We start from the raw sequence: 55,462 nt of genomic DNA, 5'->3' as shown, positions 1-55,462 counted from the left end.
CCAGCGGGCCTGGGGCGCGGCCCTGGTACTCATCATCCTGGTGATGCTGCTCAACCTCGGCGCCCGCCTGATTGCCCGCATCTTCGCCCCCAAGACAGGCCGCTAGGCCATCCGCGCCCGCCGCCCCTACCTCCAGCAAGTGAAGGAACACCATGTCTAAGCGCATCGACGTCAAGGACCTGAACGTCTACTACAGCAAATTCCTGGCCGTCGAAGGCGTCAACATCAACATCGACGCCAAGTCCGTCACGGCCTTCATCGGCCCCTCGGGTTGCGGCAAGTCCACCTTCCTGCGCACCCTGAACCGCATGCACGAGGTCATTCCCGGCGCGAGGGTTGAAGGCGAAGTGCTGCTGGACGGGGACAACCTGTACGGCCCCGGCGTCGACCCGGTCACCGTCCGGTCCCAGATCGGCATGGTGTTCCAGCGCCCCAACCCGTTCCCCACCATGTCCATCCGGGACAACGTGCTGGCCGGCGTGAAGCTGAACAACACGAAGATCTCCAAGGGCGAGGCCGATGTCCTGGTGGAGCGGTCCCTGCAGGGTGCCAACCTCTGGAACGAGGTCAAGGACCGTCTGGCCAAGCCCGGCTCCGGGCTGTCCGGCGGCCAGCAGCAGCGCCTGTGCATTGCGCGCGCGATTGCCGTTGAACCCCAGGTAATCCTCATGGACGAGCCCTGCTCCGCCCTGGACCCGATCTCGACGCTGGCCATTGAGGACCTCATCAATGAGCTCAAGGACCAGTACACGGTGGTGATCGTGACGCACAACATGCAGCAGGCGGCCCGCGTGTCGGACAAGACGGCCTTCTTCAACATTGCCGGCACCGGCAAGCCGGGCAAGCTGATCGAGTTCGGCGACACCCCCACGATCTTCAGCAACCCGACCGAGAAGGCCACCGAGGACTACGTCTCCGGCCGCTTCGGATAACCAGGCTGCTACAGGCCGGCCACCGTCGAGAGCGCCAACTGCAGGACGAACGCGGCGGCAGCGGTGACAACCGGGGTCGCTACCCAGAACACCAGGATGCGGATCACCAGCCGCCGGTCGGTGCCCGGGAAACACTGGTTGGCGCCGGCGCCAAGGGTTGCCGCCGTCACCGTGTGCGTGGTGGAGACGGGCCAGTGCAGCCCGATCGCGCCCACCAACAGCATCACCGCACTGTACATCTGCGCGACGAATCCGCGCAGGGGATCGACCCGGGTCAGCCGGTAGCCGATGGTGTAGGAAATCCGCCACCCGCCCGCGAGGGTTCCCGCCGACAGCAAGACGGCCGTCAGCAGGGCCACCCACACCGGCACTGAACCGCCGTCGGAGAGCCCGGCCGCCAGCAGCGCCAGGATCACCACCGCGCTGGTGCGTTGGCCGTCCTGCAGCCCGTGCCCGAAGGCGACGGCGCCCGCGGCAATGGCCTGGGCCCGCCGGGAGCGGGTGTTGACGACATTGGGCGGCGTGTACCGGGCCGCCCAGCCCGCAGGCCAGACCAGCAGGAACGACCCCGCATAGGCGATCACCGGTGAGATCAGCAGCGGGAGCACCACCTGGGACAGGAGCGAGGCGTCAACGCCCATGACAGGGTTTCCGCCGACGGCGACGCTGGCGACCCCCGCCCCGGCGAGCCCGCCGACCAGGGCATGCGTGGAGGACGAGGGGATGCCGCGCCACCACAAGTAGACGCCCCAGAGGATGGCGCTCAGCAGCGCGGCCAGCAGAATCGTCAGGCCGTTTGTGCCCGGCGGCAGCGACAGCCACGCCTGGCTGACGGCCAGAGCCAGGGCGGCGCTCAGCCCGGCACCGATGAAGTTGAACAGGCTGGCCAGAATCACCGCCACTGTTGGGGTCAGCGCGCGCGTCCGCACGGCCAGCGCCACCGACGAGGACGCGTCCCTGAACCCGTTGAGGAATGCAAAGGCCCCGGCGCAGAGCAGCACCAGGGCAAGGAAGAAGAGCACCACGTCAGGATTCCTTGACGATGATGCTGCCCACCTGGGTCGCGATCCGGCGCATGTCCTTTGTGACTTCCACGAGCTGGTTCGCGACATCGCGGTTGCGCGCGTACTGCATGGCCTTCATCTCGTGGAGCATGTCCGCGACCCACACCCGGTGCGTGCGCTCGGCACGCTTGGCCAGGCGCAGGATCTCGATCCAGTAGTCCTCGAGGTCGTCCAGATTGTTCAGCCGCCGCATCGCATCGACCGTTAGTTCGGCCTGGCGGCTGATGATTTCCAGCTGGTCGGCGGCCCGTCTGGGCAGCCGTTCGAGCTTGTAAAGGGAGACGAGCTCGGCGGCGGCGTCGAGCTTCTCCATGGCCTCGTTGAGGAACCGGGACAGCGTGTACATGTCCTCGCGCGGCAGCGGGTTCACGAAGCTGGTGCGCATGTGGGTCAGGAGGGCAAAGTGCAGCTCCGCGGATTTGGCCTCGTGGTTGTGCATGTCCTCCACCAGCCGGGCATGCTCGCTGGCCGGGGCGCCGAGGATCTCCGAGAGCGTTCCGGTCCCCAGCACGATCTGGCGCGCCATTTGGGAGAGCAGGTTCAGTCCGGCGGACTCCTGGGGGAACAGGCGCAGCTTCACGTGGTGTCACCGGTCTTCCGGGAGGAGGTTCGCGGGTGGAGTCGGCCGGCCGTGTGACTTGACGGTGACCAGTGCATACGCATCACTTTACCGTCCGCGGCGGGTCCGGCCCGGCCCGACGCGGCGTGTGACGGCGCAGGTGAAAACCGGGCGAACATCAGGGTAAGAAGGCATGAAAATGGTGCCGAACCGGATACGCCTCTCGGCGGTAGGCCGCTCTAGGCGGCTAAATGTTGAAGCCCGGGGGTTTCGCGGTTCGGCACCGCTTTTAGTTTTCTACGTAGGTTCATGCAAGTCAACATTGACAGCCTGCCCGAGCCGTGCGTGTCCTGGGTGCTGCGGGCCCGTCATCCGGGCGCCTGCCGCCCGGCCCGGCTGGCCCCTCAGTCCAGTTCGCCCAGCCGCCACGCGTTGGCGGCGTGCTCGAGGTCCTCGGCCGTCTTGACGAGCAGATGCGAGTTGCGGGTGAGTTTGCTGGCGTGGTTTTCGTTGCTGTGCTCGGCGTTGTCCGCAAGCGTTGCCTGGCCCAGGGCCACCACGCGGCAGAACGCTGCGGAGCGTTCCAGGGCGACGTCGAATTCGCCGTCGAACGCCCCGGAGAGGATGGCGTCCGCCATGGATTTCATCTCATCGGCGCCGGGCGGTTCGGCCGCGCCGGCGACCACATGCGAAACCTGGGCCGTGTCCTTGCCCGCCTTGAAGTAGACGGAGATCCGCTCGGGATCCTGGATGGTGGCGGCCCGCAGGGCGTACAGGCGCCACAGCGCGCCGGGGAGGGACCGGGCGGGGCTTTCGGCCCACATTTCGGCGATTGCTTCCAGGCCCTGCTCATCGGCGAGTTTGACGAGCCGTTTGGTGACTTTAGGATCGTCGCTGTCCCGGCCGCGGCGCACGAGAGCCTGCGCGGCCAGATGGGCCGCCTCCGAGACGCGGGCAGGATCGGCCCCTCCGGCGAAAGGCTCAAAGTCGATCGGTGCGAAGGGCTTCGGCTTGTGATGCCGCGGGCCGGGGGCGCTTGATCCTGCTTGCTCGCTCATGCCCCCACGCTACTCCAGTGCCGCAAGGGAATCGAGGATCGGTGCGCCGTGCTGCCATAGACGCAGGGGGCCGACGACGCCGGTGCGGCCAACGTGAAAAAAGCCGGCCCGGGTCTGGGGTACAGTGTTAACGTCCAGAAATGGACTGGGCCGAAACGCGCTGCACCAGCGGATTTATCCGCTGGTTCGGGTCTCTCGGCTGGGGCCTTTAGCTCAGTTGGTAGAGCATCGGACTTTTAATCCGTGGGTCGTGGGTTCGATCCCCACAGGGCCCACTCTTTTAGCGAAGAGTGGAAAAACCCCGGTTTCCTGGCAACAGGAAACCGGGGTTTTTTGTGCCCGCCACCGGGGTCATGTCCTGGCGGGCCGGGGCCCCAGCCCCCAGGGCTCCGGGGCCCTGGGGCCCTGTGGCTGCAGCCCCCCGGATTGTACGGCTGGCTAGTTACCAGTTCCGCTAGGCTTGGCGAATGGACTCCCACGGCGCCTCCGGATACTGGTATGGCCCCGATGACAGCCTGGATCCTCCGGCGGCGATCCTGCAGGCCCTCCGCGACTATCGGATCTCGGAGGTGGCGACCAGGCGGTCCACCCGCGATTCGATGGGGATGGGTGAGACCGACCTGCTGGCTTTGCGCTACCTGCTGCGGGCCAAAGCGACAGGCGAACGGGTTGGCCCGAAGGATCTCAGCCGCGTCCTGGGCATCACCACCGCTTCCACAACGTCCCTGATCGACCGGCTGGTAGCAAGCGGGCACGTCCGGCGGGAGCCGCACCCGACGGACCGGCGCTCCCTTGTGATCGTGCCGACGGTGGCGACGGATTCCGAAGTCCGCGCCACGCTTGGACACATGCACCGGCGCATGATGGCGGTGGCAGAGTCCATGAGCGCGGAGGACGCCCGCGTGGTTATCACTTTCCTCCGCCGGATGAGCGCGGCCATCGGCGCCGAGCGGCATGACTAGCTCGTTTAACTAGTTATATGTATGCTTACTACTTGTTTTTTAGATCTCAACGAGAGTAGGCGCCGTGGCTGAATCCGCAACCCTGACCGGGGACCCCGCGACAGAGCTCCCGCCCGGTGCCCCGCTGCACTGCGGCGCACCCATGCAGTGGACCTCGCCGGAGCCGGCGATGCCCTCCTACTCGTTCGGGCCCGCGGACCCGTCCCTCGATCTCCCGGCCCTGTGGCGCTGTCCCTGTGGCTTCCAGCTCGACGGCGGTATCCAGTTGGGGGACGGACTCCACTTCGCCGACGGTTTCCAGGCGGAGAGCGTGTTCCAGCCGGAGGTTGGGTACCGGTTGGGCGGGATCCAGCTGGATGGTGGCGAACAGGGCGTCGATCAGGCTGCCGCGGAGCTTGCCGCGGCCTGCTGACCCAGCGGCCGCTTCTCACCAGCCCGCTCTTCACCGCAGCACCGCGTCAGCCGGGCCCCGGCTCCTCCCCCCGGGGCACCAGCCGGGGCCGGGCCGGCACCAGCGCGGTGGGGGAGGCCACCTGCAGCCGGTCCGCAGGGAGACCCGGCAACCCGGAGGCCGCGTCCAGACGAAACGTTACGACGTCGCCGGAGCGTTCGTGGGCGACGTGCAGCAAACCGTCGCGGATCAGATGGTGCCGGGGCCAGTTGCCGCCGCTGGGGACGTCGGCCACCGGACGCAGCGCCGCGCCCCCGGCCTCCACCTCCAGCACGCAGATCCGGTTCGAACCGCGGACGCCCACATAGGCGTACCTGCCGTCGGCCGCCAACGCGATCTCTGCCGCCGAATCATCCGGCTGCGCCCCGCCGGCGGCGGCGGGCCCGACGAAAGCGAGCCGGAAGTCCCCGGAGTCCGGCGACAACCCGGCCACAGCCACCTCGATTGAATACTCGGTCACCACAAAGACGTGGCCGCCCGGATGCTGGACCAGGTGCCGGGGGCCGCTGCCCCGCGGCAGGACCACCTCGTGGTCCAGGACCGGGCCCAGAGCCCGCTCCGGTCCGGAGCCCACACTCCAGATCCGCAGCAGGTCGTGGCCGAGGTCGGTGGTCATCACCCTGCCGTCGGCCAGCATGAGTGCCGCGTGAGCGCGGCTCGGCCGTTTTTCCCGTTCGCCGGGGCCGCCGCCGGGAGCCTCGCCGTACGGGTCTCGCGATTCGACGCCGGCCGTCCGGTCAACGATGCCGCCGTCGGCGTCGAGCTCATAGAACAGCACCTGGCCGCCGCCCCAGCAGCAGACAACGAGGAAACGGCCGGAAGGCTCGACGGCGACATGGCAGGCCGCGTCACCGGCCGGCCACGCCGGGCCCGCGGGCTCCAAGCCAAACCCGCCGGCCCGGCGGTAGGCCCGGACGGTCCGGGCCTGCTCGGCCACGGCATAGACCACGGGGAGAGAAGGGTGGACCGCCAGGAAGGACGGCGAGTCGGCCGGCGCCGCAACACCCAGCCACCGCATTGTGCCGTCCGCCGCCGCGGCAACCGCGCCGATCCCCGTGCCGCGGCCGCTGGAATCTGCCGTGTAGGAGCCGGTCCAGACGAGATCGTGTGCAGGCGGGGAGTCCATGCTGCCATCCTGCCAGCAGCCGCCGCCAAGGCATCCCAAGCAGGCATCCCAAGCAGGCGGCACAATCCGCCGCCGCAACCCGCCGCCGCAAAACCCCGACCAATCACAGCAGACCCCATCACAGCTGGCCGCGGGCGGCTTCGGTAGCATGGGGCAATCGAGCAACTGCAGCAAAGGAGGTGGGTCCCGTTCACGCAAGTCCAGCAAGGATGGCCGCCCAGCAGTGCCGGCCGCGGCCAGCTCACGGTGAGGGCGTCTGACACCCGACCGAAAGGCGCTCCCATGCCAGTAGTCCGCCATCTTTCCCCGCACGAGATACTCACGGCCAGGCTCCGCTCAGCCGGCTGCGTGTTTGCCGAAGACGAGGCCCGTCTGCTGATCGACGCGGCCCCGACGCCGGAGGCGCTCGAACGGATGGCCGGCCGGAGGGTCGCAGGCCTTCCCCTTGAACACATTCTCGGTTGGGCGGAATTCTGCGGACTCCGCATCGCGGTCGACACCGGAGTCTTCGTGCCCCGCCGCCGGACGGAATTCCTTGTCCGGCAGGCCGCTGCGCTGCTGGACGCAAGCCGCATGGCGCGGGGCGACGCCCCGGCACCGGTCGTTGTCGATTTGTGCTGCGGGTCCGGCGCTGTCGGTACGGCGCTCGCGGCCCTCGCCGGCCCCGCCGAACTCCACTGCGCCGATATTGACCCCGCGGCTGTGTCCTGTGCACGCACCAACGTCCTGCCCCTGGGCGGGGAGGTCCACGAGGGTGATCTCTATGCTCCCCTCCCGCCAGGCCTCCGGGGCCGGGTCCGGCTGCTGGCCGTCAACGCCCCCTACGTTCCCTCGACAGACATCGAAACCATGCCGCAGGAAGCGCGCGTCCACGAGCCGCGGGCCTGCCTCGACGGCGGCGCCGACGGGCTTCAGGTGCAGCGGCGGGTCGCCGCCGGCGCACGTCAGTGGCTGGCGCCCGGCGGCCACGTGCTGATAGAGACCAGCCGCCGGCAGTCCGCGCAGACGGCCGGAATCCTCCGCGGGCACGGGCTGGCGGCCCGGGTGCTGCGCTCGGAGGAACTGGGGGCCACCGTGGTGGCCGGCGAGCTGCTGCCCTCCGGCGGGCGGTAGCCGGCAGAGGCGGCGACGGTGGCCCCTCAAAGAACCCCTAGGGCAGTTTGTCCTCGTTCACGTTGGTGGCCGGGCCCGCCGGGGTGGCACCGCCCTCGTCCGACCAGTCCTGGCCGGTCTGGTCGGTGAGCGCAGGGTCGGAATGGACATCGCGGGCCCCGGGTGCCGGCGTTCCGGGCGTGGCTGCTCCCTGTTCTCCGGGCGTGGCCGTTCCGGGCGTGGCCGCGGACGTGCTTCCGTGGCCGGCATCGCGGTGGACAGCGGAGCTTATGACGGTACCGGCGCGGCGGGCGGCTTCGCCGAGATGCTCGGAGACCTCGGGGGCTTTGTCTTTGACCGTTTCTGCTGCCGCGGCCACCTTGTCCTGGACCGGCTTGCTGTGCCAGAGCTCTGCCGACCTGGCCTTGAGCTTGTCATAGGCTGCGCGGCCTGACCGCGATCCCAAGACGTACCCTGCTGCCAGTCCGGTGGCGAAAAGAAATTTGCCCTTCATGCTGTGCTCCTGCTCCCTGACGTAGGTGAAAAGTAGACGTTGTTGAACAGTTCCTGGACGGTGGGTGGCAGTGCCGGCCCATGCGGCCGGCAGGCCGCCTTGCTGTCAAAATAGTGCAAAAAACCGGCCCCGGGAATAACCCAGAGCCGGTTTCCGGTCAGCTTCCGTGTTAACGGGCTGAGCGCTTGCTGATCATGCCGTAAACGAGCAGGACGATGATCGCACCGCCGATGGCCAGCAGCCAGGTCGACAGCGAGAAGAACTCGTTGATGCCCACGCCGAACAGTGCGCTGCCAATGAATCCGCCGAGCAGGGCGCCGACGACGCCCAGGATCAGAGTGATGATGATGCCACCGCCCTGACGTCCCGGGAGGATGGCCTTAGCGATTGCGCCGGCGATGAGGCCCAGAATCAGAAATGCGAGAAAACCCATTTTTCGTTCCTTCTTCTTTCATAGAGGAGGCACCCGGATTGCCGGGTGCGCTACATCCTTCTGCCCTAATACTAATCATGCTTAGTATCAAAGAGCCACCCGACACCCGTGGGTTCGGCGGGCGGGGTGCCAAAACAGCCGACTGCGCCCTACCATGCGTAGTCTTCCGGAGCCGTCCTGTGGCCCGGGAAAATCTCGTCGAGGCGCTTGAGCGCATCGGTGTCGAGCTTCAATTTGTGCGCCCTGACGGAGGCTTCGAGCTGCTCGAGGGTACGCGGGCCGATGATCGGAGCGGTGACTGCCGGCTGGTGGAGCAGCCACGCGAGTGCCACGTCCGCGGGTTCCTGACCCAGTTCGGCGGCGAATTCCTCGTATCGCCGGATCTGTTTCTGGTGCGACTTGAGCGCATCGAGGGCCCGGCCCGCGATGCGCCGGACGCCGTCGTTCTCCTTCTTCAGCACTCCGCCGAGCAGGCCGCCGTGCAACGGCGACCATGGCAGGATCCCCAGGCCATACTGCTGGGCGGCCGGGATGACCTCCAGTTCCACGTCCCGGGTCAGCAGGTTGTAAATCGACTGCTCGCTGACCAGCCCGTTGTAGTTGCGGCGGCCGGCGGTTTCCTGGGCCCGGGCGATGTGCCAGCCGGCGAAGTTGCTGCTGCCGGAGTATAGGATCTTGCCTTGCTGGACGGCGACCTCGATAGCCTGCCAGATCTCATCCCAAGGCGTGTTCCGGTCCACGTGATGGAACTGGTACAGATCGATGTAGTCCGTCTGCAGCCGTTTCAGGCTGGCGTCCAGCGCCCGGCGGATGTGCAGTGCCGAGAGTTTGGACTCGTTGGGCCGGTCGGTCATGGTGCCGAACAACTTGGTGGCAAGCACCGTGCGCTCGCGGCGCTCGCCCCCCTGGGCGAACCAGCGGCCGACTATCTCCTCCGTCCAGCCGCGGTGGCTGGACCCGCCATACACATTGGCCGTGTCGACGAAGTTGATGCCGGCGGCCTGCGCGGTGTCCAGGATGGCGAAGGCCTGCGTCTCCTCGGTCTGCGGGCCAAAGTTCATGGTGCCCAGGCAAAGGCGCGAGACTGTCAGGCCGGAGCGGCCCAGATGCGTATAGCGCATGAAGTTTTCCTCTCCGCCCTGGCCTCCTCTGCCCTGACGGGTTGCGGGTTTCTCCGGAGCGGGGCGGTGCGTGCCGGCCCGCTCCGGAGTCTGGCGTCAACGCTCCAGGCGGAACCCCAGCTTGATGGTGACCTGCCAGTCGGCGACCTGCCCGTTTTCAAGGTGGCCGCGGATCTCCTTGACTTCGAACCAGTCAAGGTTCCGGAGGGTCTTGGCGGCCTCGGCGATGCCGTTCCGGACGGCCGCATCGACGCCCTCGCTCGAGGTTCCGACAATTTCAGAAATGCTGTAAGTGTGATTAGACAACTTCGCTCCTCGTGATCGCCATCGATGCCCGGCTGTGGGCCGTTCCTGCAGACTAGCCGACCGAACCCGGCCGGACTAGGGGTTTGTGCCCGGAGTCCGGGACCCCGGGAGGCGGTCCGGGCAGCGGGCGTTTGGCCTGCCGGGGCGGGGCGTCTGCGCGCGGCCTGATCCGGCTCACCATCCAGGGCAGCATGTAGTGCGCCATCCAAGCCAGGTCACCGGCCCGGGTCTCCCGCCAGTTGCCCGGCGGCATCGGCTTCGGCTCCAGCGGCCGCAGGCGGTGTGGCACGCTGAGCGTGTCCAGGACCATGGCCGCAATGGTGTGGTGTCCCAGCGGCGAGAAGTGCAGGCGGTCCGGATCCCACATCCGCGGATCGCTCAGTTGCCGCAGGGCCCACAAGTCGGCGATGACGACATCATGCCGGGCGGCGATGACACGGATGTTCTCGTTGAATACCGCGACCTTCCCCCGGATGTGTCCGAACACGGCGGTCTCGCCCCAGTCCGGCCCGGTGAAGAGGACCACCGTGGCCCCGGTGGCGGAGAGGGCTGCCACGGCGTCGTCCAGGGCGGCGGCCATCCGGTCCGGATCGCCGCGATGAAACACGAGATCGTTCCCGCCGGCGGAGAGCGAGACGAGGTCAGGCTTCAGGTTCAGGGCCGGTCCGAGTTGCTGGTCGAGGATTTCGCGCAGGACCAGGCCGCTGATGGCAAGGTTTGCGTACCCGAACTCGCGGCGGCCCTCGCCGAGTTCCTCGGCGATGCGGTCCGCCCACCCCCGAATGCCCCCGGGGCTCAGCGGTTCCGGGTCGCCGACGCCTGCCGTGAACGAGTCGCCCAAGGCGACATACCGGCTCCACGGCCGGGAACGCAGGTCACCGGCAGGCCCGCGTGCGGAGGTCTGATCCCCTGGATGCCACGGCCCCGCGGCGGGGAGGTTGACGCCGGTACCGCCGGCGTCCGGCTCTAGGAACCTGGCGGCGTTCACATCACCAGCAATACGCCGATATTCCATGCCTCGCTAGGTACTTATGCCCCTAGCGGGGCGGCATGAGGCCGCGGCGGCCACCCCTGGCCGTCCGCCACCCGGGAGGCGAAATACTCAGGGGGGTATAATGGGGAGCCTGACGCATCGAACCGGAGGAACCAATGGAACTCGATCCCACTGACATGAAGCCTGTTATTAACCGGCTTCGCCGCGCCCAGGGCCAGCTCGCGGCCGTCACCAGGATGATCGAGGAGGGCCGTGACTGCAAGAGCGTCGTGACCCAGCTGGCGGCCGTGTCGAGTGCCCTGGACAAGGCTGGATTCTCCATCATTGCCACGGGCCTGCAGCAGTGCATGCAGCAGGAAGACCCCAGCCTGGACCGCGCCGAACTCGAGAAGCTCTTCCTCTCACTCGCCTGAGCTCATCATCCGGGCAAAGCGCGGGACCGCGTCAGGCGGGGCCGCCGGCCAGCACGAAGGTCTTCAGGTCGTCAAGGGTCTGCTGCATGTGGGCGTCCATGGCGTCGCGGGCGCGGTGCGGGTCGCGGGAGGCCAGGGCGTCAGCGATGTTCTGATGGTGCCCGATGGCGTGCTCCTGGATCTCCGGCACCTTGGAAGTTTCCGTCCGCCGTTTTTCCAGCACGCGGTGCAAGGGTTCGAATAACACGGCGACGAAGACGTTTTCCGAGGCCTGCAGGATGAGGTCGTGGAAAGCGAGGTCTTCCTCCACGAATGCCGCGAGATCATTCCTCTCGTGGGCCAGCCGCATCCTGTCGACGTGCGCGCGGAGGGCCTCGATGTCCGTGTCCGACATCCGCCCGGCAGCCAGTTCGCAGGCGCCCGTCTCCAGCATCCGCCGGAGCTCGATGAGCTGGATGGCGGCCGAGGCGTCATTTGTGCCCTCCGAGGCTGCCCGCAGTACGGCGTCCAGGGATCCCCAGCGGTTCACCGGGTTCACGAACGTGCCCCGGCCGCGTTCCACGCTGAGGATCCGCTGGGCTTCAAGGGTCTTCATGGCCTCGCGCACGGTCATGCGGCTGACTTCGTGCCGGGAGCTGAGCTCCAGTTCGCCGGGGACGCTCGCGCCGGGCGGAAACTCGCCGCCAATAATCCGGTCCAGCAGTTCGTCGGCCACAACGCCGACCAGCGATTTCCTAGCCAATTCTCCCCGTCCAGCGACTTGTTGCCTGATGGCGTGCTCCGTGATGGCCAAGTCTACTTGCGCGTCGTTGTGCCATATGCCACACTAGCATTCATATGCAAGATGTCTGACATCTTACATTTTGTTCCTGCTGCGGCTCGCGGAGAACCGCAGTTTTCCACTGACAGATCCACACACAATGGAGTGCATAGTGCCCCTCGAAGCAGACGTGCTGGCCGCTTTCCCCGCGGAAGTACAGATCCCCGCCCGGCTGGTGGCAGACAGCGTGGCCGCCTCCTCCGAGGCATCCCCCCGTGTCCTGGTCGTACTCGACGACGACCCCACCGGCACCCAGTCCGTGGCGAACCTGCCGGTCCTCACCCGCTGGGAAGTGGCGGACTTTGCCTGGGCGTTCGCCTACGAAGTCAACGGCCAGCGCCAGCGCGCGGTCTACGTGCTGACCAACACCCGCAGCCTTGACCCTGCCGAGGCGGCTGCCCGCAACGAGGAGATCGTCCGCAACGCACTCGCGGCCGCAGCGTCCGCTGAACCCGCGCTTCGGCTCAGCTTTGTCAGCCGCAGCGACTCCACCCTCCGCGGACACTACCCGCTCGAACCGGACGTCATCGCCGCCACCGTCACCGCCGTCAACGGCGAGAAGACGGACGGCGTCGTGATCGTTCCCGCGTTCCCCGACGCCGGCCGCGTGACGGTCGGCGGCGTGCACTTCACCCGCGGCACAGGCAAGGACGCCGGGCAGCTCACCCCCGTGGCCGAGACCGAATTCGCCCGCGACGCCAGCTTCGGCTTCGCCAACTCGGAGATGGCCAAGTACGTCGAGGAGAAGTCGAACGGCCGGTTCCCCGCGGATTCGGTGATCGTGCTGGATCTGGACATCATCCGGGCGTCCGCCGATCCGATGATCTCCGCCAAGGCCATTGCCGATGCCATCGATGCCGCCACGGATTCGACTCCGATCGTGGCGGACATCGTCACCGAAAACGACTTACGGGCGCTGGCCCTGGGCCTGGAAGAAGCGGAAAGCCGCGGCAAGAAGCTGCTCTACCGCGTGGGCCCGCCGTTTGTCCGGGCACGGATCGGCCAGGAAATCCGCACCGAACTCAGCGGCGAGGAAGCCTATGCGGGCAATACCCCCTCGGAAGCCGGCGGCCTGATCGTGGTCGGCTCGCACGTCGGTGTCACCACCCGCCAGCTCAACGCCCTCACCGAGCAGCACAGCGCGGCCCGGATCGTGGAGATCGACGTCGAGAAGCTCCTCGGCGACAACGCGGGGGAGTACCTGGACGAAACCGTGGACACGGTGGTCGCTGCACTCCGCGGCGGCGACGTGATCGTGCACACGAGCCGGCTCCTGATCAAGACCTCCGACGCCGCCGAAAGCCTGCGAATCGCCCGCACCGTCTCCGCCGCCGTCGTCGCGGTGGTGAACCGCACGCTGAAGACTTTCCCGCCCCGCTTCGTGATCGCCAAGGGCGGCATCACGTCCTCGGACGTGGCCGCACACGGCCTGGAAATCCGGCACGCGATAGTCCGCGGGCCCATGCTGCCGGGCATCGTCAGCCTGTGGGAACCGGTGGACGGACCTGCCAAGGGCATCCCGTACATCGTCTTCGCCGGCAACGTGGGCGACGACCAGTCCCTCGCCGATGTCACGCGCAAGCTCAGCAACACCTTCTAATCCCCGCCGGCTCCCAGCCTTCACAACCTCAGGCAGGGCCCCCGCCGGTATGGGCCCAGCACCACACGTCATTCGATGGAGAACACCATGACCAGCAACTACACCATCACCGTCCTTGGCCTTGGCGCCATGGGCCTGCCCATGGCCACGCGCCTGGCAAGCGAGCTCACCGTCCACGGCTTCGACATCGCCGAGCCGCGCCTGAAGCTGGCCGAAGAGGCCGGCATCCGCACCTTCGCCTCCGCACGGGAAGCCTCGAAAGGCGCCGACGCGCTGCTGCTGGCAGTGCGCAACGGTGAACAGCTGGGCGATGTCCTGTTCGGCGAGCACGGCGTGGCCTCCGTGCTCAAGCCGGGCGCCGTCGTGATCCTGGGCAGCACCGTGGGCACCGAGGCCATCCCGGCGACCGTCGACCGCCTGGCCGAATACGGCGTCGAACTGGTTGATGCCCCGCTGTCCGGCGGCCCCAGGCGTGCCGGCGAGGGCGACCTCCTGATCGTGGTGGGCGCCTCGCCCGAGGCCCGGGAAAAGGCCCGCCCGGCCCTTGAACTGCTGGCCTCCACCCTGACCGTGGTCGGCGACAAGCCCGGCGACGGCCAGGCCCTCAAGACCGTCAACCAGCTGCTCTGCGGCATCCACATCGCCGCCGCCGCCGAGGCGATGGCCCTGGCCGACGCCCTCGGCCTGGACCAGGCCAAGACCCTCGCCGCCCTCGAAGCCGGCGCAGCGGGCTCCTTCATGCTCTCCAACCGCGGACCGCGCATCCTGGAGGCCTACACCGAGGACGGCGCCGAAGTCCTCAGCCGGCTGGACATCTTCGTCAAGGACATGGGGATCGTCGGCAAGGCCACCCGCGCCGCCGGCCTCGCCGCCCCGGTAGCCCCCCTCCGCCGTCGTCGGGTCCCCACCCCACTGTTCCGCCACTTTTACCTCACGGTTGAATCGTCGGACGACCTTCCTGTCAAAGGAGACACCTCTTCATGACCCCCCTGCTCAATTCCCTGATGGTGCGCGCCGCCGACGCGCCCGTCATCAAGCCGGCCGTGGAGCTGGGAACTCCGCTGCTGCTGACAATCGCGGCGGCCGGCGTCGCCCTGCTGCTGGTGATGATCATCCGCTTCAAGATCCAGGCCTTCGTGGCCCTGCTGACCGTCAGCATCCTGGTGGCCGTGGCCGCGCAGATCCCGCTCAAGGACGTGTTCACCGTGGTGGCCGCCGGGGTGGGAGGCACCATGGGCAAGGTCGCCCTCCTGATTGCGCTCGGCGCGATCCTGGGGCGGATGATCGAGGTCTCCGGCGGCGTCCAGTCCCTCGCCGACCACTTCACCGCCAAACTCGGCGCCACCCGGGTGGCCGTGGCCCTCACCGCCGTCGGTTTCCTGGTCGCGATTCCGGTGTTCTTCGAGGTCGGCATCATTGTCCTGGTGCCGGTCGTCTACGCCTTCGCTAAAATCGCCAACGTCCACCCGGTGAAGTTCGGCCTGCCCATGGCCGGCATCATGCTGGCCATCCACGTGGCCGTGCCCCCGCACCCGGGGATTGTTGCCGGTGCCGGCGTGCTCGGCGCCGACATCGGACTGATCGCCCTGATCTCGCTCACCATCTGCGTGCCGCTGGGCTTCCTGTCCTACTGGGTCGCGTCCATCATGAACCGCAAGACCTACGAGCTGCTGCCGGCCGTCAAAACCCAGGTGGACGAGTTCGGCTCCGCCACCATGGTCCGCGTTGGCCACGAGGGCCCGGGCAGCAAAGCCATCGCCCCGCCCCGTCCGGGACTGATCATCTTCCTCATCGCCACCCCGATCGTGCTGATCCTCCTCGGCACCGTCGGCACCCTGGTGATCGACAAGAACGACTTCTGGTACGGCGTCGCGGCTTTCGTGGGCAACCCCGTCTTCGCCCTGCTGGTGGCCGTTGCGCTCTGCTTCTTCCTCCTGGCCGTCCGCCGGCAGTGGTCGCTGACGGAAACCGGCGAAATCTTCGAAGGCGCGCTGCCTCCGATCGCGTCCATCCTGATGGTTGTTGCAGCAGGCGGCGTGTTCGGCAGCGTCCTGCAGGTGAGCGGAATCGGCAAGGCTCTCTCCGAATCCCTCGACACGCTCGGCGTTCCGCTGCTGCTGCTTGGCTTCATCATCTCCCTCGCCCTCCGCGCAGCCCAGGGCTCGGCCACCGTCGCGATCGTCACCACGGCCGGCCTGCTCTCCTCCGCCGTCGCCGGCGGCGGATACACGCCGGCGCAGACCGCCGTGATCGTGATCGCCATCGGATTCGGCGCCCTCGGCCTCTCCCACGTGACCGACGCCGGTTTCTGGGTGGTTGTGCGCTACTACGGGCTGACCGTCGCCGACGGCCTCAGGACCTGGACCGTGCTCACCACCGTGCTGGGACTGGCAGGCTTCGCCCTGACATTCGTCGCCTGGATGCTGGTGGGGGGACTGAGCGCCTGATGCGTACCCAACTGGACACCCTGGTGACCGGCGCCCTGCAGCAAGGCTCTGCCGTTCCGGCGTTCACCTGTTACGACTTCACCACCGCGCTCGCCGTTGTGGGGGCGGCCGAGGAATCCGGCCGGGGCGCCATCCTGCTGGTCGCGCCGAAGACCGCGGCAACGCCCAACGGGCTGCGGCTGATCGCCGCCCTGCGCGGACTCGCCGACGCAGCCTCGGTGCCGATTGCGGTGCAGCTGGATCATGCCACCGACCCGCAGGTGATCGCCGACGCCGTCAGTGCCGGGGCCGACTCGGTGCTGGTCGACGGGTCCTCGCTGCCGTACGAGGACAACATCGACCTGGTCCGGAACGTCCGCGCGGCCCTGGCGGCGCAGGGCCGGGCCGACGTCGTCATTGAAGCAGAACTCGGCGGACTCGCCGGCGACGAGGACCGGGCCTTCGGGACCGACGCCGCGGATAACGCAGGCGACGCCGCAGGCAATGTGGAGTCGGACGCCCCCGCCGGGCTCACCGACTCCGCCCAGGTGGAGGACTTCGTGGCCCGCACCGGGGCGCAGCTGCTCGCCGTGGCTGTGGGCAATGTCCATGGCAAGTACAAAGGCGAGCCCCGGCTGCGCTGGGACGTGCTGCAGGACATCGCCGTGCGGACCCGGATCCCGCTGGTCCTGCACGGCGCCTCCGGCATTCCGGCCGAGGAACTGGTCAAGGCAGCCGCGATGAACGTGGGCAAGGTCAACTTCAACACCGAGCTGCGCACCGGCGTCCTGGCGGTCCTTGAGGAACAGACCACCGCCCACCGGGCCGACGGCGAGAACCTCCAGGCACTGCTGGGCCTGTGGAATGCCTCGGCCAGGACCTTCGCGGCCACAGCCCTGGCCACACTCTCGCGCTGACACTGTGACTGCCAGAGCAGTATGGCCCGCATCCGGCGCGCATCCGGGCCATACTGCTCTGGCAGCCAGGGCGCCCCGGCCCGACAATGATGGCACCACAGCCTGCCTTCCCGAGGGGTGCCATGCTTGCGCAGCAGCGGCCAGCCGGCGACCCGGCGCCGACGCCGGACCGAGACCCGGTGATCGACCTTGTCCGCTTCTTTTGCCTGGCATTGGTGGTGGTCGCGCACACCATGATGGTGAGTCCCGTCCTGCACCCGGACGGCACCGTGACGTCCGAGAACACCTTGGGCGATCAGCACTGGTTTGAACCAGTGGTGTGGGTCTTCCAGATCATGCCGCTGTTCTTTGTGGCCGGTGGCATCACCGGGCTGCAGTCCTGGCGCCGGCTCCGCGCCAGGGGCGGCAATGCCTTCGATTTCATGCAGGCCCGGCTGCTGCGCCTGATCCGGCCGGCCGCCGTCCTGCTGGCGGTCATGTTCGTTGGCCTGTCGGCGGCCCGCCTCGCAGGGGTTGACCCTCAGGTCATCGAGCTGCTCACCAGCGGAGCCGGCATGCCGCTGTGGTTCCTGGCCGCGTACCTCGCCGCGCAACTCAACCTTCCCTGGCTGGCGGCCCTCCACACCCGCGCGCCATGGCTGACCTTCGCCGGCCTCACCGTCCTGGTGGTGACGGTCGATTGCCTGCGGGGAGTGCTGCCGCTGTTGGCATACCTGAACATGCTGTTCCTGTGGTGCGCCGTGCAGCAGCTCGGATTCATCGTGGCGGATGGCCCGCGGCTGCTGCCGGGCCGGCCGGCGCACCTGGGCATCATGGTTGCCAGCAACATGCTGCTGGGGTTGATAGTCCTGCTGGGGCTGTATTCCGGGAACATGCTGGTGAACCTCAATCCGCCCAATGTGACGCTGCTGCTCCTGGGCATCTCGCAGGCCGCCGCCCTCCAGCTCTTCCGGCCGGTGCTGTCCCGGATCGCGTCCGTGGCCGGGGTGCGCCGGATGATGGGCGTGGCCGGCCGGCGGTCCATGACTGTTTATCTGTGGCATCTGCCCCTGCTGGCGGCGATGTCCGGTGTGCTGTTGCTGACGGATTTCCCGCAGCCCCCCGGGGGTAGCGCGGCCTGGTGGTGGGGGCGGCCCCTGGTGCTGTTGGGCGTCATCGCCCTGCTGCTGCCGGTGGTGGCATTGTTTGGCAGGCTGGAGGAGCAGCCGACGGCGCCCGGCCCGTCGCCGAGCCGGCCGGCGGCCGCCGTGCTGCTGGCCGCCGTCGCCGTTTTTGTCCCGGCAGTCAACGCCGCGCTCACCGGGCTCACGCCCGGGCTCCTCGGCGGGGGCGCCGCCTGCTTCGCGCTGGCCGTCGTGCTCCTGGGCCGGATTCCGGTTCGGCTCACGACGCCACCTGACGGGCAGGGCGGATCGGAACCGCCATTGCCACGCCCGCCATTAAGTGCCAATGTCGAACCATGACGGAGAACTCGGCAACCACGGAAGACACCTTCACCCCGGACGTCTCCACCACCCGGAACGACGAGCTGCACCGTTACGAACTCCGTGTCGGCGACAAGCTGGCCGTCCAGGTGCGCTTCATCGACAGGCCGGGCCATATCGACTTTATCCACACGGATACCGCAGAGCAGTTTCAGGGCCAAGGGCTCGCCAAAGTGCTGGCGCACTTCGCCCTCGATGACGTGGTTGCCTCCGGCAAGCGGATCATCCCGAATTGCCCGTTCATGTACCGCTACCTGCGCAAACATGAGTCGTACCACCAGTATGTGGACTGGCCGGAGCGGGTCCCCGAGGGAGCCTGAGCGCCTGGCCCGGGGGCCGGAACGGCGTCATGGGCCTGCCCGCTTGTGGGCAGCGGACCAACCTCGTAAAGTTTGACCAGAGTTATGCAGTTGGCTCTTGGACAGGTGACTTTGGAGTACCCCATGAACCATAAACTGCGTGTGCTTGTCCGGGTGGACGTCGATCCCGCACAGGTCACCCTCGAAATTACCGGCTGCGTTACGCAGTCTGATGCAGCAGCCCTCCTGCACATCGTGCGCCGCGCCTGCCGCCTCGAACCGGGCGCCGCCGTGGTCATCGACCTCCACGGCGCCTCCCACCTGGACCCTGAGGTGCTGCTGGACCTCCGGCGTCTCGCTGATGCCGGACGCCTGCCCGCTCCCGATGCCGTGGGCTCCGCAGAGGCCGGGCCGCTTCGTTTCGCCCTCGACGAGCCGGCGGTGCTGCCAATCTGCCTTGTGCACGTCGGCGCCGACGCCGAAGTCCTCGCCGAACTCGACACCGACTACCGCCCGGCCCCGGTCGCCGTCGCCGGGAACGGAGACAGCGAAGCTGCCGGACTGCTCGACGTCGGGCCCGGCTCCGGATCCGACTCCGGGCTGGGGGAGGCCAACAGCCCGCTGGCCGCGGAAACCGGCGGCCCCAGCGACCTTGGCTCCATCGACGGGCTGGCGCTTTCGGAGTACTTCGAGGGAACGCTGGATCCTGTGGCCACGGTCCGGGCACTGTCCGACACGGCGCTGTGCCGGCTCGCGGACGCTCTCTACCGCCACCTCGACACCAGCAGCCCGTCTTTCGGGGCGCACACCTGGTACGAGCTTGCGGCCGAAGAGCTTCAGAACCGCCACCTGCTCGATGACGGTGACCCGGCAGGGGACGAACTGGCGCAAGACACGGCCCTGGCCTGAGCCGGGACGAGACTAGGCTGTCGCTATGAACCCTCAAACAGCCTCTACATCCGGCAGCACAGCCCTGGTCACGGGCGCGACGGCAGGCCTTGGCGCCGAGTTCGCCCGCCAGCTCGCCGAGCAGGGCCACCGCGTGGTGCTCGTGGCCCGCGATGCCGGCCGCCTCGCGGCCACCGCGGCGGAGCTGGAGAACAGCTACGGGACCGCGACGGAGACGATCGCCGCGGACCTGACCGACGACGGCGGGATTGCCGCCGTCGTCGCGCGCCTCAGTGACCCCGCGCGGCCGGTGGAGATCCTGGTCAACAACGCGGGAATCGGCCTATTGCGGCCCTTCGAGGACACCGACATTGCCGAGGAGAAGAAACACCTGAAGCTCCATGTCGAAACCGCCATGGAGCTCAGCCACGCCGCCCTGCAAGGCATGCTCGGGCGCCAGTCCGGCAGGATCATCAACGTCGCCAGCGTGGCGGCCTTCCTGCCCCGCGGCACGTATTCGGCAGCGAAGGCCTGGCTGCTGAGTTTCTCGCGCTCGGCCAACATGGCCTATGCGGCGCGCGGGGTGAAGGTCACCGCCGTGTGCCCCGGCTTCACCCACACCGAGTTCCACGACCGGATGGGGATGGACAAGACGGCGACGCCGCGCTGGATGTGGCTCGAGGCCCGGCAGGTGGTCAGCGAGGGACTGGCGGACAACGCCAAGGGCAAGGCCGTCTCGATCCCCAGCAAGCGCTACAAGGTCCTGACCTCGGTTTCGCGGGTGCTGCCCTCAAAGCTCGTCGCCGGGCCGGCGCGGCGCGCCAAGTAGCCGCCGGGTACGTCAGCGGACGGCCAGGCGCCGTCGGCGGATCAGTACGACGACGGCGATCCCGACGGCGGCGCCCACCAGTGTCTCGACGGCCCGTTCGGTCACCAGTACGCCGGGATCGGCCGGCGCGGCAAGCTGTCCGACCAGCAGGATCACCGGGGTGAAGGAGACCATGGCAAGGCCGTAGTGCCGGGTCATGAACAGCTCGGTGCTGAACTGCAACACGATCACGAGGCAGACCAGGACGGCGGCCTCCTGCCCGGGGAAGGCCAGCAGCGGTGACCCCGGCCACGGGAACAGGACCGCAGCGACCACCACGAGGCCGATCAGGGTGCCGACAATCCGGTGGATGCCGCGGTACACGCTGCTGGGCAGGTCCGCCCCGGCAAGCGGCACCGCCGCCGCGGCCATGGCCCAGTGCGGGTGGCCGCTGCCACTGAGGACCCCCAGGGTGCCGGCGCCGCCGACAGCGGTGACGTAGCGGGCGGCATGCAGCCACGCCGCCCGGCGCCCTGCCCCGCGCAGTATTATGACGTCCCGCCGCCTCCCGCGCTGCCAGGTGCGGCCGACAAACCAGCCGCCAAAGCCGACCAAGATGGAGAACGCGGCCGATCCCGCGGCGATGAGAAGGCCCGTGTGCCAGGGGGCGGCGGCGGGAACGGAGGCGCACGCGCCCAGGGCCAGGATCCCGAAGAAGGGACCGGCGGGTTTCAGGGCAGTCTTGTCCGTGAACAGCGAGCCCACGCCGGCGAACGCGGCCTCAATGATCACCAGGGCCCACGAATGAATGTGGTGGGCCGAGAGGAAGACGCCGACTCCTACGCCGGCAACCAGAAGGACAGCCGCCTGGCCTTGATGGCGGAGCCGGAGCTGGTGCGGCTCGGTGCGGCCGTACATGCCGGTCAGCGCGCCGAAAACGGCGTAGCCGGCCAGCTCGGGGCGACCGGCTGCCAGGAGCGCCAGGGACGGAACGGCCACGCTGATCGCCATCCGCCAAGCCGACACGTGGTCCTTGTTGGCCGGGGACAGGGTGTGCAGCGAACGGATGTGGTGCAGCAGGGACATCACAACCGCCTTTCCGGTTCCTGTGGTTTCAGTGGTTTCAGTGGTTCCCCGGATCCCGGGGGTTCGCGGGGGCCCCGGCGCCCGGGTGGTGCTGATAGCGGTTCGGACACGCCTAAGGCCTGCCCGGATGCGTCCCCCAACGGGTAAGCATCCGGAACAGGCCTCAAAGGGCGGGGCTGTCAGCTACGTAGCCTGGACTACTGCTGCCGGTCCGGTCGGACCGGCAGGCTTAGGCTGTGGCCGGGACTTTCTCGGCTTCCCCGCGCCCTGCGGTGGAATCGACGGCCGGTGCGACCATGGGCATGTCCATGTGCTCGAGGTCGATCAGCGGGTTCTCGTCCTGCGTCGCGACCAGCTCGCGGGCCTCAGCCTGGGTGTCCACGCTCGGCATGGAGCCGGGCAGCGGCATCTGGGCGGATTCCTTGAGGAAGTAGATCGCTACTGCGCCGATCGCCGAGGTGGCCATCAGGTAAAAGGCCGGCATCATGTCGTTGCCGGTTGCGCTGATCAGGGCGGCAACGATGAACGGCGTGGTGCCGCCGAAGATGGCCACCGAGAAGTTGTACGCGATGCCCATGGCGCCGTAACGGCTGGCCGTCGGGAACTGGGCCGGCAGGGCCGACGCCAGGTTGGCCACGTAGAACGTCACGGGGAAGGCAATCAGGGAAAGGCCGGCCAGCGTGGACCAGATTTCACCGATGCCGATCAGCAGGAAGGCAGGGGTGGCGAGGACGACGGTGCTGATGGCGCCGATCCACAGCACGGGGCGGCGGCCGATCCGGTCAGAAAGCTTGCCGGTCAGCGGGATGCAGAGGCTCATGATGACCAGCACGGGGATGGTCAGCAGCGTGCCGTGCAGCTCGTCGTAGCCCTTGGACTCCGTCAGGTACGTCGGCATGTAGGAGGTCAGTGCGTAGCCGGCGGTGTTTGCCGCCGCGACCAGGATCATCGCGACGATGAGGGAGCGCCAGTACGCCTTCACGATGCCCACCGGACCCTTGGAGGCTGTGATGTCCGAGGCGGTTGCGTCCTTGGCGAGGTTCTCCTGGGCATCCAGGGTTGCCTGGAACTGCGGGGATTCCTCGATCTTGCTCCGGAAGTACACGGCGATCAGGCCGAGCGGGCCGGCAAGGAGGAACGGGATGCGCCAGCCCCACTGCTCCATGGTGTCCTGGCCGAGGGTCAGCTGCAGCACCGAAACGAGGGCCGCGCCAAGGGCGAAACCGAGGTAGCTGCCCATGTCCAGGAAGCTGGCGAAGAATCCGCGGCGCTTGTCAGGGGCGTACTCGCTCACAAAGGTCGTGGCGCCGGCGTATTCACCGCCGGTAGAGAAGCCCTGGATAACTTTGAACAGGACCAGCAGGACCGCAGCCCAGATGCCGATCTGTGCGTAGCCGGGCAGGAGCCCGACGGCGAAGGTGCTGGCGGCCATGATCATCAGGGTCGCGGCGAGGACCTTCTGGCGGCCGATCTTGTCGCCAAGCCAGCCGAACACGACTCCGCCGAGGGGGCGGGCGATGAAGGTGGCGGCGAATGTTCCGAGCAGGAACAGGGTCTGGACGGACTTGTCCGCCTCTGGCAGGAACACCGGTCCCATGGTGGTGATCAGGTAGCCGAACACGCCGACGTCGTACCACTCCATGGTGTTACCCACGATGGTGCCGCCGAGTGCCTTCTTGAGCATCGGCTGGTCGACAACGTTGACGTCGGACTCGCGGAGTCGACGGCGACGTAGCTTCGGTTTCTTCACACCCTTGGGTGCGCCTTGGTTGGTTCTGCTGGCGTCGATGACGCCTGCTGAAGAGTCGGTCATGCTTCGGTCTGTGGGCATTTGGGAAGCTCCTAGGGAGATCATTTGCTTGCGACTTGTAGCTGCCCCGCTCTGGGCAGGCTTTCAATTTTACGGGAATTCTCTGGAGTTTCCGAGTTGTGTGCCGTATGATCGCCCATTTCGGGTGCAAATTGAGGGCAATTCACTAATTTCTTTTGCCCGCTTTCACCGCGCGGATACTGGGAACCGGCCATCCCCGCGGCGCCGGGCCCAAAATTTTCCGCGCCAGCCCTCGATTGCTGGGGTTTCCGACGGGATTCGGGCCGCCGGAAAGTCAGACGGCGGGCGCTACAGACATCTCCCCGGGGCAGTCCTACGATTGATGGACACTTCATTTCACAGCGGTTAATTACAGCGGAAAGGAAGATCAATGGCGGATCATCAGTTCGGAGAAGAAATCGAGCCCGAGGTCGCGAGCCATCTGGCGCAGTCCATGGCTGAAGCCCCGGGACCCGAGGCCCTGCACCACGCTCCCCCCGGGCCCGGCCAAGGACAGCAATGGCCGGACGGCAGCGGTAAGCAGCGGCACCCCAAGGACCGCGACAGCGCCCGCGGGCGGCAGGGCCAGCAGGTGGCCGCCGGCGCCATGCACCGGCAAAGCCGTCCGCAGCTGCCCCGGCTGGCGCCTTATCCAGGCGCCAGCCGCGCCACACCGGGTGCCGGAGCTTCCCGCTGCCGGTCCATTCTCCGAAGGTGACCTCGCCGACGAGTTTTGCGCTCACCCAGTTGGCGTCTGCCGCGTCAGCGTCCGGCACGTCCCGGAACGGGGAGGTCTTCCGTGGCAGGGCGTCGAGTTGTTGCCTGAGTTCCTTGAGTTCGCGGGTGCTGAAGCCGCTGCCCACCCGGCCCACATACCGTAGTTTCGAGCCGTCCGGAATCCCCAGCAGCAGCGAGCCCACGGATTCCCGGCGGCCCCCTTTCCCGGGCCGCCAGCCGCCCACCACCACCTCCTGGGTCCGTTCAACCTTGAGCTTGAGCCAGGACCGGCTGCGCTGGCCGACGTAGCGCCCGTCCGTGCGCTTGGCCATGACCCCCTCGAGGCCGAGCTCGGCGGCGCTTTCCAGGATGTGCGCGACGTCGCCATCGATCACGCCGGAAAGCTCCACCGGGGCGGCGGAAGGGCGGAAGAACTGCTCCAGCCGGCGGCGCCGCCCACTCAGCGGCTGGCGCCGCAGGTCCTCGCCGGCGTCGAAGAGCAGATCGAACAGCATCAGCCGCACGGGCGTCGACTGCTGCGCCCGGGCGACGTCGGCGGCCCTGCTCAGTTTCATCCGGCCCTGAAGCAGCCCGAAGTCGGGCCGGCCGGAGCGGCCGACGGCGATGATCTCGCCGTCGGCGACGAAGCCCTGCTCCGGCCAGCAGGACCGGTCCGTCAGCTCGGGGTAGCTCACTGACATGTCGATGCCGTTGCGGCTGATGAGCCGGACCGCCGTTGCGTCGCCGATCACCAGGGCCCGCACCCCGTCCCACTTGAGCTCGATCTGCCAGTCCAGGTCCGGTAGGTCCGCCAGGGTCCCGGATGTGGCCAGCATCGGGCTGAATCCGGAGGCGTCGGGGGCACGTTCGCTGCCGGCGGCGGTTTCCGCTCCGCCCTCGCGGTGGCCGCGGCCGTCCGCTGAGCCGTCCTCCCCGCCGTCGTCCGCTGCCTCGTCGGTGTCTTTATCCGTATTGTCCGCTGTGCCGGCCGGGCGCCGCGGACCGGGACGGCCTTGCGGGGCCGCCGGGTCCATCAGGTGGATCAGCCACTGGTCATCGGCCCGGCCGGTGTGGATCAGGGCGAACCTGCGCGGTCCGCCGAGGCCGCCGCCCTCCGCGCCGGTCAGGGTGGCGATGACCTCCTTGCCCGCGATCCATTTTTCGCATTCGTAGTGTCCGTGGTCCCAGATGCTGACCGTCCCGGCGCCGTACTGGCCCTTGGGAATGTCACCCTCGAAGTCGGCGTAGTCAAGCGGGTGGTCTTCGGTCTGGACCGCGAGGTGGTTCTTGGTTTTGCTGGTCGGGACGCCCTTGGGCAGTGCCCAGGACACCAGCACGCCGTCGCGTTCCAGCCGGAAGTCGTAGTGGAGCCGGCTGGCGTGGTGCTCCTGGATAACGAACTTCTCCTGCCGTGTCCCGCCGTCGTCCCCGGCGTGGTGCCGGTCCGCGGTGAAGGGCTCGGGAGTGGCCGCCCTGTCCCGTTTGGTGCGGTACTTTTCCAGCCGCGGATCGGCGTCGCCGCCGTCGCCGGCCGGCTCGGGAGGGATTTCGGCCCGTCCGCTGAGCCGGTGGTCCGACTGGCGGTCCGGCGCGTGCGCCGCCGGGGCTCCGGCGCCGTGCCGGCCGCCGGAAACCGCGGCGAACGGATCCTGGCCGGCTGCGACGCGCTTCATCACCTCCTGGTAATCCAGCTGGTGCAGGGACGCGGAACTGAGTTCCCGCCATGTGCGCGGGGCGGCCACCGTCGGCCGGAGCCGGCCGCGCAGTGAGTACGGCACGATGGTGGTCTTGGCGGCGTTGTTCTGGCTCCAGTCCACCAGCACCTTGCCCGTGCGCAGGGTCTTTTTCATGTCGCTGACGGCGAGATCCGGGTGGTCTGCCTCAAGCGAGCGGGCCAGTTCGCGGGCGAAGTCGGAAATCCGGTCCGAGCTCTGGGACCCGTCCAGGGCCGCGTAGAGGTGGATGCCCTTGCTGCCGCTCGTCACCGGCACGGGGTCCAGGCCAACGTCCTGCAGGATGGTGCGGGCCAGCCTGGCCACCTCCACGCACTCCGCCAGTCCCGCGCCTTCGCCCGGGTCCAGGTCCAGCACCAGCCGGTCGGGCGGCATGGCGTTGCCGTGGGAGTCAACCCGCCACTGCGGCACGTGGATCTCCAGGGCCGCGATCTGGGCCAGCCAGGTGAGGGTGGCGGGATCATTGACCAGGGGGTATTGGATGGTCCGGTCCTTGTGCGTGATGGCGGCACGGGGCACCCAGCCAGGCGTTGAATGGTCCAGGTTCTTCTGGAAGAACATCTCCCCGGGGGCATCTGCGGTCCCGACGCCGTGGACCCAGCGCTTGCGCGTGGCCGGCCGGTTGCGGGCGGCGGGGATCAGCACCGGCGCGACGGCGGCGTAGTAGGCCAGGACGTCGGCCTTGGTGGTGCCCGTCTCCGGGTACATGATTTTTTCCAGGTTGGTGAGCACCAGTTCGCGCCCGTCCACGCGGACGCGTTCCTTACCGTTGGGCAAAACCCTTCACCTCCGCGCAACTGTGATGTTCACTTGATCCATGAGAGCCATCTGGAAAGGCGCAATAGCGTTCGGGCTGGTCAACGTGCCGGTCAAGGTCTACAGCGCCACCGAGGACCACGACATCAGCCTCCACCAGGTCCACAACGCCGACGGCGGCCGGATCCGCTACCAGCGCCGTTGCGAGGTCTGCAGCAAGGTCATCGACTACGAGGACATCGACAAGGCCTACGAGGACGACGGCCGCACGGTGGTCCTGACGCGCGACGAGCTTAAGTCCATCCCGGCGGAAAACAGCCACGAAATCGAAGTGGTCCAGTTCGTTCCGGTCGACCAGCTCGATCCGATGATGTTTGAAAAGAGCTATTACCTTGAACCCGACTCCAAGTCGCCCAAGGCCTATGTGCTGCTGCGGCGCGCCCTCGAGGACACGGACCGGGTGGCAATTGTGCAGTTCGCGCTGCGGGACAAGACCCGGCTTGGCGCGCTGAGGATTCGTGACGAGGTCCTGGTGCTGCAGTCGCTGCTGTGGGCCGACGAGGTCCGCGAGGCCAGCTTTCCAGCACTCGAGACTTCCATCCGGATCTCGGCGCAGGAACGCGAGATGTCCGCGGCCCTGGTTGACTCGATGGCCTCCGACTTTGAGCCGGACCAGTTCACGGATGATTACCAGGAGCAGTTGCGCCAGCTGATTGAGGCCAAGCTGGACAAGGGGGAGTCGCTGGACACGGAGGAGACCTTCGGCGCCCCCGCCGAGGCCGGCGAGGGCGAAGTTATCGACCTGATGGAAGCCCTCAAGCGCAGCATCGAGAAAAAGCGCGGCGGTGGGCCGGCGGAGACTCCTGCCGGGGGCTCCGGTTCTGCTGCCAAGGCCGCCCCGAGGACCTCCGCCAAGACGGCGGCAGCCAAGTCCACAGGCACTAAATCCACGGCCGCCAAGACGGCGGCATCCACGACTGGTTCCAAGTCTGCGGCGGCTTCCAAGGCTGAAGCGGCGCCTAAAGTGACGGCGTCGAAGACGGCGCGAAAGCGTGCCTGAGCCCGGGTGCCGGCTGGCGCCGTCGTGCACTTTAATCAGGAGTTCCGCAGGGCGGAGATGAGCTCGCTCTTCTTCTTGGCCGAGTAACCTTTGAGGCCGATCTCCTTGGCGCGTGCCTTCAGCTGCGGCACCGTCCAGTCCTCGTAGTCTCCGGCCTTGCCGCCCTTGCGGCCGACCGAGGAACGGCCCCGCTTGGCGGCGGCGTTGGAGATCCTGGCCGCTTTTTGCTTGGAGGCGCCGTCCTCGAGCAACTTCTCATAGAGCTCGGGGTCCTTGATGCTGGGGCTCTCTGAGCCTTGGGGCTCGCCCTTCTTCGTTGGCATGGCTGCGCGATCATCTCCTTCGGCCGGGAACCACATGGGCGGCGGCCCGCGGTCGGTGCCGCCGGGGATTCCAAACTAGCCGCGCCGCGGGGCCGTGACAAGCATTTGCTAAGGCCCCTTATAAAAGTTGCCCTGACGGTCCGCCGCCAGAGCAAAGCGGCAGGCAACGCGAAGGCCCGGCCGGCCCCKGATCGGGGGCGGCCGGGCCAACTGAAGCTGCCGGTGTTCCGGCGCGGGGCCGGAAGCTGAGGCTATTCGGCGTCGTGATCCGTCTCAAGGATCTGCACGAGGCGGTCAAGTGCGGCGTCGGCGCCCTCACCTTCGGCACGCAACACCACAACTTCGCCGTGCGATGCGCCGAGGCTCATCAGCGACAGGATGCTGGCGGCGTCCATCGCCTCGTCCTCGGGCTCGCCCAGCCGGGCAATCGTGATCTCGAGGTTGTCGAACTCGCCTGCAGCCTCGGCGAAGATGGCGGCCGGACGGGCGTGCAGCCCGACCCGGCTGGCAATGGTGGCGTTACGTTCGGTCATTTCTGCTCCTTGAAGTCAGCTTGGGTGTTTGTCAGCTGTGAGTATCTGCTGGGAAAATCGTCCTGGTTCAGGCGGCAACGGGAACCGTTTCCACCGTATCAACCGGCTTCTTGACTGCCCAGCGCTTGAGCCCGATCACGGCGAAGGCGCCGACAACGGTACCGGCCGCAATGGCGATGCAGAACCACAGGAACGAATCGATCGCGAAGAAGACGAAGATTCCGCCGTGGGGGGCCTTCGAGCCCACGCCGGCCGCCATCGAGATGGCACCGGTCACGGCGCCGCCGAGCATGCTGGCGGGGATGACGCGGAGCGGGTCCGCGGCGGCGAACGGGATGGCGCCTTCGGTGATGAAGGAGGCGCCCAGCAGCCAGGCGGCCTTGCCGTTTTCCTGTTCCGCCAGGCTGAAGAGCCTCTTGTTCAGCACGGTCGCGGCCAGTGCCATGGCCAGCGGCGGGACCATGCCGGCGGCCATGACGGCCGCCATGATCTGCCACGGGGCCTGGTTGGTGATGGAGGCTGCGCCCAGGCCGGCGACTGCGAAGGAATAGGCAACCTTGTTGACGGGACCGCCGAGGTCGAAGCACATCATCAGGCCCAGGATGACGCCCAGGGCGATGGCGCTGGCACCGGTGAGGCCGGACAGGAACTCGTTGAGCCCGACAGTGACCCGGGCGATGTAAGCGCCCAGGAACACGAACAACAGGCCCGACGCCGCGAGCGACGCCACGAGCGGGATAACGACCACCGGCATCAGGCCGCGCAGCCAGCGGGCCACATGGAGCTTGCCGATCGAATGGGCCACGTAGCCGGCGATCAGGCCGCCCACGATGCCGCCGAGGAACCCTGCGCCCATGAAGACGGCAACGGCGCCGGAAACGAAGCCCGGGGCGATGCCGGGCCGGTCAGCAATGGCGTAGGCGATGTAGCCGGCCAGCGCGGGTACGAGGAAGCCCAGGGACAGGGCGCCGATCTTGAAGAGCACGGCCCCCAGGTAGGCGCCCAGCGGGCCCCAGGCCAGTTCCGGGTACGCGGTGGGCAAGTTCGTGAGGCTGTTCTCCGCCAGGATCTTGTCCGCGAAGGCGGTGATGTTGTAGCCACCCAGCAGGAAGCCGAGGGCGATCAGCAGGCCGCCGCCAGCCACGAACGGGATCATGTAGCTGACACCGGTCAGGAGGGCCTTCTTCAGCTTCGTGCCGATGTGCTCGCTCTTTTCCTCGGCGGCCATCTCGGCCTGCTCCTCGGCGCCGAAGTGGGGCACGCGGTGGGCGTGCGGGTTGTCCGCGGCGGCGAGAGCCTCGGCGACCATCTTGTCCGGTTCGTCGATGCCGCGCTTGACCGGCGCGTTGATCACCGGCATGCCGGCGAAGCGCTCCTTGCCGCGCACGTCGACGTCCACGGCGAAGATCACGGCATCGGCGGCTGCGATCACGGCGGGGTCGAGGGCCTTGGCGCCGGAGGATCCCTGGGTTTCGACCTGCAGGTCCACGCCGACTTCCTTGGCCGCGGCGACGAGCGAGTCGGCGGCCATGTAGGTGTGGGCGATGCCGGTGGGGCACGCGGTGACGGCGACGAGGCGCTTGGGCCCCTTGGCCTTCGCCGCGCCGGCACCTTCACCGGTTGCGGCCGCCGCGGCTGAGGCGCCGGCCGCGGATGCGGCGCCGGTCGCTTCGGCAGCGGTGTGGGCGGCCGGCTTGTCCGCCAGGGCGGCGTCGACGAGGTCGACAATTTCCGCCTGGGAGGTCGCGGCGCGCAGGCTGGCCGTGAAGTCCTTTTTGATCAGTGACCGCGCCAGCTTCGAAAGCAGCTTCAAGTGGTCCTGGTCCGCGCCCTCGGGAGCGGCGATGAAGAAGATGATGTCTGCGGGCCCGTCCTTGGCGCCGAAGTCGACCGGCTGGGACAGCCGCGCCATCGCCAGGGTGGGTTCGGTGACCGCCGTCGAGCGGCAGTGCGGGATCGCGATGCCGCCCGGGACGCCCGTGGCGGTCTTGGATTCCCGGGCGAAGGCGTCGGCGAAAAGCTCTTCGGCCTCGGTGGCGCGTCCGGTGGCTGCAACCCTGCCTGCCAGATGCCGGATCACGTCCTCGGGCGAGCTGCCCAGATTCTGGTCGAGCTCGACCAGTTCGGTAGTAATGAGCTGTGTCACTGTCAATCCTTCCGGAGGGCCGTGATGGTTACGGCATCAGGGGTGGTTTGGTTGACTGCCGGGACAGTGGAGCCAGGCAGGGAAGCGGCGGCGGCACCATGGGCCACCGCCTGACGGAGGCAATCGACCGGGGCGGCGCCCTGGCTGGATGCGAGCAGGTATCCGGCCAGCGAGGAATCGCCGGCGCCGACAGTGCTGACCGCGGTGACCGGCGGGTGCGTGGCCAGCCACGCGCCGTCGGCCGTCACAAGAACGGCACCCTTGGAGCCGAGGGTGGCCAGTACGGCACCCACTCCGGAGCGCACGACGGCGGAGGCGGCAGCTGCTGCAGCCTCCGGGTCCGCTTCGAGCTCCTCGGCGGACTTGTTCGTGGCGAAACCGGCTGCGGCAGCCAGTTCCACCAGTTCCTCGGCGTTGGGTTTCAAGAGGTCCGGTTTTCCCGAGGTGTCGCCGGAGACCGCTGCGGCGAGGGGTTCGCCGGATGAATCGACGGCAACCCGTGGTGCGGCCTCGCCGTCGAACAGGGACCGCAGCCGCCGGGTGACGGTTGCGTAGAAGTCGGCCGGGACCCCGGGTGGGAGCGAGCCGGCCAGGACTACCCAGGCGGCACCGCGGGCGTGGTCCAGCAGCAGGCTGATCAGGGCCTCCTGCTGCTCCTCGCTGAGCGCCGGTCCGGGTTCGTTGATCTTGGTGGTGACGCCGCCGGGCTCGGTGAGGGCCACGTTGCTGCGCAGCGGCTCGCCAATCGGCAGGGCCGCGAACGGAACGTCGGTCTCCCGCAGGCCGGTGAGGACGGGGTCGGCCTCGGCGCCGGGGAGAACGGCGACTGTCTTCAGCCCCGACGCGACGAGGGCGCGCGAGACGTTGACTCCCTTGCCGCCGGATTCCTGGCGGACGGAGATGGCCCGCTGAACTTCCCCGCGGAGGAGGGGGCCGGGCAGCGCCACGGTGCGGTCCAGGCTGGGGTTGGCGGTGAGGGTGACAATCACGCGACCACCACCTCCACTCCGGCTTCCGCGAGGGCGTCGGCGAGTTCCCGGCTGGGCTGCGAGTCTGTGATCACGGTGTCCAGATCTTTCAACGAGGCGAACTGGACCAGCGTTTCCGCGTCCAGCTTGGAGGAGTCAGCCAGCACCACAATGCGGCGCGCTGATTGGACGAAGGCAGCCTTGACAGCGGCTTCTTCAGGATCGGGTGTGCTCAGCCCGAAGGCTGCATGGATGCCGTTGGTGCCGATGAAGGCGATGTCCGGGCGGATCCGGCGGGCGGCTTCCACCGTGGACTGGCCGACGGCGGCCTGGGTCAGGCCGCGGACCTTGCCGCCGAGCAGGTGCAGGGCGATTCCGGGTCCGCCGGACAGCCGGGACGCGATGGGCAGGGAGTGGGTGATGACGACGAGTTCGGCGTCGGACCCAGATGCCGGAACGGTGCCCTGTGCGGCGGCTCCGGCGGCCCGGGCGGACAGGAGTTCGGCGAGGGCCTCCGTGGTGGAGCCGGCGTCGATCAGGATGCTGCCGGTGAGGCCCTGGGGAATGAGGGCCAGAGCGGCCTCGGCGATCCGGGTCTTTTCGGGCTGCCGCTGGACGGTCCGTTCCAGGATGCTTTCTTCCGTGGTGCTGAAGCGGTCCGGGGAGACCGCGCCGCCGTGCACCCGGCGGACGCTTCCGGAAGCTTCCAGGGCGGCGAGGTCCCGGCGGATGGTTTCGGTGGTGATGCTGAAGCGCTCGGCCAGGTCCGTGACACTGGCCCGCCCGCTGGCGTAGATGAGCCCCACGATCAGCTGCTGGCGTTCTTCGGCGAACACTTACCCTCCATTGCGTACTGCGTCTGACTTGGCTTTCGTTCTTGCCGTGCGTTGGGCTGGAAATGCGCCCCGGCCGCTTCGGTGACTCCCGTCACATGAAGTGGAATTATTTGACTTTATCTTTGTTCTTGTTGGTTTGTCAATGAAAAACCACATGAACGCAGAAGGGTGGGCTTCGCCGCGGGACATGCCCAGTGTTCGGGCCGGGCGCCGGGGGACATGTCCAGTGTTCGGGCCGGGGAGTGGGCACTTGGGGAATATGTCCATGGGCCGCTGCGGGGGTTGGGCATGTGCTGCGGTTGGGGTGGTTGCGGGGCGGGCGCCGGGGGACATGTCCAGTGTTCGGACCGGGGAGTGGGCACTTGGGGGATATGTCCAGGGGCCGCTGCGGGGGCTGGGCATGTGCCGCACTTGGGGTGGTTGCGGGCCGGGCGCCGGGGGACATGTCCAGTGTTCGGGCCGGGGAGTGGGCACTTGGGGGATATGTCCAGGGGCCGCTGCGGGGGCTCTGCATGTGCTGCGGTTGGGGTGGTTGCGGGCCGGGCGCCGGGGGACATGTCCAGTGTGCGGACCGGGGAGTGGACCCGGATGGCGGAAGCCGGGCCCGACCTCGAGGTCCGGCCCGGCTTCCGGGTCGTTGGATTCCGCGCCGCTTAGTGGGTGCGGGGAAATCTCAGATGCCTGCGTCGCGGCTCTCATTGCGGGTGATGGTCTCGCCGGTGTTGGGGTCCACTACGGTGCGGCTTTCGCTGACCCGGCGCGTGCGGCCCCGTCCTGGGCCGGCGAGGACGAGAGAAGCGATGAGTCCAATCACGCCGACCGCCATCAGGATGTAGCCGATCATGGCCTGGTTCACATTGGGGATCAGCCCCGGGGCGACAGCCCAGGCGAGGATGGCGCCGATGGCGATGAGGAAGATTGCGGAACCGATTCTCATAACGTGCTCCTTGATGCCCGGGGGCGGACTGATGATGGTAAGCATGCTGTCCAGCGTCACGCTACAACCCCGCCCCGGCTGTTTCAATGAAGCGCCCTCCGCCCCGCGGGGAAATTTCCGCGCCGGTTTCGGCCCGCCGCGCCTTTTCCGGACGGATGCGCCACGGATCCGGGGGGCGGAGGTCCGCTTACGCCGCGGAAACCGCGGAGCGCGGCCCGTGCGTGGCGGGACGCGTGGCGGTGCTGGATAGGCTGAGCCAATGGAGACGGTGATCTGGTCGAAACCCGAACACGAACGCGGCGGCACCCCGCTGCTGGTGATGCTGCACGGCTACGGTACGGACGAATTCCGCATGTCCAAGCTGTTCGCTTCCCTGCCGCCCGAGTTCAGTTGCGCCGCCCTGCGTGGACCCAAGGACATTGGAGACCACTACGGCTGGTTCCTGCTGGACTATTTCCTCACCCACGACTTTGCCGACGTCATCGCCTCCACGAACGCGGTCTTCGCCTGGATCGAGTCGGTCAAAGCCCGGCACAGCAGCGTCAGCCTGTTCGGATTTTCGCAGGGGATGGCGATGGCCAGCACGCTCCTGCGGCTCCGGCCGGAACAATTCCGCGCAGCTGTGGGGCTCTCGGGTTTTGTCCTGGACAACGAACTGCTGGCGATGAGCGAATCGTTCACCGCCCGGCCGCCGTTCTTTTGGGGCCGGGACAAGGGCGACGTCGTCATCAACGACGCGGCTACCGAGCACACCGAGGCGTGGCTGAACCGGAATACCCAGCTCACGGCCAGGACCTATCCGGGCATGGGCCACACGATTTCGAAGCCCGAACTCGTGGACGTCAGCGCGTTCCTGCGGCACTACGTCCTGCGCTGAACGGGCGCTGACCGGGCGCTACGTCCTGCGTGACCCAGGCGCTGACCAGGGCGCCGGCCCGGCCCGCCAAACCCCCGGCCAAGCGGCCCCGCCAACCCGTTCCCAATCCGCTGCCAAACTCCGGATCGTCCACTTGCATGCCAAATATGTAAGCGCTTACAATCGACCTCGGCCATGAACACCGGGCCCACTACTTCGGGGGGAAGAAAGGGCTGAGCCCGTGCCGCAGGCCAACACCCCGCGCGTGAGAATCCAGGACGTCCCCGCGCTTCCCGGACTCTCCATCTGCACCGTCTCATCCGGACCTCGTGCTCGACGCCGGCTCCGGCATCGAAGGCGGCCGGCTGGCCATGGTGGAGCCTGTGGAAAACCCCGGGATGCCGTCCGCGATCCTCGCTGGTTGCGACGGGACAGCCTGCTGTGCGCTCATGGCCATGCGGGAGCCCGGTTTGTCAGCGCCGGAAAACGTGTCCATCATAGGAATAGACGATCATCAGATGAGTTGGTTCCTGGGCCTGACCACAATTGCCCAGCCACTGGCCGACCAGGGCGCGTTCGCGGCCAACCTGCTGATTGAAAGACTTCATCGCTCAGGACTTGCCAATCCGCCGCCTGCCAGTCCGCCGTCGAACCATCTGCCGGACACCACATTGGTAGAGCGCACCGGCACACGCCGACGCTGATCCGCACGGCGTCCGACGCCGGAACGGCCCCAAACGAGCAGCCCTGAACTGCCTGCCTTAGACCATCGCTTTGACCAAACCGTCTTGCCTGCCCGTCGTCTGAAAGGACCTCGACTCATGACTGTAGTTCCCGACACCTCCGGCCTCGCCGGTGCGCTCTCCGGTGCAACCGCCATCCTTTTTGACCTCGACGGCGTCCTGACCCCCACCGCCGTGGTGCATGAGCACGCCTGGAAGCAGCTCTTTGACGGCTTCCTGGCCTCGGTCCCCGGTGCTGAGCCGTACCGTGAGAGCGACTATTTCGACCACATCGACGGCAAGCCGCGGTTTGACGGCGTCCGGGACTTCCTGGCCTCCCGCGGGATTGTGCTGCCCGAGGGCCCGGTGAACGACGAGCCCGCGCATGACACGGTCCACGGACTCGGCAACCGCAAGAACAAGGTCTTCAACGACATCGTCGAGGCCGGCGGAGTCCAGCCGTACGAGGGCTCCGTCCGGCTGGTTGAGGCCGCCCTGGCCCGCGGGCTCAAGCTCGCCGTCGTCTCCTCTTCCCGCAACGCCCCTGCCGTGCTTAAGGCTGCCGGCCTGTCCGACTACTTCCCGGTGGTGGTCGACGGCGTCGTCGCCGTCGCCGAGGGACTGCCCGGCAAGCCCAGCCCGGCCACCTACGAATACGCCGCGCGGCTCTTGGGCCTGCCGAGCCAGGAGTGCGTCGTGGTGGAGGATGCCGTCTCCGGCGTCCAGGCCGGCAGCGCGGGAGACTTCCGCTCGGTGATCGGCGTCGACCGCGGCGCCGGCCGGCAGACCCTGCTCGACGCCGGGGCCACGGTCGTGGTCAACGACCTCGCCGAACTGCTCTAGCCCGGCTCGCTCACCCCACCGCCCAGCCCACTGCCACTCCCGCCGAAGGAACCCCCCAAACCATGGCTCTCATCACCTCGGACCGCGCCCGGTTCCCCAACGATCCCTGGCAGCTGGTCGAGACCGTTCACCTTCCCGGCAATGCCGGCACCCTGGAGACCCTGTTCAGCCTCGGCAACGGGCACCTGGGCATCCGCGGCGCGCACTGGGGTGCCGCGGACGCCGAACTTCCGGGCAGCTTCATCAACGGATTCCACGAGACCTGGGACATCAAGCACGCGGAAAACGCGTACGGCTTCGCCCGCACCGGCCAGCGGATCCTCTACGTCCCGGACGCCAACAACTTCACCGTCATCATCGACGGCGAGCCGCTGAGCCTGGAGGAGTCCACCGTGCTGGACTACCGCCGGTCGGTGGATTTCGCCACGGGTATCTACGAGTGCCGGATCACTTGGCAGTGCCGTTCCGGTGCGACCGTGACTACCACCGAACGACGCGCCGTCGGTTACACAACCCGAGGGGCGCTGGGCATCAGCCTCGAATTGGCGGCTGACCGGGATATCTCCGCGGACGTCACGTCCTCGGTCATCAACCGCCAGGACCAGCCGGTGGAGGACCACTCCGCCCATGATCCGCGCCGCGCCGGCCGGCACGCCGGCCGTGTGCTGCTGCCCCTGCGTCTCGACGGCGGGGACGGCTCCCTGCGCCTGTCCTGGGAAGCCTCGGAATCCAAGCAGCGGCTCGGGATGGCCGTGGATCACTGGACATCGGCCGGCGTGCAGCCGTTCGACACCCAGGTGGACCAGGACGACAGCAGCGTGCGCTACGTGCTCGCCGTCAGCGCGGACGCACCGTTCCTGCTGGAGAAGAGCGTCAGCTACGCCGTGGGCCAGGCCGCCGAGGACCTCGCCGACAGCGCCGAAGCCAGCCTCAAGCCGGTCAGCGAGATCTTCGCCGAGAGCGAGGACCACTACCGCGCCTACTGGAGCACGAGCGACATCGTCCTGGCGGGCCAGACCGAGCTCCAGCAGGGCGTGCGCTGGAACCTCTTCCAGCTCGCGCAGGCCACGGCCTGCGCCGATGTGGCCGGCATCCCGGCCAAGGGCGTGTCCGGCTCCGGCTACGACGGCCACTACTTCTGGGACCAGGAGGTGTACCTGCTGCCCTACCTGACCTACACGAACCCGGGCAACGCCCGCCAGGTCCTGGAATTCCGCCACGACCTCCTGCCCGAGGCGAAGATCCGCGCCAAGGAACTCAGCGTCGACGGCGCGCTCTTCCCCTGGCGCACCATCAACGGACTCGAGGCCAGCGCCTACTACGCGGCCGGCACAGCACAGTTCCACATCGCCGCCGCGATCGCCTTCGCGACAAACCGGTACATCTGGGCCAGCGGGGACGCCGAGTTCCAGGCCACCCTGGGCTCCGATCTGCTGATCGAGACTGCACGGATGTGGGTCTCACTCGGCTTCTTCGGCAAGGACGGACTGTTCCACATCCACGGCGTCACGGGCCCCGACGAGTACACCGCCGTCGTCAACGACAACCTGTACACGAACGTCATGGCGCGCTTCAACCTGCGCGCCGCGGCGGCGCTGGACCACCCGGAGATCGACGACGCCGAACGCCAGCTCTGGGAGCAGGCAGCCAACCGCATGCAGCTGCCCTACGACGAGGACCTCCAGGTCCATTCCCAGGACAACGACTTCATGACGCTGGAACCGTGGGACTGGACCACGCCCCGGTCCAAGTACCCGCTCCTGCTGCACTTCCACCCGTTGGTGATCTACCGGCACCAGGTCCTTAAGCAGGCCGACACCGTGCTGGCCATGTTCCTGCAGTGGCAGGACTTCACCGCCGAGGAAAAGCGGCGCGCCTTCGATTTCTACGATCCCATCACCACGGGCGACTCCACGCTGTCCGCCTGCGTCCAGGGCATCATGGCGGCCGAGGTCGGCTACGGGAAGGCTGCGCTGGACCACTTCACCCACGCCCTGTTCATCGATCTCGACGACACCCACGGCAACACGATCGACGGCGTCCACATCGCGTCCACCGGCGGCGTGTGGAGCTCGCTGGTCAGCGGCTTCGCCGGGCTGCGGGACCAGGGCGCGGTGCCGTACTTCGATCCCCGGCTGCCTGCCGAATGGGACGGCCTCGAGTTCCACCTGAAGATCCAGGGCAGGCTCCTGCACATCGGGCTGGAACAGGATTCGATCAGCCTGACCGTCCTTGACGGCGCGCCGCTGGAGATCGACGTGCGCGGGGAACTGCTCACCGTCGATGGCGACCCGGTCCGGGTCCCGCTGGCACCCGTCACGGTTCCGGAGCCGACCGTCTTCCCCAGCGGCCTCCCGACGGCGTCGATCCCGGTGGTGCGCGCCGCAGTCTAAACCGGGCCGGGCTGTCCTGGTCCGGAGGATTCGGCAGGGGTCGGGGCGTCGGCGGGCTCCTCACCGCCGGCGAGGGGGTGGGCCAGTTCATCGGCCGGCATCCGCGCCACGACCATCGCGACGACGGCCATCGCCGGGCACACGGTCCCGGCGACGAGGAAGATCAGCCACACCGGCAGCACCTCGGCGGCCGGCCCGGCGAGTGCCATGGAGACCGGCATGAGGGCCAGGGATACAAAGAAGTCCAGGCTCGAGACGCGGCCCAGCAGATGCGGCGGCACCCGGCGCTGGAGCAAGGTTCCCCAGACCACCATGCCCACGCCGCCGGTGGCGCCGAAGATGAAGAGGGCGGCGGCCAGGGCCCAGAAACTGTCCATGATTCCGACGGCGGCGATCGGCAGGCTTCCCGCTCCCCAGGACACCATCATCACGGTGAGGTAGCGGCGCGGGAGGGGAAAAGAAGCCGTGGCCAGCGAGGCTGCGGCACCGCCCACGCCCATGATGGCGAGCAGGAAACCGAACATGCGCGCGTCCCCGCCGAGCTGGTCCCGGACCACGAAGGGGATCAGGACCTCGATGGGGCCGATCAGGAACAGCACCGAAATGCAGGCCCAGAGCAGGGTCCACAGCAGCCAGGGCGTCCGGACGGTGTAGCTGACGCCCTCGCGGAGATCGTGGCGCAAGGACGTCTTGGCCCGCGACTGGCCAGATTCGGTAGCCTCTCCGCTGACCGGGACCCCTGCCGCGGGCTGGCGGTGGAGGAGGTTCAGGATGCAGAAGGCCACCAGATGGCAGGCCGCCACTCCGGTGACGGCGTAGGCAGGGGACAGGGCCGCCACCAGGATGCCCGCGACGGCCGGTCCGGCGGCCTGCTGCAACAGCGGCCGCATGGTGCCTTCCAGGCCGTTGGCCGCCAGCAGGTCCTCCGGCGGCAGGATCCGCGGCAGGATGGCGGAGTAGGCCGGGAAGAAGAACGCGGCCCCGACGCCGAGCACGAAGGCCCCCAGCGCGAGATGCCACAGCTCGAGCAAGCCGGCCAGGGCCAGCCCGCTGACAGTGGCAACGACGGCGAGGTTGGCGCCCTCGACCGCGATGATCAAGAGCCGCTGGGGCACGCGGTCCGCGGCGATGCCGCCGGCCAGCAGAAACGTCACCAGCCCGACGCTGCCCGCCGCGGCCACGACCGAAAGCTCCAGCGGTCCGCCGCCCAGGTGGATCACCTCGTAGACCATCGCGACGGCCCACATCCCGGAACCGAAGATGGAGATGGCCAGCGCCGTGATCAGCACGCGGTACTCCCGGTGCGCGAAGGGGCGGAGGGCTCGCAGGGCGGGCATGGGCCCAGTCTAGTAGCCAGCCGGCCGGCCGGGCTGGAACCCTCCGGGGCGCAGCGGCGACCCCGCCTGTCTGCCCGTGTGTAGTGTTAAGTGCACTTAGTTTTATGGTTCCGACGAGAGGCGATCATGGCCAAGCGCAGCAACCCGGCAATGAAGATTGCCAAGGAAACAGCCCACAGCGCGATGTTCGATGCCGCCGGCCAGCCCCGGCCCGGCCTGCACAAGGTGCTCCTGCGGGCGGTTGAAGTCCAGCGGCCGCTGGTGCTGGCCAATATCCGCAGGCTTCAGCGCAGGCATCCGCACGCCACCGCGGCGCAGCTCGCCGCCATCCTGGAGCGCGACTACCTGCTGGCCGTCACCGGCGGCGGTGCGCTGGTCGGCGGGGCTGCCGTGATTCCGGGCGTCGGAACTGCGGCCGCACTGGGTCTCTCGGCCGCCGCAGCAGTCGGGTTCCTCGAAGCCACCGCACTGTATTCCACGGCTCTTGCTGAACTGCACGGCATCCGGATGGTGGACCCGGACAGAGCCAGCACCCTGGTCATGGCGGTCATGCTGGGCGAGGAAGGCACCCAGCTGCTGAGCTCGCTGAGCGGACAGGCGGCGGGCCGGGGCAAGGGGCCCACCCAGGCGTGGACCGCGGCCTTCACCCGCCGCGTCCCTCTCGCCGGCTTCGGTACAGTGCGGGCCAAGATGCAGACGATGTTCCTGCGCTCCCTGCTCAAGACCCAGGGCACAGCCTGGCTGGGCCGTGCCCTGCCCTTCGGTATCGGCGCCGTCGTAGGCGGCGTGGGCAACCGGGTGATGGGCCATGCGGTCGTCGCGAACGCCAAGGAAGCCTTCGGGCCCATCCCGGACACGATTCCGGGAGAACTGCAGGCCCTTGCGGAAACCACCGGCCCGGCCGCGCTCTACGAAACTTCCCTGGACGCGCAGCCGGACGGCGGCGCCCAGGGCGGCGGCACCCAGGGCGGCGGCACCCAGGACAGCGGCCGCCCGGACGGCGGCACCCCGGGCAGCGGCGCTCCGAAGACTTCAACGAAGGACGGCGGCACGTTTTGGATCTGAACACTGACTTGGGGGAGTCCTTCGGGACCTGGACCAAGGGCGCCGACGCGGCGATGTTTCCGCTGGTCACGAGCGCCAGCGTGGCCTGCGGGATGCACGCCGGGGACCCTGTGACCATGCTGGACACCTGCCGGGCGGCGTACGAGCTCGACGTCAACGTCGGTGCCCACATCGGCTACCCGGACCTGGCCGGCTTTGGCCTGCGCTCGCTGGATATGACCTTTGACGATCTCTTCGGCCTGGTCCTCTACCAGCTCGGGGCGCTCGACGGCGTCGCCCATGCCGTGGGCGCCTCGGTGGATTACGTCAAGCTGCACGGGGCGCTCTACGACCGCACCGTGCACGACGGCGAGCAGGCCTCCGCCGTGATCGCCGCTATCCAGGCCTACGATCCCGGACTGCCCGTCCTCGGCTTCCCCGGCTCAGCCCTGCTGGAAATCGCCAAGGAAGCCGGGCACCCCGTCTTCTCCGAGGCCTTCGCCGACCGTGCCTACTTCCCCGACGGCACCCTCGTGCCGCGCACCGAGGTGGGGGCGGTGATGCTCGACGCCGGACAGGTTGCCGAGCGGGCGGTCAGGCTCGCCACAAAGGGCGAAATCGAGGCCGTCGACGGCACCGTGCTCCGAATTGAGCCGCAGTCGCTGTGCCTCCAGGGCGACACCCCCGGCTCCGTTGCCGCGGCGACCGCGATCCGTGCGGCGCTGGAGGCTGCCGGCGTCGAGCTGGAAAGCTTCGCCTGAACCGCTGGCCCTGACCCGCTGGCCCTGAACTGCGGGGCCGGCCGGGCAGCTCCCGGGCCGCCCGGACCCGGGGCTGCCACAGTGTCCTAAGGCCCTGTTCCGGCCAGAAGGGGCACCCTAGCTTGAAGGAATGACTGCCGGAGACGCGGCGGGGCTGGACGGGCGCGCCTCGGATGCAATGTTGAAGCTGGGCCGATTCTTTACGAAATGGGACCAGACCGACGACGGCAGGGCGGTGTTCCGCGAGGGTGGCCGCAAGGGCGACATCTTCTACCGGGACCGCTGGAGCCACGACAAGGTGGTCCGGTCCACGCACGGGGTGAACTGCACCGGCTCCTGCTCCTGGAAGGTGTACGTCAAGGACGGCATCATCACCTGGGAATCCCAGCAGACTGACTACCCCTCCGTGGGCCCGGACAGCCCGGAATACGAGCCGCGGGGCTGCCCGCGCGGCGCGGCCTTCTCCTGGTACACCTATTCGCCCACCCGGGTGCGTTTTCCGTATGCGCGGGGCGTCCTCGTCGAGATGTACCGCGAGGCCAAGGCCCGGCTGGGTGACCCGGTGCTGGCCTTTGCCGACGTCGTGGGCGACCCCGCGCGGCGCCGCCGCTACCAGCAGGCCCGCGGCAAGGGCGGCCTGGTGCGGGTCTCCTGGCAGGAGGCGATCGAAATCGCCGCCGCCGCGCACGTGAACACCATCAAGGCGTACGGCCCGGACCGCTGTGCCGGCTTCTCGCCCATCCCAGCGATGTCCATGGTCTCGCACGCCGTGGGGACCCGCTTCATCCAGCTGATCGGCGGGGTGATGACTTCCTTCTACGACTGGTACGCAGACCTCCCCGTGGCCAGCCCACAGGTGTTCGGGGACCAGACCGACGTCCCGGAATCGGGGGACTGGTGGGACGCCCGGTATCTGATGATGTGGGGATCCAACGTCCCCGTCACCCGCACCCCGGACGCGCACTGGATGGCCGAGGTGCGGTACCGCGGCACCAAGGTGGTCACGGTCAGCCCGGACTACGCGGACAACACGAAGTTCGCCGACGAATGGCTCCCCGCGCAGGCCGGAACCGACGCCGCGCTGGCCATGGCGATGGGGCACGTCATGCTCAAGGAATTCTTCGTCGACCGTGAGGTGCCGTTCTTCGCCGACTACGTCCGCCGGTACACCGACCTGCCGTTCCTGGTCGGTCTCGAACGGCGCGACGACGGCACGCTGACACCGGCCAAGTTCCTCACCGCCCGGGACCTCCCGGCCGAGTCGCTAACTGAGGACGCCGCGTTCCGCACCGTCCTGTTCGACAAGAAAACCGGGCTGCCGGCGGTCCCCAACGGCTCGATGGGCTTCCGCTACTCAGAGAGCGGCGAGGGCAAGTGGAACCTGGACCTCGGAGCGATCGAACCGGCGCTGTCCCTCCGGGAAGTGTCAACGGAAAGCGCCGAGATCCTGCTGCCGTGCTTCGAGGACGCCGGCGGGGACGGCAGCGTGCTCCGCCGCGGCGTGCCCGTCCTGGAGGTGGAAGGCCAGCTGGTCACCACCGTCTTCGACCTCATGCTGGCCCAGTACGGGGTCGGCCGCGACGGGCTCCCGGGGGACTGGGCCGCCGGCTACCAGGACGCAGCGACACCCTATACGCCGGCCTGGCAGGAGGAGATCACCTCCGTCCCGGCGCAGGCCTGCATCCGGGTGGCCCGCGAATTCGCCCGCAACGCCGAACAGTCCAAGGGCCGGTCCATGATCATCATGGGCGCCGGGATCTGCCAGTGGTTCCACGGCGACACCACCTACCGGGCGGTGCTGGCCCTGGTGATGCTGACCGGCTGCATGGGCCGCAACGGCGGCGGCTGGGCGCACTACGTCGGCCAGGAAAAGACCCGGCCGGTCACCGGCTGGCTGTCGCTGGCCAACGCGCTGGACTGGTCCCGGCCGCCGCGGACCATGATCGGCACCGGCTACTGGTACATGCACACGGACCAGTGGCGGCAGGACGGCTACTGCGCGGATGCGCTGAAGTCCCCGCTCTCCACCGGGGCCCTGGACGGCATGCACACCGCGGACGCCCTCGCCCAGTCCGCGCGGCTGGGCTGGATGCCGTTTTACCCGCAGTTCGACCGGAACCCGCTGGACCTCGCGGACGAAGCCGGGGCGGCCGTCGCCGCCGGCACCGCGACGGATGCCGCCGGCTACATCGCCGATGCCCTGAAGAGCCGCACCCTGAACCCGGCGATCGAGGACGTGGACGCCCCGGAAAACTGGCCGCGGACCCTCGTGCTGTGGCGCTCCAACCTGTTCGGTTCCTCGGCCAAGGGCAACGAGTACTTCCTGCGGAACCTGCTGGGAACCCACAACAACGTCCTGGGCCAGGACCATGCCGAGGGGCTCAAGCCCAAGGATGTGAAATGGCATGAGCAGGCGCCCGAAGGGAAGCTGGACCTGCTGGTTTCCGCGGACTTCCGGATGACCTCCACCACCCTGCTGTCCGACGTCGTGTTCCCGGCCGCCACCTGGTATGAAAAGCACGACCTGTCCTCCACCGACATGCACCCGTTCGTTCACGCCTTCACCCCCGCGATTGACCCGCCGTGGGAGACCAAGACGGACTTCGACACCTTCCACCTGCTGGCCCAGGAGTTCTCCCGGCAGGCCAAAACCCACCTCGGCGTCCGCCGGGACCTGGTGAGCGTGCCGCTGCAGCACGACACGCCCGGCCAGCTGGCCCAGCCCGGCGGGATTGTGCGGGACTGGCGGGACATGTCCGTCCCCGCGGTCCCGGGTCAGAACATGCCCATTTTTTCCGTCGTCGAGCGGGACTACACCGCCATCGCGGACAAGCTCGCCGCCGTCGGGCCGCTGGCGGACAAACTGGGCTTCACGGTCAAGAACGTCACGTACAAACTTGCCGGGCCGTTGGACCGGCTCAGCCGTTCCAACGGGGTGATGCTTGGCGGTGCCGCGGACGGCCGTCCCGCGATCGACACGGACGCGAAGATGGCCGAGGCCATCCTGGCGTTCTCCGGCACCACCAACGGGGCGCTGGCCGTGCAGGGATTCAAGGACCTGGAAATCCGCACCGGGAGGAAACTTGCGGACCTGGCCGAGGGCTCCGAAGAAAAATTCATCACTTTCGCCCAGACCCAGGCCGGCCCGGTTCCGGTGATCACCTCGCCGGAATGGTCCGGCTCCGAGACCGGCGGCCGGCGCTATGCGCCCTTCACCATCAACGTCGAGCGGCTCAAGCCCTTCCACACGCTGACCGGCCGGATGCACTTCTTCCTGGACCACGACTGGATCCGGGACATCGGCGAGGCGCTGCCGATCTACCGGCCGCCGCTGGACATGCACCGGCTCTTCGGCGAGCCCAAACTCGGCCAGGACGGGAAACTGGAGGTGGTGGTCCGCTACCTGACCCCGCACTCCAAGTGGTCCATCCACTCCGAATACCAGGACAACCTGCTGATGCTCTCGCTCTCCCGAGGCGGCCCGACCGTCTGGATGAGCCCGGCCGACGCGGCGGCCATCGAGGTCAAGGACAACGACTGGGTGGAGTGCCTGAACATTAACGGCGTCCTGGTGGCCAGGGCCATCGTCAGCCACCGGATGCCGGCCGGCGTGGTCTATGTGCACCACGCGCAGGAACGCACCATTGACGTGCCCAAGTCCGAGGCCACCGGGCGGCGCGGCGGCATCCACAACTCCGTGACCCGGCTGCTGGTCAAGCCCTCGCACCTGATCGGCGGCTACGCCCAGCTCGCCTACGCGTTCAACTACCTTGGCCCCACCGGAAACCAGCGCGACATGGTGGCCACCGTCCGGCGTCGTTCCCAGGAGGTGCAGTACTGATGCGTGTCATGGCCCAAATGGGCATGGTCATGAACCTGGACAAATGCATCGGCTGCCACACCTGTTCCGTGACCTGCAAGCAGGCCTGGACCAACCGTGCCGGCACCGAATACGTGTGGTTCAACAACGTCGAAACCCGCCCAGGGCAGGGCTATCCGCGCCGCTACGAGGACCAGGAGAAGTGGCACGGCGGCTGGGCGCTGAACAAGCGCGGGAAACTGGTGCTCAAGGCCGGCGGCCGGGTCAAGAAGCTCTTCGGGATCTTCGCCAGCCCGGTCCAGCCCGAGCTCAAGGACTACTACGAGCCATGGACCTACGACTACAAGACCCTCGTTGATGCGCCCCTGGGCGACGACTTCCCGGTGGCCCGGCCCAAGTCCCTGATCACCGGGGAGGACACCAAGATCACCTGGTCCGCGAACTGGGACGATGACCTCGGCGGCTCCGCCGAGAACGGCCACCTGGACCCGATCGTGGAGAAGGTCCGGCGGGAATCCGAGGACAAGATCAAGTTCGCGTACGAACAAACCTTCATGTTCTACCTGCCGCGGATCTGCGAGCACTGCCTGAACCCGTCCTGCATGGCTTCCTGCCCCTCCGGCGCGATCTACAAGCGGGTGGAGGACGGGATTGTGCTGGTGGACCAGGACAAATGCCGCGGCTGGCGCCAGTGCGTCACCGGCTGCCCCTACAAGAAGATCTACTTCAACCACAAGACCGGCAAAGCCGAGAAGTGCACCTTCTGCTACCCGCGGGTGGAGGTGGGGCTCCCGACAGTCTGCTCCGAGACCTGCGTGGGCCGGCTGCGGTACCTGGGGCTGTTCCTGTACGACGCCGACGCCGTCACCGCGGCGGCCTCCGTCACGGACCCCCGGGAACTCTACGACGCCCAGATGGACGTGCTTCTGGACCCGAACGACCCCGCCGTCCAGGACGAGGCCCGGGCCCAGGGCATCCCCGAAGACTGGATCGACGCCGCCGTGCGCTCGCCGGTCTACGCCCTGGCCAAGGTCTACAAGGTGGCGCTGCCGCTGCACCCGGAATACCGGACCATGCCGATGGTCTGGTACGTGCCGCCGCTCTCACCCGTGGTGGACCTGCTGCGCGACCAGGGCCACGACGGCGAGGACACCGGCAACCTTTTCGGCGCCATCGACGCGCTGCGCATCCCGGTGGAATACCTCGCTGAACTCTTCACCGCCGGCGACGCGGACCGGGTCACCGCGGTGCTGAAGAAGCTCGCCGCCATGCGCTCCTTCATGCGCGGCATCAGCCTCGGCAACGACCCGGACGACGCCATCCCGGAGGCCGTGGGGATGGACAGCCAGAGCATGTACGAGATGTACCGGCTGATGGCGATCGCGAAATACGAGGAGCGCTACGTCATCCCGAAGGCCCACGTGGAACAGGCCCACGACCTCGAGGAAATGGGCTGTTCGCTCGACTTCGAGGGCGGCCCCGGCATGCAGGATACCGCTCACTTCGGCGAAGCCAGCGGCCGGCCCGTCCCCGTGGCGGTGGAAACCTTCAACGCCCTCCGGGACCGGCAGACCTCCGGCTCCGCGCCCGGCGAAACCACACTGCGCGGCAGGGTGAACCTGCTGAACTGGGACGGCACCGGAGCGCCCTCCGGGCTTTTTCCGGAAAAGGCGTTGCTTCCGGAAAAACCGCCTCCGGAGAAACCGCCGCCGCCGAAACCGGCGGCCCCCGCGGAATCCCCTCCGGCGGGGGAACAGCCATGACCCGCCGCCAGCAGGTCCTCTACCTCGCCGCGGCCTGGTGCCTGTCCTACCCTGACGAGGAACTGACCGGCCGGGTCCCGCTGATGCGGGCCGCTCTGGCAGAGTTCCCCGGCGCCACGGCGGACTTCGTTGCAGTCCTGGACCAGCTGGAGTCCACGCCGCCGATCCAGCTCCAGTCCCAGTACGTGCGCGAGTTCGACCTCGGAAAACGCCACGCCCTGCACCTTTCCTACTGGACTGACGGGGACACCCGGCGCCGCGGCGAGGTTCTGGGCAACTTCAAGAAGACCTACCGGCAAAGCGACATCCTGGTGGACACCCACGGCGAACTGCCCGACTACCTCCCGATGGTCCTCGAATACGCCGCGCTGGTGGACCTGGCGGCCGGCCGCGAGCTGCTGACGCGCTTCCGGGCGAGCCTGGAGATGCTCCGCTTCGGGCTGCTCCGGGACCAGCTGCCGCACGCCCGGATCCTGCAGGCCGTCTGCGCCACGCTGCCCGGGAAATCCCCGGCGGACGAGCAGGCCGTCATGCGGATGGCCGGCTACGGCCCGCCCACCGAGGCCGTGGGCCTGGACCCGTACGATCCGCGCCTGCTGCCCGTGAAGGGGGCCTGAGCATGCTGGCATTCGAAGCGGAACCCGGATCCGCCGTCGGACTCTCCGCACTGGACATCGTGCTGTGGGGCGTTCTCCCGTACGTCATGGTGGTGGTTTTGGTCGGCGGGCTTCTCTGGCGCTACAAGTACGACCAGTTCGGCTGGACCACGAGGTCTTCCCAGCTCTATGAGTCCAGGCTGCTGAGGATTGCGTCCCCGTTGTTCCACTTTGGCCTGCTCGCCGTGATCGCCGGTCACTTCTTCGGCCTGGTCATTCCGATGGGCTGGACCCAGGCGGCCGGGATGAGCCAGGAGTTCTACCACTTCAACGCCCTGCTGGTCGGCGGGATCGCCGGGGTGGGAACCCTGGGCGGGATCCTCCTGCTGATCTACCGCCGCCGGACCACCGGGCCGGTCTTCATGGCCACCACCGGCAATGACAAGACCATGTACGTGGTGCTCACCGCGGCCATTGTGTTCGGGCTGTGGACCACCTTGGCGAGTGTCTTCGAGGGCGAGCACGGGCACAATTACCGCGAGACCGTGGCCCCGTGGTTCCGTTCGCTGTTCATCTTCCAGCCCGACATCGCGGCGATGGCCGCGGCGCCGTTCTCCTTCCACCTGCACACCCTGGTAGGCATGGCGCTGTTCGTGATCTGGCCGTTCACGCGCCTGGTCCATGCCTTCACGGCCCCGTTCCACTACCTCTTCCGCCCCTACATCGTCTACCGCTCCCGGGACCGGGAAACCGGTGGGGCCGGGGCCAAAGGCACAGCCGGCGCTGCCGGCGCCCGGAGCTCCACGGCCGGCGCGCGGCGGGGCTGGTCCGCCGTCGGAACCCGGGACCGGGACACCAGGAACCGGTGACCCGGTGCCATCGCTGAAGCTGAGTTGCTGAACTGCTTGTTGACCAAGGAAGGAGACCGCCGTGGCCGGAGCAGTGTTCCCGCCCGTTGCCGCCCCTGCGGGCCGGGCGCTCAATCTGACGCTCGCCACCTCGACCTCCGTGGTGTGCTTCTGGGCCTGGAACTCCATCGCCACGCTGAGCGCGTTCTACACCCAGCACCTGCACCTCAATCCGGCCACCACCGGCGTGCTCGTGGCCATGCCCGTCTTCGTCGGCTCGCTGGGGCGGATCGTCGTCGGCGCCTTGACGGACAAGTACGGCGGCCGCGCCATGTTCACTTTTGTCCTGCTGGCCTCCATCGTCCCGATCCTGCTGGTGGCCGTCGGCGGCAGCCTCGACTCCTTCGCCGTAGTGCTGGCTGCCGGCGTGCTGCTGGGGGTCGCCGGAACCGTCTTCGCCGTCGGGATCCCCTTCGTCAGCGCTTGGTACGAGCCCGCCCGGCGGGGTTTCGCCACCGGCGTCTTCGGCGCGGGCATGGGCGGAACGGCCCTGGCCGCCTTCCTGAACCCCCGGCTTGTCGCCGCCATCGGCTACGTTCCCACCCACCTGCTGATCGCCGCGATTCTGGCGGTCATGGCCGCCATCATCTGGTTCCGAATGAAGGAGGCGCCGGGCTGGACCCGCAGCAACGCGCCCGTGATGCCCAAGCTGATCGACGCCGCGAAGACCCCGGTCACGTGGAAGCTGTGCTTCCTCTACGCAGTCCTCTTCGGTGGCTTCGTTTCCTTCGCCACGTATCTGCCCACGTACCTCCGGGATGTCTACAGCTTCGATCCCAGCGCCGCCGGCGCCCGCACCGCGGGGTTTGCGCTCGCCGCCGTGCTGGCGCGCCCGGTGGGCGGCGTACTCGCCGACAAGATCGGTCCCAAGCCCGTGGTGATCGCCGCCCTCGCCGGCGTCGCTGTCCTCGCCTGGGTGGTGAACCTGCAGCCCGACGGCGATGTCCCCGCCGGCCTGACGTTCGTCGCCATGGCGGCGGCGCTGGGCCTGGGCACGGGCGGGGTGTTCGCCTGGGTGGGGGTCCTCGCGCCGGAGGGCAAGGTCGGCAGCATCAGCGGGGTGGTCAGCGCGGCCGGCGGCCTGGGCGGCTACTTCCCGCCGCTGATCATGGGCGCCACCTATGACGCCGCGGCGCACAGCTACGCGATCGGGCTGCTGCTGCTAGTCGCCACAGCGCTCGCGGCGCTGGTCTTCACCATCTTCGCCATGCACGGCAGGACCAAGGCCAAGGTCGCGGCCGCCTAGCGCAGCCCAGGGACTAGCCGAACAGCAGGGTGGCCAGCGTAAAGATGGCCAGCCCGGCCAGGGCGCCCACCACCGTGCCGTTGATCCGGATGAACTGCAGGTCCCTGCCGACCTGCAGCTCGATCTTCTGCGACGTCTCTTCGGCATCCCAGCGGGCCACGGTGTCCGTGATGACCCCCGCGATGTCCGAGCGGTAGGTCTTCACGAGGTAGCCGGCCGCGTCGCCGATCCAGGCGTTCACCTTGCCGGCGAGCTCGGGATCGACCAGCAGCCGGGTGCCGAAGTCATGCACGGCCGCCTTGAACTTGACGGTCAGTTCGCTGTGCGGGTCATCGACGGCGGTGAGCAGGGCCGTCTTGATGGTGTCCCAGGTGCGGGAGGCGAGCTCGCGGACCTCCGGGTCGCCGAGCACTTGGGCCTTGATGCCCTCGGCGCGGGCGATCATGACAGGATCATGCTGCAGGTCCTGCGCGAGTTCCTTGAGGTACTTGTCGATCGAGAGGCGGACCTGGTGCTGCGGGTCGGACTGCACGGCGCGGGTGAACTTGAGGATCTCCACGTACACCTTGTCGCCCACCAGCCCGTCCACGAACGAGGGCACCCACGTCGGGGACCGGTCGGTGACCAGCCTGTTGACCGTCTCCTGGTTGTCCCGCACCCAGTCCACGGTGCGGTCCACCATTAGGTCCACCAGCGCATGGTGGTGCCCGTCATCGAAGATCCGCTCGGCGAGCCGGCCCACCGGCGGCCCCCACGGCGGGGTGAGCAGGTGCTTACGGACCATGGACTCGATCACGGCCTGGACGTCGTCGTCGTTGAGCACCTTGAACGCGCCGCGGATGACGGCGGCACCCTCCTTGGCGACCCGGTCCGGGCCGCCGGGGCTGGACAGCCAGGCGCCGGCCTTGCGCGCAATGTCTGCGGACGCCAGCTTCTCCTGGACCACCTGTTCGGAGAGGAAATTGGTTTCCACGAATTCGCCCAGCGAGGCGCCGATCTGGTCCTTGCGGCGCGGGATGATCGCGGTGTGCGGGATCTTGATGCCCATGGGGTACTTGAACAGGGCCGTGACGGCGAACCAGTCCGCGAGGGCACCGACCATGCCGCCCTCGGCCGCGGCGCGGACATATTCGAGCCCCGGATACTGCTTCTGCAGGGCGAACGCGACGATGAAAATCACCGCCATGACGATCAGCAGCGAGAGGGCCAGGAGCTTCATCCGGCGCAGCGCCGCGGCCTTCTCGACGTCGCTGGAGGCAGCGGAACGCTGCCCGGGGGGACCGCCCGGCCGGGCGCCGCCCGGACGTCCCGCGGCACCGGTCAGGGAAGTTGCCTCAGTATTCACCTGCATGAGCCCAGCCTAGCCCGCCACAGAAACGGACGGTCCGCTAACGTGGCACCATGACCACTGATGAGCCTGCCGCCGCCGCCCGGCCTTTGGTCTATGCCCACCGCGGCTCCAGCGGAACCTTCGCCGAGCACACCCGGGCCGCGTACCTGCAGGCCATCGCCGACGGCGCCGACGGTGTGGAATGCGATGTCCACCTGACCCGGGACCAGCACGTGGTGCTCCTGCACGATGCCACCCTGGACCGCACCTCGGACGGCACGGGCCAGGTGGCCGACCGGACCCTGCAAGAACTCCAGGAACTGGACTTCTCCTCCTGGAAGGGAGCCCGGATCCCGGAGGCCTACGGCGCCAAGTCCGGGCAGTTCCTGACCCTGCCGGACCTGCTCGACATCCTGCGCGCGGCCGGCCGCGGGATCGGGCTGGCGATCGAGTTCAAACACCCGAGCCCGTACCAGCTCAGACTCGAGGACCGGGCCCTGGAGGTCCTGAGGGTCGAGGGCTGGGATCCGCGGACGTCGATGCTGGAGAACATCACGGTTTCCTTCATGAGCTTTAGCCCCGACTCCGTAAAACACCTCCTGGAGTCCGTGCCGGCCGCGGCCGTCTGCCAGCTCGTGGACGACGTCAATGTGGCGGACATCCGGGAGGAACTGGGCCTCGGTGCCCTGACCGGCGGGGCGCTGGCCAACGTGATGAAGGCCGCCCAGGCTGAGGGGGAACGGATCCTGGCGGCGGCCGAGGCGGGCATTGCCGGCCCCGGCATCGGGTACGTCCGCACGCACGCCCCGGCCGTTCAGCGCTGGCTCGCCTCGGGGCTGCGGTGCCGGGTGTGGACGGTCGACACCGAGGACGACGTCGAACGGTGCCGGAAACTCGGGATCCAGGAGATCACCACCAACTGGCCGGCCCAGGTCCTCTCCCAGCTCATGGCGGACAGCCGGCCCCCACGGTAGCCGCCTGGCCGCTCCACGGATCCTGGGCCGACATCTTCACATCCCCTGCGTCCCCGCGGATTACGGCCGGCGTGGCCGCTGTGGTTGAGTTGTTGCATGCCATTTCGCCGGCCCGTCCCGGACCTCCAGACGCTATCCGCGGCAGCGATGAGCGCGCTGCTGCTCACCAGTGCCGCCAAGCACTTCCGCGAGCCTGAATTTTTCCACCCGGTGGTACCCGACTTCCTGTGCCGGGACGACTCCGGCGAGCAGCCGAACGGGCCCCTGGCCGTCCTGTCCCGTGAGGAATGGGTGGCAGTGAGCGGGCTGCTGGAAGCCGCCGCCGCCGTCGGGCTCCTGGTCCCGGCCACCCGGAGGGCCGCCGCGGGCTGTGTCACGGCGCTGTTCGCAGCCTTCCTCGCCGGCCACGTGGACGCCCTGCGCAAAGCCTACGGGCCGGAGGGCTCGCCTCGCCGGCGACGCGTGCACACCCTGCGGCTCCCGCTCCAGGCGCCCCTCATCGCATGGGCCTGGACTTTGACACGGCGGAACCGGCGCCCGTGAAAATCCTGCAGTCACCGGCGGTGCGGATCGGTTTGTCGATCAGCATCGCCACCGGGCTCTACGGCGTCTCCTTCGGCGCGCTGTCCGTAACCTCAGGCCTGGATTTCTGGCAGACCATGGCGCTGAGCCTGCTGCTGTTCAGCGGCGGCTCGCAGTTCGCCTTCATCGGTGTGGTGGCCGGCGGCGGGTCCGGCGTCGCGGCGAKGGGCGCCGCGACGCTGCTGGGCATGCGCAACGGCATCTACGGCATGCAGATCAATGCCCTCCTGCAGCCGCGGGGGTGGCGGAAGTTTGCCGCGGCCCAACTGACCATCGATGAGTCCACCGCCACCAGCACCGGGCAGACGGATCCCGACGAGCAGAAACGCGGCTTCTGGACCGCCGGAATCGGCGTCTTTGTCCTCTGGAACCTGTTCACCGCCCTCGGCGCATTGGCCGGCGGGGCACTCGGGGATCCCAAACAGTGGGGACTGGACGGCGCCGCCGTGGCGGCCTTCCTGGGCCTGCTCTGGCCGCGGCTGAAAGGTAGGGAACCTGTGGCCATCGCGGTGGTCTGCGCGCTGGCCACCGTGCTGGCCGTGCCGTTCGTGCCCCCGGGAGTGCCGATCCTCGTCGCCGCCGTGGTCGCGGCGGGGATCGGCTGGTTCAGCCACGGCCGCAGCGACGAGGGCCTGGAGCCGGACGTCGATCCGTACGCGGAGGACCACGTGCACCACCACGACCCTGCCCGCGATTCCCGCGGTGACCGCTCCGGAGACGACGCATGAACCTCTGGATGTGGCTGCTGCTCTCCTGCCTGCTCGCCTACGCCTGGAAGTTGCTCGGCTACTTGGTGCCGGCCAGCCTGCTTCGCAACCCGCGGACGTCCAGGATTGCCGGGACCATGACAATCGGGCTGCTGGCGTCCCTGACGGTGGTCAATGCCGTCGCGTCCGGCCAGTCGCTCGTCCTGGACGCCCGGCTTGGCGCCTTGGCGGCGGCGGCCATCGCCTTGTGGTTGCGCGCGCCGTTCCTGGTGGTGGTGATCGCCGGCGCGGCCGCGGCCGCCGGGCTCCGGCTGCTCGGCTGGGACTGACCCGTTCGTGGGACGCCTGACCGCGCTGGGCCGCGGACCGGCTGTGGGTGCGGCCGGAACGGTCTTTAGTCCCTACTTGGTGCCGGGATCGCATGGGAGCATTCGAACATGACTGAACACGACGGCGAGCTGCCGGCTGCCGACCGGGAGGCTGCCGATGAGCAGGCCCCGGAGCAGCAGACCGCGGAGCAGCAGGCCGCGGAGCCGCGCAAGGATCAGCGCACCAAGGCGCACGAGCCGTATGTTTCCGGCGGGGCTGAGTCCACCCGGGAAATGCGCGAAATGTCCCGCCGCCGTCGGGAAGCCGAAGAGAAGCTTCAGCAACACCTTCTCGAAGCCAGGGAAAAGCCGGCCGAAGACTAGCGCCGGGCACCGGGCTGTCGGGGCACCTGCAGGAACCGGCGCTTATGGGTGCTAGCCGAGAACGGCGTCGAACGCGGTGCCCGTCAGCGGGGCCTGCGGCGGCAACGCCCGGTCCGGCCGCTCCGTCCGGATGGCGTCCTCAACCAGCGCCACGGGCCGGCGCCACGCGTCGGAGCCCGGCTCCATGGTGTCCACGACGCCGATCAGCATGGCCAGCAGGCGGATCATGTCCGTCATGGAAATATCGCTGCGCAGGGTGCCCTGCCCCTGGCCCCGGCCCAGCAGCACGGCGATGGATTCAATCAGGCCGCCCGTGATCCCGGTCAGCAGCCCGCGCCGGCCCGCGACAGCTCCCAGCAGGTTGGCTTCTTCGCTGGCGACATGCATCGTGGCATCGATGACCCGAAAGAGCCCTGCGGCGGCGTCAGGATCGGCCAGGGCCTCATCGATGGCCGGATCCACCTGCAGCCGGAGCTGCTGGTTCAGGGCAGCGAGCACCAGCTCTTCCTTGTCGGCGAAATTCCGGAAAAGGGTGGCGGGACCCACGCCGGCGGTGACGGCAATGGTCTGCAGCGGCACCTCGGGGCCGTGCTCGCGGAAGCACTGGCGGGCCGCGGCGATGATTTTGTCCACGTTGCGCGCGGCATCTGCGCGGAGCGGCCTGCGGTCTACTGCCCGGTTCATTTGCCTAGGGTAGCAACGCGAAGGGTGCGCGAACCTGTTACCGGCGGGTAGTGACTTATGTGACGGTGGCGGAGGTGCCCCCGGCCGCTGCCGGGCTGGAATCGCGTGAAAGACTAGTGCCGGACAGCCCGGAAGTTTTCGCCCCCGGTGTCCTGACTGAGTGAAGGGAACCACCACATGCTGGTCGCATTCTCCGTAGCACCCTCCGGTGACCCAGCCAACGGGCAAGCGCCCGGCGACGCGTCGGTCCACGACGCCGTCGCGGCGGCGGTGCGGATCGTCCGGGAGTCGGGCCTGCCCAACCGGACGAGTTCCATGTTCACCGAGATCGAGGGGGACTGGGACGAGGTCATGGACGTCGTCAAGCGGGCCACGGACGCGGTGGGCGCCTACGGTTCGCGCGTCTCGCTGGTCCTCAAGGCGGACATCCGGCCGGGCTACAGCGGCGAGCTGACCGGCAAGGTGGAACGGCTGGAAGACGCCATCGACGGGCAGGGCGCCGTCGGGGCCGGCCCGCAATTCCCAACCCGGCCGGGAAACTAGGCGTACTGAGCCGGACCGCACGCCGAAACGCGGGCGGGAACGGCGCGCCCGGAGGGGTACCGCCGGGCGCGGGCGGCTGGAACACTGGGGGCATGATCGAGCATCAATCCGCCCCCGGCTGGGTCGCCGTCGAGAACTTCCTCTCCGACGCGGTGGTCCGCCCGGACCGTTCACTCAAGCGCGCCGTCACCAGCGCGCTTGAGGCAGGCATGCCGCCCATCGAAGTGGCCCCTAACGCCGGCAAACTCCTGAAACTGCTGGTCCAGCTCTCCGGTGCCCGCCGCGTCCTGGAGATCGGCACGCTGGCCGGCTTCAGCACCATCTGGATGGCCCAGGGACTGCCCGACGACGGCCGGCTGGTCACCTGCGAATACCTCCCCCTGCACGCCCGTGTCGCGCGCACCAACGTTGACGACGCCGGGCTGGGCCACAAGGTGGACATCCGGGTCGGCGCGGCGCTGGACACCCTGCCCGAGCTGGAAAGCGAGG

General features: G+C 68.3%; 55 protein-coding genes and 1 tRNA gene (2 of these 56 running past the window's edge). 34 read left to right on the top strand and 22 right to left on the bottom strand.

Annotation, left to right across the window (positions count from 1 at the left end; translation table 11 throughout):
- Together pstA and pstB are read left to right on the top strand one after the other, a co-directional pair.
- Positions 1-106, top strand: the 3' end of a protein-coding gene (pstA, locus tag AC1D0A_RS07100) for a phosphate ABC transporter permease PstA (protein WP_459383616.1). It extends 1,004 nt beyond the left edge of the window; the window shows 106 of its 1,110 coding nt (coding positions 1,005-1,110); its start codon lies off the left edge, out of view; it ends in the stop codon at positions 104-106.
- A 46-nt stretch (positions 107-152) separates the two neighbouring features.
- Positions 153-932 carry a phosphate ABC transporter ATP-binding protein PstB gene (pstB, locus tag AC1D0A_RS07095; RefSeq protein WP_018774898.1) on the top strand — a complete coding sequence of 260 codons (780 nt, stop codon included), beginning with the start codon at positions 153-155 and terminating at the stop codon, positions 930-932.
- An 8-nt stretch (positions 933-940) separates the two neighbouring features.
- Here the strand turns inward: pstB and AC1D0A_RS07090 are convergent, their stop codons facing one another.
- From AC1D0A_RS07090 to AC1D0A_RS07080, 3 genes are all read right to left on the bottom strand, one after another.
- Positions 941-1,957 carry an inorganic phosphate transporter gene (locus tag AC1D0A_RS07090; protein ID WP_459383617.1) on the bottom strand — a complete coding sequence of 339 codons (1,017 nt, stop codon included), beginning with the start codon at positions 1,955-1,957 and terminating at the stop codon, positions 941-943.
- A gap of 1 nt (position 1,958) precedes the next feature.
- Entirely contained in the window at positions 1,959-2,576 is a 618-nt protein-coding gene (locus AC1D0A_RS07085; RefSeq protein WP_028276610.1) for a DUF47 domain-containing protein, read from the bottom strand.
- A 383-nt stretch (positions 2,577-2,959) separates the two neighbouring features.
- The gene (locus AC1D0A_RS07080) at positions 2,960-3,613 is read right to left on the bottom strand and encodes a hypothetical protein (RefSeq protein WP_018774895.1); all 654 of its coding nucleotides are present in this window, start codon (positions 3,611-3,613) and stop codon (positions 2,960-2,962) included.
- A 202-nt stretch (positions 3,614-3,815) separates the two neighbouring features.
- On the opposite strand from AC1D0A_RS07080, the gene AC1D0A_RS07075 reads away from it, so the two are divergent.
- From AC1D0A_RS07075 to AC1D0A_RS07065, 3 genes are all read left to right on the top strand, one after another.
- Positions 3,816-3,888 (top strand) — tRNA-Lys (locus tag AC1D0A_RS07075).
- A 192-nt stretch (positions 3,889-4,080) separates the two neighbouring features.
- Complete coding sequence (locus AC1D0A_RS07070) at positions 4,081-4,575, top strand: MarR family winged helix-turn-helix transcriptional regulator (RefSeq protein WP_243178334.1); 495 nt, start codon at positions 4,081-4,083, stop codon at positions 4,573-4,575.
- Between the two features lie 64 nt (positions 4,576-4,639).
- On the top strand, positions 4,640-4,987 hold the full coding sequence (locus AC1D0A_RS07065) for a hypothetical protein (RefSeq protein WP_476945458.1): 348 nt from the start codon (positions 4,640-4,642) through the stop codon (positions 4,985-4,987).
- A 46-nt stretch (positions 4,988-5,033) separates the two neighbouring features.
- Here the strand turns inward: AC1D0A_RS07065 and AC1D0A_RS07060 are convergent, their stop codons facing one another.
- Entirely contained in the window at positions 5,034-6,152 is a 1,119-nt protein-coding gene (locus tag AC1D0A_RS07060) for a lactonase family protein (RefSeq protein ID WP_476945457.1), read from the bottom strand.
- Positions 6,153-6,434: 282 nt separating this feature from the next.
- Between AC1D0A_RS07060 and AC1D0A_RS07055 the strand changes: the two genes are divergently transcribed.
- Positions 6,435-7,265 (top strand): putative protein N(5)-glutamine methyltransferase, encoded by an 831-nt coding sequence (locus tag AC1D0A_RS07055; protein ID WP_476945456.1) that lies wholly within the window; start codon positions 6,435-6,437, stop codon positions 7,263-7,265.
- A 37-nt stretch (positions 7,266-7,302) separates the two neighbouring features.
- Here the strand turns inward: AC1D0A_RS07055 and AC1D0A_RS07050 are convergent, their stop codons facing one another.
- The 5 genes from AC1D0A_RS07050 to AC1D0A_RS07030 all read right to left on the bottom strand — a co-directional run bounded on the left by AC1D0A_RS07050 (position 7,303) and on the right by AC1D0A_RS07030 (position 10,633).
- The gene (locus tag AC1D0A_RS07050; RefSeq protein WP_476945455.1) at positions 7,303-7,758 is read right to left on the bottom strand and encodes a hypothetical protein; all 456 of its coding nucleotides are present in this window, start codon (positions 7,756-7,758) and stop codon (positions 7,303-7,305) included.
- 169 nt (positions 7,759-7,927) lie between these two features.
- A complete protein-coding gene (locus tag AC1D0A_RS07045) occupies positions 7,928-8,191 on the bottom strand; it encodes a GlsB/YeaQ/YmgE family stress response membrane protein (protein ID WP_018774889.1) in 264 nt (87 codons plus the stop codon).
- Positions 8,192-8,340: 149 nt separating this feature from the next.
- The gene (locus AC1D0A_RS07040) at positions 8,341-9,312 is read right to left on the bottom strand and encodes an aldo/keto reductase (protein ID WP_243178339.1); all 972 of its coding nucleotides are present in this window, start codon (positions 9,310-9,312) and stop codon (positions 8,341-8,343) included.
- Between the two features lie 96 nt (positions 9,313-9,408).
- A complete protein-coding gene (locus AC1D0A_RS07035) occupies positions 9,409-9,618 on the bottom strand; it encodes a dodecin (protein WP_243178340.1) in 210 nt (69 codons plus the stop codon).
- 52 nt (positions 9,619-9,670) lie between these two features.
- Complete coding sequence (locus tag AC1D0A_RS07030) at positions 9,671-10,633, bottom strand: SGNH/GDSL hydrolase family protein (protein WP_476945454.1); 963 nt, start codon at positions 10,631-10,633, stop codon at positions 9,671-9,673.
- A gap of 134 nt (positions 10,634-10,767) precedes the next feature.
- Here AC1D0A_RS07030 and AC1D0A_RS07025 point away from each other — a divergent pair, with 134 nt between their 5' ends.
- Positions 10,768-11,025 (top strand): metal-sensitive transcriptional regulator, encoded by a 258-nt coding sequence (locus tag AC1D0A_RS07025; RefSeq protein WP_018774886.1) that lies wholly within the window; start codon positions 10,768-10,770, stop codon positions 11,023-11,025.
- Positions 11,026-11,056: 31 nt separating this feature from the next.
- Here AC1D0A_RS07025 and AC1D0A_RS07020 read toward each other — a convergent pair whose 3' ends face one another.
- Positions 11,057-11,767, bottom strand: a complete 711-nt coding sequence (locus tag AC1D0A_RS07020; protein ID WP_028276604.1) for a FadR/GntR family transcriptional regulator — start codon at positions 11,765-11,767, stop codon at positions 11,057-11,059.
- 190 nt (positions 11,768-11,957) lie between these two features.
- Here AC1D0A_RS07020 and AC1D0A_RS07015 point away from each other — a divergent pair, with 190 nt between their 5' ends.
- From AC1D0A_RS07015 to AC1D0A_RS06980, 8 genes are all read left to right on the top strand, one after another.
- The gene (locus tag AC1D0A_RS07015; RefSeq protein ID WP_243178342.1) at positions 11,958-13,445 is read left to right on the top strand and encodes a four-carbon acid sugar kinase family protein; all 1,488 of its coding nucleotides are present in this window, start codon (positions 11,958-11,960) and stop codon (positions 13,443-13,445) included.
- Positions 13,446-13,532: 87 nt separating this feature from the next.
- A complete protein-coding gene (locus tag AC1D0A_RS07010; protein ID WP_476945453.1) occupies positions 13,533-14,429 on the top strand; it encodes an NAD(P)-dependent oxidoreductase in 897 nt (298 codons plus the stop codon).
- Entirely contained in the window at positions 14,426-15,892 is a 1,467-nt protein-coding gene (locus AC1D0A_RS07005; protein WP_223914661.1) for a GntP family transporter, read from the top strand. Before AC1D0A_RS07010 ends, AC1D0A_RS07005 begins: the two co-directional genes overlap by 4 nt.
- The gene (locus tag AC1D0A_RS07000; protein WP_476942678.1) at positions 15,892-16,788 is read left to right on the top strand and encodes a class II fructose-bisphosphate aldolase; all 897 of its coding nucleotides are present in this window, start codon (positions 15,892-15,894) and stop codon (positions 16,786-16,788) included. The genes AC1D0A_RS07005 and AC1D0A_RS07000 overlap by 1 nt, the downstream gene beginning before the upstream one ends.
- 122 nt (positions 16,789-16,910) lie before the next feature.
- Complete coding sequence (locus tag AC1D0A_RS06995; RefSeq protein ID WP_476945452.1) at positions 16,911-18,251, top strand: acyltransferase family protein; 1,341 nt, start codon at positions 16,911-16,913, stop codon at positions 18,249-18,251.
- Entirely contained in the window at positions 18,248-18,592 is a 345-nt protein-coding gene (locus AC1D0A_RS06990; protein WP_028276599.1) for a GNAT family N-acetyltransferase, read from the top strand. Before AC1D0A_RS06995 ends, AC1D0A_RS06990 begins: the two co-directional genes overlap by 4 nt.
- Before the next feature lie 123 nt (positions 18,593-18,715).
- On the top strand, positions 18,716-19,480 hold the full coding sequence (locus AC1D0A_RS06985) for a hypothetical protein (protein ID WP_243178346.1): 765 nt from the start codon (positions 18,716-18,718) through the stop codon (positions 19,478-19,480).
- Between the two features lie 25 nt (positions 19,481-19,505).
- Entirely contained in the window at positions 19,506-20,288 is a 783-nt protein-coding gene (locus AC1D0A_RS06980; protein WP_476945451.1) for an SDR family NAD(P)-dependent oxidoreductase, read from the top strand.
- A 12-nt stretch (positions 20,289-20,300) separates the two neighbouring features.
- Here the strand turns inward: AC1D0A_RS06980 and AC1D0A_RS06975 are convergent, their stop codons facing one another.
- The 3 genes from AC1D0A_RS06975 to AC1D0A_RS06965 form a co-directional block, all read right to left on the bottom strand.
- The gene (locus AC1D0A_RS06975) at positions 20,301-21,353 is read right to left on the bottom strand and encodes an FUSC family protein (RefSeq protein WP_476942676.1); all 1,053 of its coding nucleotides are present in this window, start codon (positions 21,351-21,353) and stop codon (positions 20,301-20,303) included.
- 229 nt (positions 21,354-21,582) lie between these two features.
- Positions 21,583-23,184, bottom strand: a complete 1,602-nt coding sequence (locus tag AC1D0A_RS06970; protein WP_243178349.1) for an MFS transporter — start codon at positions 23,182-23,184, stop codon at positions 21,583-21,585.
- Between the two features lie 20 nt (positions 23,185-23,204).
- A complete protein-coding gene (locus AC1D0A_RS06965) occupies positions 23,205-26,390 on the bottom strand; it encodes an ATP-dependent DNA ligase (protein ID WP_476945450.1) in 3,186 nt (1,061 codons plus the stop codon).
- Positions 26,391-26,430: 40 nt separating this feature from the next.
- On the opposite strand from AC1D0A_RS06965, the gene ku reads away from it, so the two are divergent.
- Positions 26,431-27,429, top strand: a complete 999-nt coding sequence (ku, locus tag AC1D0A_RS06960; protein ID WP_476945449.1) for a non-homologous end joining protein Ku — start codon at positions 26,431-26,433, stop codon at positions 27,427-27,429.
- 35 nt (positions 27,430-27,464) lie between these two features.
- On the opposite strand, the gene AC1D0A_RS06955 is transcribed toward ku, so the two are convergent.
- The 6 genes from AC1D0A_RS06955 to AC1D0A_RS06930 form a co-directional block, all read right to left on the bottom strand.
- The gene (locus AC1D0A_RS06955) at positions 27,465-27,752 is read right to left on the bottom strand and encodes a DUF7218 family protein (RefSeq protein ID WP_043436005.1); all 288 of its coding nucleotides are present in this window, start codon (positions 27,750-27,752) and stop codon (positions 27,465-27,467) included.
- A 251-nt stretch (positions 27,753-28,003) separates the two neighbouring features.
- Positions 28,004-28,285, bottom strand: coding sequence for an HPr family phosphocarrier protein (locus AC1D0A_RS06950; RefSeq protein WP_018774864.1), 282 nt, complete (start codon positions 28,283-28,285; stop codon positions 28,004-28,006).
- Positions 28,286-28,352: 67 nt separating this feature from the next.
- Positions 28,353-30,431, bottom strand: coding sequence for a PTS fructose transporter subunit IIABC (locus AC1D0A_RS06945; RefSeq protein ID WP_476945448.1), 2,079 nt, complete (start codon positions 30,429-30,431; stop codon positions 28,353-28,355).
- Positions 30,432-30,433: 2 nt separating this feature from the next.
- Complete coding sequence (locus tag AC1D0A_RS06940; protein WP_028276591.1) at positions 30,434-31,420, bottom strand: 1-phosphofructokinase family hexose kinase; 987 nt, start codon at positions 31,418-31,420, stop codon at positions 30,434-30,436.
- Positions 31,417-32,235, bottom strand: a complete 819-nt coding sequence (locus tag AC1D0A_RS06935; RefSeq protein WP_028276590.1) for a DeoR/GlpR family DNA-binding transcription regulator — start codon at positions 32,233-32,235, stop codon at positions 31,417-31,419. Before AC1D0A_RS06935 ends, AC1D0A_RS06940 begins: the two co-directional genes overlap by 4 nt.
- 673 nt (positions 32,236-32,908) lie before the next feature.
- Positions 32,909-33,172, bottom strand: coding sequence for a DUF6458 family protein (locus tag AC1D0A_RS06930; RefSeq protein WP_018774860.1), 264 nt, complete (start codon positions 33,170-33,172; stop codon positions 32,909-32,911).
- A gap of 259 nt (positions 33,173-33,431) precedes the next feature.
- On the opposite strand from AC1D0A_RS06930, the gene AC1D0A_RS06925 reads away from it, so the two are divergent.
- The 4 genes from AC1D0A_RS06925 to AC1D0A_RS06910 all read left to right on the top strand — a co-directional run bounded on the left by AC1D0A_RS06925 (position 33,432) and on the right by AC1D0A_RS06910 (position 37,986).
- Positions 33,432-34,049, top strand: a complete 618-nt coding sequence (locus tag AC1D0A_RS06925) for an alpha/beta hydrolase (protein WP_476945447.1) — start codon at positions 33,432-33,434, stop codon at positions 34,047-34,049.
- Between the two features lie 308 nt (positions 34,050-34,357).
- Positions 34,358-34,732 (top strand): substrate-binding domain-containing protein, encoded by a 375-nt coding sequence (locus AC1D0A_RS06920; protein WP_476945446.1) that lies wholly within the window; start codon positions 34,358-34,360, stop codon positions 34,730-34,732.
- A 117-nt stretch (positions 34,733-34,849) separates the two neighbouring features.
- On the top strand, positions 34,850-35,593 hold the full coding sequence (locus tag AC1D0A_RS06915) for an HAD family hydrolase (RefSeq protein ID WP_223914646.1): 744 nt from the start codon (positions 34,850-34,852) through the stop codon (positions 35,591-35,593).
- A gap of 62 nt (positions 35,594-35,655) precedes the next feature.
- Positions 35,656-37,986: a glycoside hydrolase family 65 protein gene (locus tag AC1D0A_RS06910; protein WP_476945445.1), complete on the top strand. Its 2,331-nt coding sequence runs from the start codon at positions 35,656-35,658 to the stop codon at positions 37,984-37,986.
- Here AC1D0A_RS06910 and AC1D0A_RS06905 read toward each other — a convergent pair.
- Positions 37,983-39,323, bottom strand: a complete 1,341-nt coding sequence (locus AC1D0A_RS06905; protein WP_476945444.1) for an MFS transporter — start codon at positions 39,321-39,323, stop codon at positions 37,983-37,985. The two genes, AC1D0A_RS06910 and AC1D0A_RS06905, sit on opposite strands and share 4 nt — an antisense overlap.
- 126 nt (positions 39,324-39,449) lie before the next feature.
- On the opposite strand from AC1D0A_RS06905, the gene AC1D0A_RS06900 reads away from it, so the two are divergent.
- The 7 genes from AC1D0A_RS06900 to AC1D0A_RS06870 all read left to right on the top strand — a co-directional run bounded on the left by AC1D0A_RS06900 (position 39,450) and on the right by AC1D0A_RS06870 (position 49,461).
- Positions 39,450-40,388, top strand: a complete 939-nt coding sequence (locus AC1D0A_RS06900) for a hypothetical protein (protein WP_476945443.1) — start codon at positions 39,450-39,452, stop codon at positions 40,386-40,388.
- The gene (locus tag AC1D0A_RS06895; RefSeq protein ID WP_243178360.1) at positions 40,379-41,128 is read left to right on the top strand and encodes a LamB/YcsF family protein; all 750 of its coding nucleotides are present in this window, start codon (positions 40,379-40,381) and stop codon (positions 41,126-41,128) included. Before AC1D0A_RS06900 ends, AC1D0A_RS06895 begins: the two co-directional genes overlap by 10 nt.
- A 130-nt stretch (positions 41,129-41,258) precedes the next feature.
- Entirely contained in the window at positions 41,259-44,969 is a 3,711-nt protein-coding gene (locus tag AC1D0A_RS06890; RefSeq protein ID WP_476945442.1) for a nitrate reductase subunit alpha, read from the top strand.
- The gene (gene narH, locus AC1D0A_RS06885) at positions 44,969-46,711 is read left to right on the top strand and encodes a nitrate reductase subunit beta (RefSeq protein ID WP_476942668.1); all 1,743 of its coding nucleotides are present in this window, start codon (positions 44,969-44,971) and stop codon (positions 46,709-46,711) included. Before AC1D0A_RS06890 ends, narH begins: the two co-directional genes overlap by 1 nt.
- Positions 46,708-47,328: a nitrate reductase molybdenum cofactor assembly chaperone gene (narJ, locus tag AC1D0A_RS06880; RefSeq protein ID WP_243178363.1), complete on the top strand. Its 621-nt coding sequence runs from the start codon at positions 46,708-46,710 to the stop codon at positions 47,326-47,328. The genes narH and narJ overlap by 4 nt, the downstream gene beginning before the upstream one ends.
- Before the next feature lie 2 nt (positions 47,329-47,330).
- Positions 47,331-48,176: a respiratory nitrate reductase subunit gamma gene (gene narI, locus AC1D0A_RS06875; RefSeq protein ID WP_243178364.1), complete on the top strand. Its 846-nt coding sequence runs from the start codon at positions 47,331-47,333 to the stop codon at positions 48,174-48,176.
- A 61-nt stretch (positions 48,177-48,237) separates the two neighbouring features.
- Positions 48,238-49,461: an MFS transporter gene (locus AC1D0A_RS06870; protein WP_476945441.1), complete on the top strand. Its 1,224-nt coding sequence runs from the start codon at positions 48,238-48,240 to the stop codon at positions 49,459-49,461.
- A gap of 13 nt (positions 49,462-49,474) precedes the next feature.
- On the opposite strand, the gene AC1D0A_RS06865 is transcribed toward AC1D0A_RS06870, so the two are convergent.
- Complete coding sequence (locus AC1D0A_RS06865; protein ID WP_243178431.1) at positions 49,475-50,680, bottom strand: DUF445 domain-containing protein; 1,206 nt, start codon at positions 50,678-50,680, stop codon at positions 49,475-49,477.
- 182 nt (positions 50,681-50,862) lie between these two features.
- On the opposite strand from AC1D0A_RS06865, the gene AC1D0A_RS06860 reads away from it, so the two are divergent.
- The 5 genes from AC1D0A_RS06860 to AC1D0A_RS06840 all read left to right on the top strand — a co-directional run bounded on the left by AC1D0A_RS06860 (position 50,863) and on the right by AC1D0A_RS06840 (position 53,746).
- Entirely contained in the window at positions 50,863-51,765 is a 903-nt protein-coding gene (locus tag AC1D0A_RS06860) for a glycerophosphodiester phosphodiesterase (RefSeq protein ID WP_243178365.1), read from the top strand.
- A 96-nt stretch (positions 51,766-51,861) separates the two neighbouring features.
- Positions 51,862-52,308 carry a DoxX family protein gene (locus AC1D0A_RS06855; protein ID WP_028275275.1) on the top strand — a complete coding sequence of 149 codons (447 nt, stop codon included), beginning with the start codon at positions 51,862-51,864 and terminating at the stop codon, positions 52,306-52,308.
- Entirely contained in the window at positions 52,269-53,075 is an 807-nt protein-coding gene (locus AC1D0A_RS06850; protein ID WP_476945440.1) for an AzlC family ABC transporter permease, read from the top strand. The genes AC1D0A_RS06855 and AC1D0A_RS06850 overlap by 40 nt, the downstream gene beginning before the upstream one ends.
- Complete coding sequence (locus tag AC1D0A_RS06845; RefSeq protein ID WP_028275273.1) at positions 53,072-53,383, top strand: AzlD domain-containing protein; 312 nt, start codon at positions 53,072-53,074, stop codon at positions 53,381-53,383. Before AC1D0A_RS06850 ends, AC1D0A_RS06845 begins: the two co-directional genes overlap by 4 nt.
- 108 nt (positions 53,384-53,491) lie before the next feature.
- A complete protein-coding gene (locus AC1D0A_RS06840) occupies positions 53,492-53,746 on the top strand; it encodes a hypothetical protein (RefSeq protein ID WP_476945439.1) in 255 nt (84 codons plus the stop codon).
- Between the two features lie 51 nt (positions 53,747-53,797).
- Here AC1D0A_RS06840 and AC1D0A_RS06835 read toward each other — a convergent pair whose 3' ends face one another.
- A complete protein-coding gene (locus AC1D0A_RS06835; protein WP_028275272.1) occupies positions 53,798-54,430 on the bottom strand; it encodes a TetR/AcrR family transcriptional regulator in 633 nt (210 codons plus the stop codon).
- Positions 54,431-54,607: 177 nt separating this feature from the next.
- Between AC1D0A_RS06835 and AC1D0A_RS06830 the strand changes: the two genes are divergently transcribed.
- On the top strand, positions 54,608-54,973 hold the full coding sequence (locus AC1D0A_RS06830) for a thiamine-binding protein (RefSeq protein ID WP_476945438.1): 366 nt from the start codon (positions 54,608-54,610) through the stop codon (positions 54,971-54,973).
- A 92-nt stretch (positions 54,974-55,065) separates the two neighbouring features.
- Positions 55,066-55,462: the 5' portion of an O-methyltransferase gene (locus AC1D0A_RS06825; protein WP_476945437.1), read on the top strand. 281 nt of this gene lie beyond the right edge of the window; the window shows 397 of its 678 coding nt (coding positions 1-397); its start codon is at positions 55,066-55,068; its stop codon lies beyond the right edge, outside the window.

The sequence above is a fragment of the Arthrobacter sp. P1_D4 genome (assembly GCF_056406115.1).
Note: the sequence above shows the minus strand (reverse complement) of the source record. Positions and strands in the feature narration are given on the sequence as shown.

Bases quoted from the DNA above. Each gene is read 5' to 3' on its own strand.
- AC1D0A_RS06915 (WP_223914646.1), top strand. From the start codon at position 34,850: ATGACTGTAGTTCCCGACACCTCCGGCCTCGCCGGTGCGCTCTCCGGT.
- AC1D0A_RS06975 (WP_476942676.1), bottom strand. From the start codon at position 21,353: ATGTCCCTGCTGCACCACATCCGTTCGCTGCACACCCTGTCCCCGGCC.
- AC1D0A_RS06890 (WP_476945442.1), top strand. From the start codon at position 41,259: ATGACTGCCGGAGACGCGGCGGGGCTGGACGGGCGCGCCTCGGATGCA.
- AC1D0A_RS07010 (WP_476945453.1), top strand. From the start codon at position 13,533: ATGACCAGCAACTACACCATCACCGTCCTTGGCCTTGGCGCCATGGGC.
- narJ (WP_243178363.1), top strand. From the start codon at position 46,708: ATGACCCGCCGCCAGCAGGTCCTCTACCTCGCCGCGGCCTGGTGCCTG.
- narH (WP_476942668.1), top strand. From the start codon at position 44,969: ATGCGTGTCATGGCCCAAATGGGCATGGTCATGAACCTGGACAAATGC.
- AC1D0A_RS06900 (WP_476945443.1), top strand. From the start codon at position 39,450: ATGGCCAAGCGCAGCAACCCGGCAATGAAGATTGCCAAGGAAACAGCC.
- AC1D0A_RS07025 (WP_018774886.1), top strand. From the start codon at position 10,768: ATGGAACTCGATCCCACTGACATGAAGCCTGTTATTAACCGGCTTCGC.
- AC1D0A_RS07050 (WP_476945455.1), bottom strand. From the start codon at position 7,758: ATGAAGGGCAAATTTCTTTTCGCCACCGGACTGGCAGCAGGGTACGTC.
- AC1D0A_RS07055 (WP_476945456.1), top strand. From the start codon at position 6,435: ATGCCAGTAGTCCGCCATCTTTCCCCGCACGAGATACTCACGGCCAGG.
- AC1D0A_RS07070 (WP_243178334.1), top strand. From the start codon at position 4,081: ATGGACTCCCACGGCGCCTCCGGATACTGGTATGGCCCCGATGACAGC.
- pstB (WP_018774898.1), top strand. From the start codon at position 153: ATGTCTAAGCGCATCGACGTCAAGGACCTGAACGTCTACTACAGCAAA.
- AC1D0A_RS06930 (WP_018774860.1), bottom strand. From the start codon at position 33,172: ATGAGAATCGGTTCCGCAATCTTCCTCATCGCCATCGGCGCCATCCTC.
- AC1D0A_RS07000 (WP_476942678.1), top strand. From the start codon at position 15,892: ATGCGTACCCAACTGGACACCCTGGTGACCGGCGCCCTGCAGCAAGGC.
- AC1D0A_RS06955 (WP_043436005.1), bottom strand. From the start codon at position 27,752: ATGCCAACGAAGAAGGGCGAGCCCCAAGGCTCAGAGAGCCCCAGCATC.
- AC1D0A_RS07040 (WP_243178339.1), bottom strand. From the start codon at position 9,312: ATGCGCTATACGCATCTGGGCCGCTCCGGCCTGACAGTCTCGCGCCTT.
- AC1D0A_RS07030 (WP_476945454.1), bottom strand. From the start codon at position 10,633: ATGGAATATCGGCGTATTGCTGGTGATGTGAACGCCGCCAGGTTCCTA.
- ku (WP_476945449.1), top strand. From the start codon at position 26,431: ATGAGAGCCATCTGGAAAGGCGCAATAGCGTTCGGGCTGGTCAACGTG.
- AC1D0A_RS06855 (WP_028275275.1), top strand. From the start codon at position 51,862: ATGCCATTTCGCCGGCCCGTCCCGGACCTCCAGACGCTATCCGCGGCA.
- AC1D0A_RS06840 (WP_476945439.1), top strand. From the start codon at position 53,492: ATGACTGAACACGACGGCGAGCTGCCGGCTGCCGACCGGGAGGCTGCC.
- AC1D0A_RS07060 (WP_476945457.1), bottom strand. From the start codon at position 6,152: ATGGACTCCCCGCCTGCACACGATCTCGTCTGGACCGGCTCCTACACG.
- AC1D0A_RS07045 (WP_018774889.1), bottom strand. From the start codon at position 8,191: ATGGGTTTTCTCGCATTTCTGATTCTGGGCCTCATCGCCGGCGCAATC.
- narI (WP_243178364.1), top strand. From the start codon at position 47,331: ATGCTGGCATTCGAAGCGGAACCCGGATCCGCCGTCGGACTCTCCGCA.
- AC1D0A_RS06990 (WP_028276599.1), top strand. From the start codon at position 18,248: ATGACGGAGAACTCGGCAACCACGGAAGACACCTTCACCCCGGACGTC.
- AC1D0A_RS06995 (WP_476945452.1), top strand. From the start codon at position 16,911: ATGCTTGCGCAGCAGCGGCCAGCCGGCGACCCGGCGCCGACGCCGGAC.
- AC1D0A_RS07080 (WP_018774895.1), bottom strand. From the start codon at position 3,613: ATGAGCGAGCAAGCAGGATCAAGCGCCCCCGGCCCGCGGCATCACAAG.
- AC1D0A_RS06830 (WP_476945438.1), top strand. From the start codon at position 54,608: ATGCTGGTCGCATTCTCCGTAGCACCCTCCGGTGACCCAGCCAACGGG.
- AC1D0A_RS06845 (WP_028275273.1), top strand. From the start codon at position 53,072: ATGAACCTCTGGATGTGGCTGCTGCTCTCCTGCCTGCTCGCCTACGCC.
- AC1D0A_RS06970 (WP_243178349.1), bottom strand. From the start codon at position 23,184: ATGCCCACAGACCGAAGCATGACCGACTCTTCAGCAGGCGTCATCGAC.
- AC1D0A_RS06865 (WP_243178431.1), bottom strand. From the start codon at position 50,680: ATGAAGCTCCTGGCCCTCTCGCTGCTGATCGTCATGGCGGTGATTTTC.
- AC1D0A_RS06860 (WP_243178365.1), top strand. From the start codon at position 50,863: ATGACCACTGATGAGCCTGCCGCCGCCGCCCGGCCTTTGGTCTATGCC.
- AC1D0A_RS06910 (WP_476945445.1), top strand. From the start codon at position 35,656: ATGGCTCTCATCACCTCGGACCGCGCCCGGTTCCCCAACGATCCCTGG.
- AC1D0A_RS06980 (WP_476945451.1), top strand. From the start codon at position 19,506: ATGAACCCTCAAACAGCCTCTACATCCGGCAGCACAGCCCTGGTCACG.
- AC1D0A_RS07005 (WP_223914661.1), top strand. From the start codon at position 14,426: ATGACCCCCCTGCTCAATTCCCTGATGGTGCGCGCCGCCGACGCGCCC.
- AC1D0A_RS06950 (WP_018774864.1), bottom strand. From the start codon at position 28,285: ATGACCGAACGTAACGCCACCATTGCCAGCCGGGTCGGGCTGCACGCC.
- AC1D0A_RS06985 (WP_243178346.1), top strand. From the start codon at position 18,716: ATGAACCATAAACTGCGTGTGCTTGTCCGGGTGGACGTCGATCCCGCA.
- AC1D0A_RS06905 (WP_476945444.1), bottom strand. From the start codon at position 39,323: ATGCCCGCCCTGCGAGCCCTCCGCCCCTTCGCGCACCGGGAGTACCGC.
- AC1D0A_RS06835 (WP_028275272.1), bottom strand. From the start codon at position 54,430: ATGAACCGGGCAGTAGACCGCAGGCCGCTCCGCGCAGATGCCGCGCGC.
- AC1D0A_RS06925 (WP_476945447.1), top strand. From the start codon at position 33,432: ATGGAGACGGTGATCTGGTCGAAACCCGAACACGAACGCGGCGGCACC.